Origin of the sequence: Kocuria rosea subsp. polaris, from assembly GCF_001483755.1 — a bacterium.
Taxonomy (GTDB): Bacteria; Actinomycetota; Actinomycetes; order Actinomycetales; family Micrococcaceae; genus Kocuria; species Kocuria cellulosilytica.
The window spans coordinates 1-57671 of the sequence record NZ_LQBK01000007.1 but is presented as its reverse complement, the minus strand read 5'-3'; the positions used below and the strand labels follow the sequence as shown (position 1 = coordinate 57671).

The following is a 57671-nucleotide window of genomic DNA, read 5'->3' as shown; positions in this document are numbered from 1 at the left end:
CGGTACCGGCCCCAGCGCGCGGCGTCCCCGTCCTGGGCGGTGGGCAGGTACTCGTCCGAGAACACCTTCCACAGCTCCGCGCCGGAGACCTCCCCGCCGGAGGTGTCGGTGTGCTCCTGCACCACGCGGGAGAACTCGATCTGCGCCCGGCGCGGCAGGTCCAGGCCGTGCTCGTTGGCGAGCAGGTAGGCCACCCCGCCCTTGCCGGACTGCGAGTTCACGCGGATGACCGCCTCGTAGGTGCGGCCCAGGTCCTTGGGGTCGATGGGCAGGTACGGCACGGCCCAGACCAGCTCGTCGACGCCCCTCCCCTGCTCCTGCGCGTCCCGGGTCATCCGGTCGAAGCCCTTCTTGATGGCGTCCTGGTGGGAGCCGGAGAAGGCCGTGAACACGAGGTCCCCGCCGTAGGGGGCCCGCTCGGGGACGGGCAGCTGGTTGCAGTACTCCACGGTCCGGCGGATCTCGTCGATGTCGGAGAAGTCGATCTGCGGGTCCACGCCCTGGGTCAGCAGGTTCAGGCCCAGGGTCACGAGGTCCACGTTGCCGGTCCGCTCGCCGTTGCCGAACAGGCAGCCCTCGATCCGGTCCGCGCCGGCGAGGTAGCCCAGCTCGGCGGCGGCCACGCCGGTGCCGCGGTCGTTGTGCGGGTGCAGCGAGACCACGGTGGCGTCACGGTTGTAGAGGTTGCGGCACATCCACTCGATGGAGTCCGCGTAGACGTTGGGGGTGGCCATCTCGACGGTCGCGGGCAGGTTCAGGATCATCTCCCGGTCCCCGCCGATCTCGAAGGTCTCGGCCACGGCGTTGGAGATCCGCGCGGCGAACTCGAGCTCCGTGCCGGTGTAGGACTCCGGGGAGTACTCGTAGGTCACGGACGTGTTCTTCAGCTGCTCCTCGTGCTTCATGCACAGCCGCGCCCCGGTGAGGGCGATGTCCACGATCCCGTCCATGTCCTGCTCGAAGACCACGCGCCGCTGCAGCGTGGAGGTCGCGTTGTAGAGGTGCACGATCGCCTTGTCGGCGCCGTCGATGGCCTCGTAGGTGCGTTCGATGAGGTGCTCGCGGGACTGCGTCAGGACCTGGATCGTGACGTCGTCGGGGATCCGGTCCTCCTCGACGAGCCGGCGCACGAAGTCGAAGTCGGTCTGGGAGGCGGAGGGGAACCCCACCTCGATCTCCTTGTAGCCCATCCGCACGAGCAGCTCGAACATCTTGAGCTTGCGGTCGGAGTTCATGGGGTCGATGAGCGCCTGGTTGCCGTCGCGCAGGTCCACGGCGCACCAGCGGGGCGCCTCGGTGATGACCCGGTCCGGCCAGGTGCGGTCGGCGAGGTCGAACGGGAACTGCTGCTGGTACGGCACGTACTTGTGGATCGGCATGCCGGAGGGCTGCTGGTGGTTGCGCATGGGGTGGGCCTGTTCTGCTCGAGACGTCTGCGGGTGGCCGGGCATCAGGAACTCCGCAACGGGAGGCCGGCCATGCTGTCGACGGGTCAGGCCCCGTTGCGGCACGTAAGGAGGAGCGTCCCAGTCCGCATGTGTTCAACCTATCACGGTGCGCCCGGCGTGCCGGGTCGCGCGCTCACCAGTCCCCGGCCGCCTCCTGGCAGGTGTGCTGCTCGGCGGTCTGTCCGTTGAACTCCCCGGGCAGCCCGGGCCCCAGGGCGAGCCGGTCCCCCTCCTGGAAGTCCTGGCCCACCGAGACGAACACCCCCGTGACGTCGGTCGTCGGCACGATCTGCGAGGAGGGCACGCCCAGCACCTCGGCGACCTCGACGGCCGCCTCGTACCAGCCCGCGCCGAAGAACACCTGCGTGCCCGGCAGCTCGGTGGCCTGCGGGCCGGACTCGACGGCGGTGTACCCCTCGTCCTCGAGCGCGTCGGCGATCTCGGCGTCCCGGCCGTCGACGCCGGAGACGTTGGCGACCGTGAGCGGGACCGTGGCGGGGTCGACCGTCGGGACCGGGGTGGCGGCGTCGGGCGACGGGGTCGCGGAGGAGGTGGGGGCGTCGGTGGGCCCCGCGGACGGCGACGTGAGCGGGCGGTCCTCGCGCAGGGCCTCGAAGAGGTGCTCGGCCGGCTCCTCGTCGAGCTGCAGCCGGTTGGGGTCCGCCTCGTAGGGCTCCGTGGGCACGGTGACGAAGACCATGGCTCCGAGGTCGATCCCCCGGACGGCCGTGGCGAGGCCCACCACGGTCGGGACGGAGCCCAGCCCCTCGTCGACGTGCAGGTTGCGGGTGGCGACGTCGGCGATCTCGTAGAGCCTGGGGAGGTCCCGCAGCGTGCCCTCGTCCTTGATCTTGCGGGCCAGGGAGGCGAGGAAGGACTGCTGGGACCGGATCCGGCTCGTGTCCCCGCCGTCGCCGAAGGCGGCACGGCTGCGCAGGAACGCCAGGGCCTGCTCGCCCTCCACGGAGGACACCCCGGCGGGCAGCTCCAGACCCGACTTCGGGTCGTCGACGGCTTCGTTGACGCACACCTCGACCCCGCCCACGGTCGAGGAGAGCTCCTTCACCGCGTTGAAGTCGGCGAGCATGAAGTGGTCGATCTTGAGCCCGGTCATCTCGTTGACGGTCGCGACCGTGCACCCGGGCCCGCCGTTGGCGATCGCGGAGTTCAGCATCGCGTCCTCCTCGGCCGGGTGGACCTCGCCGGTCTCGGGATCCGTGCAGCGCGGGATGTCGGCCACCAGGTCGCGGGGCAGGGAGACCACGGACACACCGCTGCGGTCCTCGTTCACGTGCACCAGCATCATGACGTCGGTCAGCCCGGACCCGGAGCTGTCGTCCTCGTCGCCGTAGCGCTCGTTGCCCTCGCCGTCACGGGTGTCCGTGCCCATCACGAGGATGTCCAGCGGGCCGGCCTCGGGCCCGGTCCCGTCGCCGAGGTCGAGCGGGGAGGTGTCCAGGTTGGACTGCAGCCGCCAGGTGGCGGCCACGCCGGCCCCGAGGACCGCGAGCAGCACGGCGACCAGCGCGACGGCGGCCCAGCGCTTCCGGGACCATCGGCGGGCGCGCGGACGTGCGGGGACGTCGGGGGGCGATGAGGACACGGTGTTCTTCTCCTGGGGGCCCCGGGCACGAGGCCCGGGGTCGGGGGACGGCGCCCGGCCGGGGCGCCGGGTGTCATGGTAGTCGCCCGCCCCGTGGCCGGGGGCGGGCGACGCGGCGGGGCCGGGACGCGGCCGTGGTTCAGAAGCCCAGCCGGGAGAGCTGCTTGGGGTCGCGCTGCCACTCCTTGGCGACCTTCACGTGCAGGTCGAGGTAGACCTTCGTGCCCAGCAGGGCCTCGATGGCGGTGCGGGAGCGGGTGCCGATCTCGCGCAGCCGCGCGCCGCCCTTGCCGATGATGATGGCCTTCTGCGAGGACCGCTCGACGTAGACGTTGACGCGCACGTCGAGCAGCGGGCGGTCCGCGGGGCGGTCCTCGCGGGGCACCATCTCCTCGACCACGACCGCGAGGGAGTGCGGCAGCTCGTCCCGCACCCCCTCCAGCGCGGCCTCCCGGACGAGCTCGGCGACCATCGTCATCTCGGGCTCGTCGGTCAGCTCGCCGTCGGGGTACAGGGCCGGGGACTCCGGCATCCTGCCGATGAGCAGCTCCGCGAGGGCCTCGACCTGGAACCCGTCCACGGCGGAGACGGGGATGACGTCGGCCCAGCCCGGGTCGTCGGCGTCCGGGCGGGGCGCGTGCGCGGCTCCGGCGCGGTGGCGGGGCTTGCGGGCGGCCCGTTCGGCCCGCTCCGCGCGGACCCGGTGCTCGGCCTCCATGACGGTGCGGCCCAGCTCGGTGACCGCCAGCAGCTGCTCCGTGAGCTCGGCGCGGGAGACGGTGTCCGTCTTGGTCACGATCGCCACCACCGGCTTGTTCCCGGAGGCCGCGAGCTGCTGGGCGATGAACCGGTCCCCGGGGCCGATCTTCTCGTCCGCGGGCACGCAGAAGCCGATGACGTCGACCTCGGCGAGGGTGTCCGCCACGAGGTCGTTGAGCCGCTCGCCGAGCAGCGTCCGCGGCCGGTGCAGGCCCGGGGTGTCCACGAGCACGAGCTGGCCCTCGGGCCGGTGCACGATGCCCCGGATGGTGTGCCGCGTGGTCTGCGGCCGGCTCGAGGTGATCGCGACCTTCTGCCCGACCAGGGCGTTGGTGAGCGTGGACTTCCCGGCGTTGGGGCGGCCGACCAGCACGGCGAACCCGGCGCGGAACGGGGTGTGCTCCCCGGCTGCGGGCTCACCGGCGGGAACGGCGGGTGTGGGCTCAGACATGGTGGTGGGACTCCTCCTCGGACTCCTGGGCGGCGGGCTCCACTGCCGTGGACCCCGGAGGGACCCAGTCGGGGTCCCGGCGGACCTCGAGCTGGCCCACCCGGTTGCGCCGGCCCTCCAGGGTGACGGCCTCGAGGACGATGCCCTCGACGGTGGCGCGGGAGCCCACGATGGGCACCCGGCCGATGGACTTGGCGAGCAGGCCGCCGGCCGTGTCGACCTCGTCGTCCTCGAGGTCGACGCCGAACAGGTCGCCCAGGTCCTCGACGCCGAGCCGGGCGGAGACGCGGTAGCGTCCGCCGCCGAGCTCGGCGACCTCGGGCTTCTCCCGGTCGTACTCGTCGACGATCTCCCCGAGCAGCTCCTCGATGAGGTCCTCCAGGGTCACGAGCCCGGCCGTGCCGCCGTACTCGTCGACCACGACGGCCACGTGGATGGACTCGAGCTGCATCTCGCGCAGCAGCTCGTTGACCTTCTTCGACTCGGGCACGTAGCGCACCTCCCGGGCGAGCTCGGAGAGCCCCCCGAGACGCAGGCCGGTGCCGAGGCGGTGCACCCGCTCCGCGAGGTCCTTCTGGTACAGGATGCCGAGGACGTCGTCGGCGCTCTCGCCGATCACCGGGATGCGGGAGTAGCCGGAGCGGAAGAACAGGTTCAGGGCGTTGTCCACGGTGTCGTCGTCGTCGACGGAGACCATGTCGGTGCGGGGCACCATGACCGCCCGGACGTTGGTGTCGTCGAGGTCGAAGACCGAGTGCAGCAGCTCCGCCTCGTTGTCCTCGATGAGGGCCTGGCCCGTGGAGCGGTCGACGAACTCGAGCAGCTCCTCCTCGGTCAGGTAGCCGGGGGCGGTGCGCTCCGGGTCCCGGGCGACCGACGAGCCCAGGCGCACGAGCATCCCGGGGACCGGGCCGAGCACCGTGCGCAGCACGCGCACGAGACCCGCGGTGGCCCGCACGGTGCCCGCGGCGTTGCTCCGGCCGACCTGGCGGGGCGAGACGCCGGTGAGCACGAAGCCGACGGCCGCCATGACCACGGTGGCCAGCAGCCCGGCCAGCCAGACGTCGTCGAGACCGTCGAACATCGCGAGGGCGACCGCCACGGCGGAGGCCGTCTCGAACCACACGCTCCAGAAGCGCAGGGCCTGCAGGTGCGCGGTCGGCGTGGCCAGGATCCTGGCGGCCGAGGACTCGGGGGCGTCCCGGGTGATGGCCTCGGCGTCCGCGCGGGGCAGGTAGGTGAGGCCGGTCTCGGCGGCCGTGAGGACGAAGGCCGTGCCCAGGAACACGATCGCCGCGACGACCAGGACGGCAGTGGTCATCATGGGGCGCTACTCCATGGTCTCGACGGGCGCGGGCCGGCCGAGGAAGTCCGTGAGCAGGTCCCGCTGGAGGGCGAACATGACCCGCCGCTCCTCCGGCTCGGCGTGGTCGTGCCCCAGCAGGTGCAGGATGCCGTGGGTGGTGAGCAGGCACAGCTCGTCCGCGACGGAGTGCCCGGCGGCCTCGGCCTGCCGGAGGGCCACCGGGGGGCACAGCACGATGTCGCCCAGCGTTCCCACGGCGGGCTCCTCCGGGGTGCCCGGTCGTAGCTCGTCCATGGGGAAGGACAGGACGTCGGTGGGGCCGGGCAGGTCCATCCACTCGACGTGCAGGCGCGCCATCTCGTCCTCGTCGACGACCGCGATGGACAGCTCCGCGTCGGGGTGCACGTGCAGCCGCTCCAGGACGTGGTCCGCGAGCCGGCCCAGCAGCTCGACGTCGACCGCGGACCAGGCCGGGCGGTCCGCCGCCGGGACGTCCTGCGGGTCGGCCCGGAGGTCGAACTCGACGGCCATCAGGCCTCCTCCCCGTCCCCGGCCGGGGCGGCGTCGCGAGCGGCACGGGTCTCGTCCTTGCGGCGGCGCCGCTCGTTGCGGTGCCGGTTGGTCGTGTCGAAGGCGTCGTAGGCGCTGACGATCCGGCTCACCAGCTCGTGGCGCACCACGTCCTCCGCGGTCATCTCCGTGAACGCGACGTCCTCGACGCCGCCCAGCACGTGCTGGACCTGGCGCAGCCCGGAGGACGTGCTCCCCGGCAGGTCCACCTGGGTGACGTCCCCGGTGACGACCATCTTGGAGCCGAAGCCGAGCCGGGTGAGGAACATCTTCATCTGCTCCGGCGTGGTGTTCTGCGCCTCGTCGAGGATGATGAAGGCGTCGTTGAGGGTGCGGCCGCGCATGTACGCCAGCGGGGCCACCTCGATGGTGCCCGCCTCCATGAGCCGCGGGATCGAGTCCGGGTCCATCATGTCGTGCAGCGCGTCGTAGAGCGGGCGCAGGTACGGGTCGATCTTCTCGCTGAGCGTGCCGGGCAGGAAGCCGAGCCGCTCCCCCGCCTCCACCGCCGGGCGGGTGAGGATGATCCGGGACACCTCCTTGGCCTGCAGGGCCTGGACCGCCTTGGCCATGGCCAGGTAGGTCTTGCCCGTACCGGCCGGGCCGATGCCGAAGACCACGGTGTGCTCGTCGATGGCGTCGACGTAGGCCTTCTGGTGCAGCGTCTTGGGGCGGATCTTGCGCCCGCGGCTCGAGAGGATGTTCTGGGTGAGGGCGCCGCTGGGCCGGGCGGTGAGGTCCCGGCCGATCAGCGCGAGCAGCTGGGTGATGACCTGGGGGGTGATCGAGGTCTCGCGCCCGGCCAGCACCTTCAGCTCGTCGAACAGGGTGGCGACGATCTGCACGGCCCCGCCCGGGCCCTCGATGCCGAGCTCGAGTCCGCGGGGGCTGGTCTCGAGGCCCGGGAACGCGGTCTCCACCTGGCGCAGGGTGTCGTCCCCGGAGCCGAGACAGCGGACCATCGTCTCGCGGTCGGGGAAGGTGATGACGGTGCGGGCCGTCAGTGGGTGCGTGGTGCCGGGCAGCGTCTCAGTCATGGGTTCGGCCGCGCGGGCCGTGCTCTCGCTCTCGATCGGGTTGCCGTGGATGGGTCGGCGGACGGCGCTCGTCCTCCTTCCAGGGTACCGCGCGGCTCCGGCGCCGGAGGCCGCGGGGGCGCACATTCCGATTTGGTATCGGTCACGGCCGCAGGGGCTCCTCGGCTGGGGGCGCCCTCGGCCGATGTGCTGGAATGGTGCGGTCCTCCGGCAGGGGGACGGGTGCGACCTCCTCCCCCCCCCCGGTGCCGGCACCGCCCCCCAGCAGATCCCGCAGAAGATCCCGGAAAGCCGAGGTGCGCGTCCCCCCATGACCACCGCCCGTTCCCGGCGCCCGTCCGCCCGCGCCCGCTTCCCCGTGCTGGCGCTGTCCGCGGCGGGCGTCCTCGTCCTCGGCGCGTGCGCCACCGGTCCGGGCAGCTCCCTCGACGGCGCGGTCCCCGCGTCGGGCACCGTTCCGGCGGCGCCCGCCGCGTCGGGCACCGCCGAGGTCAGGGTGGCCACCACGAAGCTGCCCGTCTACTGGGTGGGCCGCGCGGCCGGCGAGGAGCGGCTGTTCCGGGAGTTCCGGGACGCCTCCGAGGCCGCCGCGGCCGTGGACCCCATCGCCGCAGCGGCCGCGCTGATGACCGGGGCGACCCCGCGGGACCCGGACTACCGGACGCTGTGGTCCCCGGTGGACCGGGTGGGCGCCTCGACGTCCCCCGAGGGGACCATCACGGTGGACATGCCGTCGGAGGCCTTCCGCGCGGACCTGGACGGGAACGAGGCCCGGCTCGCCCTCCAGCAGCTCGCGCACACGGTCACGGCCGCCGCGGGAACGGCGGGCCTGCTGCCCGAGGGCTCCGAGGCCGAGGTGAAGGTGCTCGTGGACGGCCGTCCCGACGAGGAGGTCTTCGGCGCCGTGCGACTCGACGCCCCCCTCCGGCCCGACGAGAGCGCCGAGGCGCCGATCTGGCTCGACGAACCACGGCAGGACGCCCGCGCCGAGGGCTCCCTGACCGTGTCCGGCCGGGCGCTGGACGGTGTCCGGAGCGGCCGCTGGAGCGTGGCCGAGCAGGACGGGCGGCGCGTCTCGAGCGGCGCGGCCGCCGCCGTCCCGCGCGCCGACGGGACCGCCGGGTTCCGGACGGAGGTCGAGCTGGAGCCCGGCGACTACGTCGTGACGGTCGTCGGCCGGAACGCGGAGGGCGACACCGTGCGCGACGACAAGGACGTGGCGGTGCTCCCGGGCTGATCCGGTCCGGCTGGGCTCAGCGGGGCCCGGACGCCCAGCGTCCGAGCGCGGCGCTGAGCACCGCCAGCGCGGCGGGTCCGGCGGTCGAGCTGCGCAGCACCTCGTGGCCGAGCCGCACCGCGTGGGCTCCCGCGCCGGCCAGGGCCTCGAGCTCCGCCGGGGCGATGCCCCCTTCGGGCCCCACCACCAGGACGATCCGCTCCGAGCCCGCCCACGGCACCCCCGGGGCGCCGGTCAGTTCGGCGAGGGACTCGCCGGCCTCCTCGTGCAGGACGAGGCCCCGCGTCCCCGGCTCGCCGAGCAGACGGGCGAGCTCCCGGGTGGTGCACAGCGGCAGCACCTCCGGCCAGGCCGCCCGGCGGGACTGCTTGGCGGCGGCCGCGACGGTGTGGACCCACTTCTCGTGGCTCTTGGCGGCGCGCTCCTTCTTCCACCGCACGATCGAGCGGTCGGCCTGCCACGGCACCACGGCGTCCACGCCCAGCTCGGTGGCCGTCTCCGCGGCCAGCAGGTCCCGGTCGCCCTTCGCGAGGGCCTGGGCGAGGACGAGCCGGGGCGTGCGGACGGGCTCGGTCGTCACCGAGACGACGCCGACCTCCATGCTGTCGCGGTCGGCCGAGCGCAGCTCCCCGGTGGCCCGGGTCCCCGCGCCGTCGACGAGCTCGAGGGGCTCGCCGGGCGCGAGGCGGCGCACGGTGACGGCGTGCCGGGCCTCCGGGCCGGTGACCGTGAGCGCCGCTCCGGGGCGGAGGCCCGTGAGCCGGCCCGGCTCGACCTTGAAGACCGGCAGGCTCACAGGTCGGAGAACCTGTCCTTGAGCCGGGAGAAGAAGCCGCCGGAGCCGGCCGGGGAGTTCAGGGTCGTGCCGGTCGACTGGTCCTCGCCGCGCAGCCGGGACAGCTGCTCGAGCAGCTCGCGCTGCTCGTCGTCGAGCGCCGTGGGCGTCTCGACCTCGAGGTGGACGAACAGCTCGCCGCGTCCGCCGCCGCGCAGCCGGGTGGCCCCGAGCTCGTGCAGGGTCACGGTGTGGCCGGTCTGCGTGCCGGGGGACACGGGGACCTCGCGCTCGCCGTCGAAGGTCTCGAGGGTCACCGTGGTGCCGAGGGCCGCGGAGGTCATGGGCACCCGGACGCGGGCGTGCAGGTCGTCGCCCTGGCGCTCGAACGTGGGGTCCGGGTCGACCTTGAGCTCGACGTAGAGGTCGCCGTTGGGGCCGCCGGCGGTGCCGGCCTCGCCCTGTCCCGAGAGGCGGATCCGGTTGCCGGTCGAGACGCCGGCGGGGATCTTGACGGTCAGCGGGCGGCGGTCGCGCACGCGGCCCTCGCCGTAGCACTCGTGGCAGGGGTGCTTGATGACGGTGCCGAAGCCCTGGCAGGTGGCGCACGGGGCGGCAGTGACCACGGTGCCCAGGATGGACTGGACCTGGCGCTGGACCTGGCCGGAACCGTGGCAGACCTCACAGGTCTCGGGCTGGGTGCCCGCCTGGCAGCAGCTGCCGTTGCACGTGGGGCAGACCACGGCGGTGTCCACGGTGATCCTCTTCTCCGTGCCGAAGACCGCGTCCCGGAGGGAGACGCGGACGTTGATCAGCGCGTCCTGGCCCTGGCGGGTGCGGGACGCGGGGCCGCGCCGGCCGGAGCCGGCGCCCCCGGCGCCCTGGAAGAAGGTGTCGAAGATGTCGGCGAAGCCGAAGCCCGAGCCGGGGAAGCCCCCGCCGAAACCGGTGTCGGTGCCGTTCTCGTTGCCGGTCGCGTCGTAGACCCTCCGCTTCTCGGGGTCGGAGAGGACGTCGTTGGCGTGGGAGAGGCGCTTGAAGTCCTCGGCGGCCTCAGGGCCGGGGTTGACGTCGGGGTGCAGCCGGCGGGCCTTCTTGCGGTAGGCCTTCTTGATCTCTTCCTGGCTGGCGTCCCGGGACACGCCCAGGGTCTCGTAGTGATCGCTCACCGTGGTCCGTTCTGTCGAGAGGTCTGTGGTGGGTTTCGCTGGAGGGCCCCGGGAGCGGGGCCCGCGGGGGCTCAGCCCCCGAGGATACGGGAGAGGTAGCGGGCGACGGCGCGCACGGCGGCCATCGTGGACGGGTAGTCCATGCGCATGGGACCGACGACCCCCACCTTCGACTGCGGCCCGTAGCCGGTGGCGACGACGGCGGCCTCGGACAGGGGGCCCTCGGCGTTCTCCGTGCCGATCCGCACGGCGACCCCGCGGGCGTCCTGCTCCATCTCCGAGAGCAGCCGGAGCATCACCACCTGCTCCTCGAGGGCCTCGAGGACCGGGCCGATGCTCAGGTGGAAGTCCCCCGTGGCACGGGCGAGGTTGGCGGTGCCGGCCATGACCATGCGGTGCTCGGCCCCGCCGGCCGCGAGGGCGGCCACGGTCTCCCCCACCGCCGCGGCGGCCGGCTGGAGCGGCGGGGCGGTGCCCGCGGCCATCACCGCGAGGGCGTCCGGCACCGCGGTCAGGGAGCGCCCCACCACGGCGGCCAGCACCCGGGCGCGCAGCTCGAGCAGCTGGGACTCCTCGAGGGGCGCCCGCAGCACGGCCACGCGCTGGGCCACCCGGCCGTTGGTCGGGATGAGCACCACGAGCACCCGCCCGGCCCCGAGGTCCACGACCTCGACGTGACGCACGGTCACGCCGGAGGCGTGCGGGTACTGCACGACCGCGACCTGCTGGGTCAGCTGCGCGAGCAGCCGCACGGTGCGCTCCATGACGTCGTCGATGTCCGCGGCGTCGTCGAGCAGGCGCTGGATGGCCCGCCGCTCCGGCCCGGACAGCGGCTTGACGGCCGCGATCTGGTCCACGAACGTGCGGTAGCCCTTGTCGGTGGGGATCCGGCCGGAGCTCGTGTGGGGGGCCGTGATCAGGCCCTCCTCCTCGAGCGCGGCCATGTCGTTGCGCACGGTGGCCGAGGAGACGCCGAGCCGGTGCCGGTCCACGAGCGCCTTGGAGCCCACGGGCTCGCGGAAGTGCACGTAGTCCTCCACGATGGCCTGCAGGATCTGCAGTCGTCTCGGATGGTTCACGCCGCTCCTCCCCGGTCCGTGCTCGTGCTCCGGCCGCCCTGGCACTCGGGTGGCCACAGTGCTAACGCCGTCCAGTGTAGCCCCCGTGTCCGACCACCGGGCCGCCACCCCCGGTTTGGTACGCTTCCGGCTGATCCGCGCCGGACGCGCGGCACCGCGACCCGGGAGGACGACCATGAGCGACCACGGCTGGGGGCCGCGCAGCCTCGACGACGACGCCCTCGCCCGCCGCCGGCCCGCGTCCGCGGAGGTTCCGGTGGCGCCGGGGCTGCTCCTGGAGGACGTGACGACCGGCTGGGTCGGCGCCGTCGTGTCCCTGGAGACCATCGGCGGCATGCGCGTGATGGGGCTGGAGGACCGCCGGGGCCGGGTCAAGGCGTTCCCGCTGGGACCGGGGTTCCTGCTCGAGGGCGAGCCCGTGGTCGTCGTCGAGCCCCGCCGGACCCCGGCGGCGAGGACGCCCGCTCGCACGCGGTCGGGGTCCGTGGCCGTCGAGGGGCTGCGCGCGAGCACCGCGAAGGCCTCCCGGGTGTGGGTCGAGGGCTACCACGACGCCGAGCTGGTGGCGAAGGTGTGGGGCCACGACCTGGCCGTCGAGGGCATCGTGGTGGAGCCGCTGCACGGCATCGACGACCTGCCCGCCGCCGTGCGGGAGTTCGGGCCCGGCCCCGGGCGGCGGCTCGGGATCCTCGTGGACCACCTCGTGACGGGCTCCAAGGAGTCCCGGATCGCGGCCGAGACCATGCGCCTGCCCGGCGCCGCGGGCAACGTCCTGGTGCTGGGCCACCCGTACGTCGACATCTGGCAGGCGGTCAAGCCGCGCGCGCTCGGCGTCGACGCCTGGCCCGTGGTGCCCCGCGGCACCGACTGGAAGACCGGCGCCGCCGCCGCCCTCGGCTGGCCGCACCGGACCCCCGGGGACCTGGGACGGGCCTGGCAGCACATCCTCGCCCGCGTGGACAGCTACGCCGACCTGGAGCCGTCCCTGCTGGGCCGCGTCGAGGAGCTGATCGACTTCCTCACCGCGCCCGCGGCCTGATCCGAGGCGTGATCCGGCGCGCCCCCGCACCCTCCGGCGGCCGGGACGAGCCGGTCGTGACGTCACAAAGGCACACGTGCGAGGCCGCGATCCGCCGCCGTCCGGACCGGTCGGTAGGATGGTGGAGTCCCACCCACCGGCCGCGGTTCCGCCGCGGTCCCACCGCCGAAGGACTTCCGTGCCCGTGCAGACCGACCCCCGATCGAGCCGCGAGAACGCCGGGGCCCCGTTCGAGGGCCTCTCCCCCGTGGCCCAGCCACTGACCGTCACCGAGGACCACCAGTGGGCGACCCTGGCGCACTTCGGCGGCGTCATCGGCTTCCTCCCCTCGTTCCTGCTCCACCGCGTCTTCCGCGGCCGGGGGCCGTTCACCGAGCAGGAGTCCATGGAGGCCATGAACTTCACCCTGCTGCCGACCCTCGTGGTGGTGGCGGGCATCCTGCTGGCCCCGGTGCCGTTCATCGGCTGGTTCTTCGCGCTCGCCGCCGCCGCCGCGTGGCTGCTGCTGGCCGTCGGGTCCTTGATCGGCGGGGTCCGCGTCAACCAGGGCGAGCCGCACCAGTACCGCTTCAACACCCGGCTCTACGACCGGCTCGTCGAGAAGCTGCGCGAACGGTCCCGGGAGCGCGCCGAGCGCGGCTGACGCCGCTTCTCGCACGCGGGGACGTCCCGCGCCGGGTCCGCCCTCTCCGGCGGCGAAAGGGAGCCGCGCCGCTCAGGCGAGCAGCCGCCGCACCACGGCGTCGCCCAGGAGCCGGCCCCGCAGGGTCAGCACCACCGAGCCGCGCAGCGCCGCCGCGGGCTCCACGAGACCGTCGGCGATCAGCCCGGCGACCGCGCCGCGCCCGCTCCCGGTCAGGGCGGCCGTGGGCAGACCGTCGCGGATCCGGGCCTCCAGCATCACGCGCTCGAGGTGCCGGGTCCCGGCGTCGAGGATCTCGCGCCCGGCCGCGGGCGACTGCCGCGCGCGCACCCGGTTGGTGTAGGGCACGGGGTGCTTGAGGTTCCACCAGCGCGTCCCGCCCACGTGCGAGTGCGCACCGGGGCCGATGCCCCACCAGTCCTGGTTGCGCCAGTACGCGAGGTTGTGCCGGCTGCGGTGGGCTCCGGGGTCCGCGCCGCCGGCGGGGCGGGCCCAGTTGCTCACCTCGTACCACTCGAAGCCGGCGTCCCCGAGGATCCGGTCCGCGAGCTCGTACTTGTCGGCCTGGTCGTCCTCGTCGATGGGCGGGACCTCCCCGCGCCGCATCCGCGCTGCGAGCTTCGTGCCGTCCTCGATGATCAGCGAGTACGCGGAGACGTGGTCCGGCTCATAGCCCACCGCCGTGCGCACCGAGTGCTCCCAGTCGGCCAAGGACTCCCCGGGGGTGCCGTAGATGAGGTCCACACTGACGCCCAGGCCCGCCTCGCGTGCCCAGCGGACGGCGCGGGGCACGTTCTCCGGGTCGTGCGTGCGGTCCAGGACGGCGAGCACGTGGGGAACGGCCGACTGCATCCCGAAGGACACCCGGGTCACCCCGGCCGCCGCGAGCACCGCGAGGGACTCCGGCGTCACGGAGTCCGGGTTGGCCTCGGTGGTCACCTCCGCGCCCTCGGCGAGCCCGAAGCTCTCCCGGGCCTGCGCCAGGACCGCCGCGAGGTCCTCGGCGGGCAGCAGCGTGGGGGTCCCGCCGCCGAAGAACACGCTGTGCAGCGGGCGGGGGGCGGCCCCGGAGTCCGCCAGCACCCGGCGCGCCCAGCGGACCTCCGCCGCGGCGTCGCCGGCGTAGGCGTCCTGGGACACCCCGGCGCCGAGCTCCACGGCCGTGTAGGTGTTGAAGTCGCAGTACCCGCACCGGACCGCGCAGAACGGCACGTGCACGTAGAGGCTGAGCGTGCGCTCGGCGGAGCCCTCCGCGGCGGAGGCCGGCAGCAGACCGTCGAGCGGGCCGGGCAGGCCCTCCGGCTGTGCGGGGGCCACTACTTCTTCTTGTCCTTCGCCCCGGCCTCGTCGGAGGACAGCGCCGCGACGAACGCCTCCTGGGGGACCTCCACACGGCCCACCATCTTCATCCGCTTCTTGCCCTCCTTCTGCTTCTCGAGCAGCTTGCGCTTGCGCGAGATGTCGCCGCCGTAGCACTTGGAGAGCACGTCCTTGCGGATCGCGCGGATGTTCTCGCGGGCGATCACCCGGGAGCCGATGGCCGCCTGGATGGGGACCTCGAACTGCTGGCGCGGGATGAGCTCGCGCAGCTTGCCGGTCATCATCACCCCGTAGGCGTACGCCTTGTCCCGGTGGGTGATGGCGCTGAAGGCGTCCACCGGCTCACCCTGCAGGAGGATGTCCACCTTGACGAGGTCGGCGGCCTCCTCGCCCTCGGCCTTCCAGTCCAGGGACGCGTAGCCCTTGGTGCGCGACTTCAGCTGGTCGAAGAAGTCGAAGACGATCTCGGCGAGGGGCAGCCGGTAGCGCAGCTCCACCCGGTCCTCGGAGAGGTAGTCCATGCCCTTGAGCTGGCCGCGCTTGGACTGGCACAGCTCCATGATCGCGCCGATGAACTCGGAGGGCGCCAGCACCGTCGCGGCGACCATGGGCTCGCGGATCTCGGCGATCTTCCCCTCGGGGAACTCGGACGGGTTCGTGACCACGCGCTCGGAGCGGTCCTCGAGGGTGACGTTGTAGCTCACGGAGGGCGCCGTGGAGATCAGGTCGAGGTCGAACTCCCGCTCCAGCCGGTCCCGGGTGATCTCCAGGTGGAGCAGGCCCAGGAACCCGCAGCGGAACCCGAAGCCCAGGGCCGCGGAGTTCTCGGGCTCGTAGACCAGGGCGGCGTCGTTGAGCTGGAGCTTGTCGAGGGCGTCGCGCAGCACCGGGTAGTCGGAGCCGTCGATGGGGAAGAGCCCGGAGAAGACCATCGGCTTGGGGTCCTCGTAGCCGCCCAGGTTCTCGGCCGCCGGCCGCTGGTGGTTGGTCACGGTGTCGCCCACCCGGGACTGGCGGACGTCCTTGACGCCGGTGATGAGATAGCCCACCTCGCCCACGCCGAGCCCCTCGGTGGGCTTCGGCTCCGGCGAGATGACCCCGATCTCCAGCAGCTCGTGCTGGGCGCCGGTGGACATCATCCGGATCCGCTCGCGCGGAGTCAGCTTGCCGTCGACCACGCGGATGTAGGTGACCACGCCGCGGTAGGTGTCGTAGACGGAGTCGAAGATCATGGCCCGCGACGGCGCGTCGGCCCGGCCCTCCGGGGGCGGGACCTCCCGGACGATCCGGTCCAGCAGCGCCTCCACGCCCTCGCCGGTCTTCCCCGAGACCCGCAGCACGTCGTCCGGGTCCACGCCGATGAGGTTGCCCAGCTCCTGGGCGTACTTCTCCGGCTGGGCCGCGGGCAGGTCGATCTTGTTCAGCACCGGGATGATCGTGAGGTCGTTCTCCATGGCCAGGTAGAGGTTGGCCAGGGTCTGCGCCTCGATGCCCTGGGCGGCGTCCACCAGCAGCAGGGCCCCCTCGCACGCGGCCAGGGACCGGGAGACCTCATAGGTGAAGTCCACGTGGCCCGGGGTGTCGATCATGTTCAGGGCGTAGTCCGTGCCCGCCACGTTCCACGGCATCCGCACGGCCTGGGACTTGATGGTGATCCCGCGCTCGCGCTCGATGTCCATCCGGTCCAGGTACTGGGCCTTCATCTCCCGGGGCGTCACCACGCCGGTGGCCTGCAGCATCCGGTCCGCGAGCGTGGACTTCCCGTGGTCGATGTGGGCGATGATGCAGAAGTTGCGGAGGATCGACGGGTCGGTCGAGGCGGGAACCGGGGCATTGACGGCCAGCGGTGACACGGGCGGTCCTTTCTCCGGGAGATCGTCGCTTCCGGCAGGTCCTGGGGCTACCGGCGGGTGGATCGCGCCGGGGATTCAACTGTCCAGTTTCCCACGTTCGGTCATGGAGAGCCATTTCGCCCCGTGGGAGCCCGACGACGCCGGGCGCCCGCTGGCTAGAGTGGGCGCATGAAGCTGAACCTCGGCACCCTGGCCCGGCTCGCCGCCCGCGCTGTGGACGCCTACCGGCGCTCCGGCGGTCGCGGTCCGGAGCGCCGCCGGCCCGGCGGACGCGCCGCCTCCACCTCGCCGCGGCCCACCGTGCCGTCCCGGACCGGCGACACCCGCACCGAGGGGCTCTCCCGCCCCTACCCCGGGGACTGGACGGGCCCCGTCCGGCCCGTCTACCGCCCGCTGTCCGACGGCGAGGCCGATCCCGGGGAGATCGTGTGGACCTGGGTGCCCTTCGAGGAGGACCACCGCCGCGGCAAGGACCGCCCGGTGCTCGTCGTGGACCGGGCCGGGGACCACCTGCTGTGCCTGATGCTCACCTCCCAGGACCGCAACAACGGGCTGGAGCAGGACCCCGCCTACGTGGACGTGGGGACGGGCCCGTGGGACCCCCGGGGCCGGCCGTCCGAGGTCAAGCTCGACCGTGTGGTCCAGGTGCTGCCCGCGGACGTCCGGCGGGAGGGCGCGGTCCTGCCCGAGCACCTCTTCGACCGGGTGGCCGGACGGCTGCACCGCCTGCGCGGCTGAGCGCGCCGTTCCGCGGAGTGCCGCGTGTCGCCGCCGCCCGGCGGCGGGGCGCGGTCTGCTAGACTTTTCTGCTGTGTGTCCGCGCTGGTCGTCGGGCACTGCAGGGCGGTCGCCACACGGGCGTCCCCACTCCCACTCAGTCACATGACGGTCCTGTTTGCCCTCACTGACCGAATTCCGCACCCATCGCCAAGGAGTTATACGTGGCCAACATCAAGTCCCAGAAGAAGCGCAACCTCACCAACGAGAAGGCGCGTCTGCGCAACAACGCGTACAAGTCCGAGCTGAAGACGCTGGTCCGCCGCGTCGACGAGGCCGTCGGCGCCTCCGACAAGGAGACCGCCCAGGACGCCCTGCGCGTCGTCTCCCGCAAGCTCGACAAGGCCGTCAGCAAGGGCGTCCTGCACAAGAACAACGCGGCCAACAAGAAGTCCGGTCTGGCCAAGCTGGTCGCCAAGATCTGATCCCGGTTCCCCGCGAGCCGCGACCGCCGCACCGGCGGTCCGCACGGAGGCCCCGTTCCGCTCAGGGACGGGGCCTCCGTCGTGCGCGCTCCGCGGCTCAGTGCCGCCCGGACAGGGCGATCGTCGTGATGGCCCGCTCCACCGCGTAGGCCGGGTCCCGCCCCTCGCCCTTGACCTGCGCGTCGGCCTCGGCCAGCGCCCGCAGCGCCCGCACGAGGTCCTCCTCGGAGAAGCGCCGGGACTCCTCCTGCGCCCGCTCCACCTGCCACGGGGCCGCCCCGATGCGCTGGGCGAGCTGACCCGCGCCGCCGCGGGTCCCGTGCACCTGGGCGATCGTGCGCAGCTTCGCCGCCAGGGCCCCGACCATCGGGACGGGGTCCACCCCGGTGTCGAGAGCCTGGCGCCACAGCTTGAGGGCGCTCTCGGCGCGTCCGGCGAGGGCGGCGTCCGCGACCTTGAACGCGGTGGCCTCCACGCGCCCGCCATAGTACTTCTCGACGTCGTCGAAGCTGATGCTCTCGGGCCCGTCGGAGAGCAGCTGGGCGCACGCGGCGGCCAGCTCCGCCGTGCTGCTGCCCACGGCCGCGGCCAGGGCACGGGCGGCGTCCGGGTCGATGCGGCGCCGGTGGGTGCGGAACTCGGTGACGATGAAGTCGGTCTTGTCGCGGTCGTTCTTGAGGGGCTTGCACTCCACGACGGCGGCGCCGGCGGCCTTGAGGGCGTCGAGGAGCTTCTTGCCGCGGTTGCCGCCGCTGTGCTCCCACAGCACGACGACGTCCGGGTCGGGTGCCTGGACGTAGGCGAGGCCGTCGGCGAGGCAGTCGTCGTTCATGGCCGCGAGGTTGCTGACGTGGATGAGCTTGGCGTCGTCGAACAGGGAGGGGCTGGCGAGCGCGGCGAGCTGCCCGGGGGCGTAGGCGGCGGCGTCGACGGTGGAGAGCTCGACGGGTCCGCGCTGTTCCTTGAGGACGGTGCGGACCCGGTCGCGGGCGCGGGCGGCGAGGTAGTCCTCGGGGCCGGTGAGCAGGATGAGCGGGGTGGGCTCGACGTCGCGCCAGGTGGGTCCGGCGGTGGGTGCGGGGCGCCTCGGTGGGGTCATGGCCGCGTCCTCCTGTGTGGCGGCCGGTCCGGGCCGCGTGCTGGGGTGGGGTGGGTCCCAGCTTCCCACGTCCGGGCGACATCCGGTGGCGCGGTGGTCCCGGCAGGGCGGTTCGGGGACTCGCCGGCGCCGGAGGACGGTGGAACCGGCCGCCGGCCTGCTGTACCGTCGGCAACGGCATGCGTGATCCCCGTCACCCCTCGAAGGACGACCCATGACCGTGCTCCCCCGCTTCGCCGTCCCGGCCCTCGTCCTGGGCGTCCTGGGCATGACCGCCTCCCCCGAGGCGGCCGACGGGACCGGCCCCGGTGCGGTGTCCGTCACTGGGTCCGACGCGGTGTCCGTCGCCGAGTCCGACATGGTGTCCGTCGGGGGGCCCGTCGCCGAGGGTGGGCCCGCCGTCGCGTCCGGCGCTCCGGGCTACGCCGTGGCCGGAGCGGGCGTGCTGGCCGTGATCGGCTCCGGCGTCGTCGCCCGGCGCCGCGGCGGCGGTCTCCCCTGACACCCCGCACCGGCGGGTCCTCGCGGCCCGGGCCCCGGAGGAGGACGGCTCGGGCGCCCGGTCGCCGGCGCTAGTCTGGGGGCACTGTCGAGCGATCGAGGCCTTCGTGAGTTCTTCCTGGCACACCCGTCCCGCAGCGGCCGTCACGGCACATCTCGACGTGGACCCGGCGCAGGGACTGTCGAGCGAGCACGTCGCCGAGCGAGCCCGGCGGCACGGCCCCAACGTGCTGGCCGAGGCCGCCGGGGTGCCGGTCTGGCGCAAGGTCCTGGGCCTCCTCTCGGACCGGATGACCATCGTGCTGCTGGTCGCGGCGCTCGTCTCCGCGCTGGTGTCCCAGGAGTGGAAGACGCCGGTGGTGATCCTGCTCGTGGTCGGCTTCAACACGGTGCTCAACTACGTCCAGCAGGCGCGGGCCGAGTCCTCCTTGGCGGCCCTGCGCACGATGTCCGTGGTCACCGCGCGGGTGCGCCGGGACGGGCGCGAGGTGGAGGTGGACCAGGCCGAGCTGGTGCCCGGGGACATCGTGCTGCTCGAGGCCGGGGACCTGGTCCCCGCCGACGCCCGGGTGCTCGAGGCGGCCCAGCTGCAGGTCGCCGAGGCGGCTCTGACCGGGGAGTCCCAGCCGGTGGACAAGAACCCCGCTGTGGTCCCCGATCCGGACGTGCCGCTCGGAGACCGGTCCAACCTGGTCTTCATGGGCACCGAGGTCACCCGCGGGCGCGGCGTCGCCGTGGTCACCGGCACCGGCACGACCACGCAGATGGGATCGATCGCCGGGATGCTCGAGACCGCCGGCGAGGCCCGGACCCCGCTGAAGCGCCGGATCGACCGGCTGGCCCGGCTGCTGACGCTCGTCGCCTTCGTGGTCGTCGGCGTCGTCGTCGTCCTCGGCCTGGTCCGCGGGCAGCCCTGGACGGAGCTCATGCTGACGGCCGTGTCCCTGGCCGTGGCCACCATGCCCGAGGGGCTTCCCGCGGTCGTCGCCTTCACCCTCGCGATGGGCGCCCACCGGCTGGCCCGGCGCGGGGTGATCGTCAAGCAGCTGTCGGCGGTGGAGACCCTCGGGTCCACCACGCACATCGCCACGGACAAGACCGGGACCCTCACCCTCAACGAGATGACGGTGCGGAGGCTGATCCTGGACGGCTCCGCGTACCGCGTCACCGGTGAGGGCTACTCCACGGAGGGGCGCATCGTCGGTCCCGACGACGTCCGGGCCCGGCCCTCGTCCGAGATCTACCTCGCCATGGCGCTGTGCAACAACGCCACCGTGCGCGACGGGCAGGCGATGGGCGATCCCACGGAGGGCGCGCTGGCCGTGCTGGCCCGCAAGGGCGGCGTGGACGTGGAGGGGGCACGCCAGGAGCACCCGCGCGTGGCGGAGGTGCCCTTCGACTCCGCCTACAAGTTCCACGCCACCTTCCACGAGCGGACCGTCGTCCCCGGGACCACCGCGGCCGCCGGGTACCAGATGTTCGTCAAGGGCGCTCCGGGCGTGCTGCTGGAGCTGGCCGACTCCGTGCTCACCGCCGAGGGCCCCCGGCCCCTCACCGCCGAGGACCCCGCCCGCATTCTGGCCGGCGTCGACGAGCTGGCCGGGCAGGGGCTGCGCACCCTGCTGATCGCCGGCGGCCGCCTGGACCGCGGCGGACCGGGCGCGGGTCCGCTGCCCGACGACGGGGCGCAGCTGCGGGGCCTCGTGACGGGCCTGACCCTGTACGGTCTCGTGGGCATCATGGACCCGCCGCGGCCGGAGGCCGCCGACGCCATCGCCGCGGCCCACGGTGCGGGCATCGCCGTGCACATGATCACCGGCGACCACCTCCGCACCGCCTCGGCCATCGCCCGGTCCCTCGGGATCCCGGCACGGGCCGTCTCCGGAGCGGACCTCGACGCGATGGACGACTCCGAGCTGGCCGACCGCGCGTCCGGCTACGGGGTGCTGGCCCGGGTCGCCCCCGAGCACAAGATCCGCTTCGTGAAGGCCCTGCAGCGGAGCGGGCAGGTGGTGGCGATGACCGGGGACGGGGTCAACGACGCCCCGGCCCTGAAGCAGGCCGACATCGGCATCGCCATGGGCGTCACCGGCACCGACGTGGCCAAGGGCGCCGCCCGGATGATCCTCACCGACGACAACTTCGCCACCATCGTGGCCGCTGTCGAGGGCGGACGCGGCATCTACGACAACATCCTCAAGTTCGTGCGCTTCCAGCTCTCCACGACCTGGGGGTTCGTCATGATCTTCCTGATCTGCGGGGTGACCGGGCTCGCCGGCGGGGCGCCGTTCACGGCCCTGCAGATCCTGTGGGTGAACATCATCATGGACGGTCCCCCCGCCCTGGCCCTGGGGGTGGACCCCGCCGATCCCGAGGTGATGCGCCGGCCCCCGCGCCCGCCCGGGGAGGCCCTGCTGAACCGGGGACGGGTGGCGCGCATCCTCCTGGCCGCGACCGTGATGACCGCGGGCACCCTGTCCGTGCTGCTGCTGGTCGACACGTGGTTCCCCGGCATCTCCGCGGCCGCGGCCACGGCCCTGGCGTTCACGACCTTCGTCTTCTTCCAGGTCTTCAACCTGCTCAACGTCCGCTCGGAGACCCGCACCGTGTTCAGCCGGCGCACGTTCACCAACCGGGCCGTCTGGGTGGCCCTCGTCGCGGTCGTGGTCCTGCAGGCCGCGGTGGTGCAGGTCCCGGTGCTGCAGGGCGTGTTCGACACCGCCGCGCTGACCGGCGCCCAGTGGCTCGTGGCCGTGACGATCGGTTCCACGGTCCTGTGGGCCGAGGAGCTGCGCAAGCTCGCCGGGCGGCCCCGGCGCTGAACGCCGGTGCCGCCCGGCGGGCACCGTCATCGCAGGGGCACGGCGAGCAGCCGCTGCTCCTGGTGCACGAGCGCCACACCGCCGTGCTCGTCGGTGCGCACGAGCGGGACGCCGCGGCTCCGGAGGTGGTCGAGGATCCGGGGGTGGGGGTGGCCGTAGTCGTTGCCGCGGCCGACGGAGACGACGGCCAGCCGGGGGTCGGCGGCGTCGATGATCGCGGTGCCGCCGTTGCGGGCGCCGTGGTGGGAGACCTTGAGGACGTCGACGTCGACCAGGGGGCCGGCGGTGCGCAGGAGGGCCCGGGCGCCCTCCTCCTCGAGGTCCCCGGCGAGCAGCCACGAGGTGGTCCTGCCGTCCTCGCCGGTGAGCTCGGCGCGCAGCACGAGGGAGGCGTTGTTCTCGTCGGAGGACGACGGCTCGCTCCAGCGCCCCGGCGCGGTGGGCCCGGGGGCGAGGACGGTCAGGCGCAGCCCGCCGAGCGTGCGGGTTTCCCCCGCGTGCGGGCGGTGGGCGGAGGTGCCGGGCAGGGTCCGGGTCAGCTCCTCCGGCGGCGCGGCGGCCGCCGTGGCGTACCAGACCTCGCCGATCCGGCCGTGCCGGGCCAGGGCGGGCAGGCCGCCGGTGTGGTCGGCGTGGGCGTGGCTGAGCACCACGAGGTCCAGATGTTCGACCCCGCTGCGGCGCAGGCACCGTGCGAGGGCCCGGGGGTCGGGTCCGGTGTCCACGAGGACGGCCCGGCCCGGCCCGGTGCGCAGGAGCACGGCATCGCCCTGGCCCACGTCGCACAGCACGGCCTCCCACGCCGGCGGCGGACGCCGGGCGTCCACGGCGGCGCGGACGGCGAGCAGCACGACGAGGAGCAGCACGGCCGCGGCGGCCGCCGTGCGCCGCCGGCGGCGCCGGCGGGCCTGCGCCCGCCACCGCTCCTCCGGGACCGGGGCCGGGGCGAGGTCCGTGCGCAGGGTCCCGGCGGACGGTGCGGGACGTCGGCGGCGCACGTCGAGGGCGTGCACGGCGACCAGTGCCGCGGAGCTCGCCAGGACCATCAGGAGCACACCGGGCAGGCCTGCGGGCCAGGGGGCCAGCGCCCCGGGGGCACCCGCGAGCGCCCGGGCGGTCCCGGCGAGCAGGCGCGTCCCGGCCGCGCCCACCCCCAGGGGCAGCACGGCCGCCGCGGCTCCCGCAGGGTCGGGCAGGTTCAGCAGGAGCAGGCCGGCGAGCCCGCACACGGTCACCACCGGCACCAGCGGGGCGGCGAGCACGTTGGCCGGCAGGGAGTACACGGGCACGGCGGGTTGCAGGAGCACCAGCACCGGCGCGCACCACAGCTGGGCGGCCGCCGGGATCGCGACCGCCACGGCGAGCACGTCCGGGACGCGGGTGCCCAGCCACCGGGTCAGGGGGCGTCCGCTGACCACGATGCCCGCGGTCGCCAGCACGGACAGGACGAAGCCGTACTCGGCGGCGAGCGCGGGCCGGACGACGACGAGGGCGGTCACGGCGCCCGAGAGCGTGGCCAGGGACACGGCCGTGCGCCCCGTGAGGAGACTGAGCGCGGCGAGCCCGCCCATCACGGCGGCGCGCAGCACGGACGGATCGGGGCCGACGAGGAGCACGAACGCCGCCAGGGCGCCGAGCCCGGCCGTCAGGCAGGTGCGCCGTCCGGCGCCGAGGGACAGGGCGGCGTGCCCGGCCAGTGCCGTGACGAGGGCGCAGTTGGCGCCGGAGACGGCCGTCAGGTGGGTGAGCCCGGTGTCCCGCATGGCCTGCTCGAGCTCCGGGCCGATCCCGGAGCGCTCGCCGAAGGTCATCCCGGGGAGCAGTCCCGCGGCGTCGGGGCCGAGGCCGGCGGTGGCGAGCACGAAGCGCTCCCGGACCTGCTCGCGCGGGCCGGGCCGGGCCTCCGGGAGGTCGGCGGGCGGCGCGGCGGCGCGCAGCACCGGAGGGCCGGAGGACGGCGGGCCGGCGGTGAGCACCGCGGTGATCCGCCGGCCCGGGGCCAGGGCGGCCCACGCGGGTCCGTCCGCGAAGACGGTGGCCGTGACGTCCACGGGCCCGCCGCGGCCCCCGTGGACGACGTGCTCCAGGCGCAGCTCGAGGACCACGCCGGTGCGGTCCTCGTCCCCGTGGGCGGCCCCGGCGGCGGGAGCGGCCCACCGGCGGGGCGGTTCGGCCACCTCGGCGGTGACGGCCAGCGTCCCGCCCCCGGCGAGCGCTTCCCCCAGCGGGCCGGAGGAGGTGTCCTGGCCGGCGGCTGTGCTGCTCAGGAGCACGGCCGTGACGGCGAGGGCGCTCAGGGCCACGGCCGACCACGGCACGGCCCGCCGCACCCCGGCGGCGGGCCGCCCGGGCGGGGCGTGCTCGCGCCGGAGGAGGAGTGCCACGGCGCGGACCAGGACGGGGCCGAGCAGCAGCGCCGCCAGGTACAGCGCCCCGCCGGCCGCGGCCCGTTCCGAGGGCAGGTGGAGGGCGAGCAGTCCCGTGAGCCAGGCACCGAGGGCCGCGGGGACGAGCCGCAGGTCCCAGGTGCGTCCCGGGGCACGGGCGTCGCGGTGCTCCTGGTGCTCCAGGGCCCGAGCCCACCAGGCGGCGGGATGCTTCACACGGTCACCAGCGGGCCGAGGGCCTCCATCAGGGTGGGACCGATCCCCGGCACGGCGTCGAGGTCGGCGACGGCGGCGAAACCGCCGTGCTGCTGGCGGAACTCCACGATCCGTGCAGCCAGCACCGGGCCGACCCGCGGCAGGGACTCCAGCTCCGCCGCGGTCGCCGTGTTGAGGTCCAGCGTCCCGGACGGGTTAGGGACGCCCGCCCCCGCGGGCCCGGGCGGCGCTGCGGGGTTCGCGGGGACCGGGGCGGGAGCGGCCGGGCGTCCGGTGCCCGGGGCGGGAGCGGTGTCGCGGTCCGGGACGAGCACCTGCTGACCGTCCGTGACGGGGGCGGCCAGGTTCACGGTGTCCGTCACCGCGGCGTCCGTGAGGCCTCCGGCGGCCTCGACCGCGTCGACGACCCGCGCCCCGGCCGCGACGGACACGACGCCGGGGCGGGCCACCTCCCCGGTCACGTGGACGACCAGCACCGATCCTGCCGAGGGCGTCGGCACGGTGGGCGGTCCGGCCGGGTCCGCCCCGGGCCCGGTCCCCGCGCCGGCCCCACCGCCGGGGTCCGCACCGGGGTCCGCGCCGGCAGCATGACCCTGCCCCGGCTCCTGCCCGGCTCCCTGCTCGCCGGCGGGCTCCGCAGCGCCGTCCAGCTCGGCCTCGGCGAGAACGGGACGGCCGGCGGTCTCCGGGACCTCGCCCGTGTCCTGCCCGGGCCCCAGGACGGTCCAGGAGAGCCAGGCGAGCGCGGCCAGGGCGAGCAGCAGCAGCGTGCCGGGGACCCGGGTCCTGGCCGCGACCTTCCGGCGGTGGCCGGGAACCGGCCTCGGCGGCGGACCCGCGTCCGGGTCCTGGGCTGCGGGGCGGGAGCCGGCATCGGCCAGGAGCGCCGCCAGCCGCTCCCCCGGCGGCGGGTTCCCGGGGGCCGCACGGTCGACGGCCGACGGGGCGGGCGCCGAGGGGGCATCGGGCACGGGCGGGGCCCCGGGCACAGTGCCGGGCAGGGTCCCGGACGCAGTGCCGGGCAGGGTCCCGGACGCAGGCGGGGTCGAGGCCGTGGGCGGGACGGAGGTCACAGGCGGGACGGAGGTCGCCCGCCGTCGGGCGCTCGGCGCGGTACCGGTCATGTCCCCAGCTCATCCCGGCCGGGCCCACCGGGGGCCCGCCCGAGGCCCGGCTGGGGACGCGCACGGGCCCGGAGGGCGCCTGTGGAGCCGGAACACCGGCCCCGGGACCCAGGAACCGCTCCGGGCACCGGGACGGGCCCGCACGAGCCGGGGCGGGCCCTCAGAGGCCGGACCTGGCCCTCAGGGGCCGGTCCGGAGAGTCAGGGCCCGCACCGCGACACCGGTGCCGGACGGGGCGTCGTCGTGCTCCCCGGCCGGGGCCCCGGCTCAGGCCACGATGTTGACGAGCTTGGGCGCGCGGACGATGACCTTGCGGATCTCGGCGTCGCCCAGCTGGCGGCGGATCGTCTCCGAGCCCAGGGCCAGCTCGCGCAGGGCGTCCTCACCGATGTCGGCGGGCACCTCGAGCCGGTCCCGGACCTTGCCCTTGATCTGCACCACGGCGGTGACGGTGTCGTCCACCAGCAGCTCCGGGTCGACCTCGGGCCAGCCGGCGACGACGACGGAGCCCTCGTGGCCCAGCGCGTGCCACATGTCCTCGGCCGTGTACGGGGCGACCAGCGACAGCAGCACCGCGACGGCCTCCGTGGCCTCGCGCACGGCCGGGTCCGCGGGCCCGCAGCCGGAGTCGATGGCCTTGCGCACCACGTTGACCAGCTCCATGGTCTTGGCGATCACCACGTTGAACTTCGAGGCGTCGAGCAGCTGGGCGGCGTCGTCGACGGCCCGGTGGGTCGCCCGCCGCACGGAGGGGTCCCCGGCCGCCGGGTCGGTCCCCGGGGCGGAGGCCACGTCCTGGGCCAGCCGCCAGGCCCGGGCCAGGAACTTCTGCGCGCCCTGCGGGGAGACGTCGGCCCAGTCCACGTCGTCCTCGGGCGGGGAGGCGAAGACCATGGTCAGGCGCACGGCGTCGACGCCGAAGCGGTCGAGCTGCTCGCCCAGGTCCACGCCGTTGCCCAGGGACTTGGACATCGCCCGGCCCCCGTTGAGCACCTGGCCCTGGTTCAGCAGCGCCTTGAACGGCTCGGTGAAGTCCACCAGCCCCAGGTCGAAGAGCACCTTGGTGAAGAACCGGGAGTAGAGCAGGTGCAGGATCGCGTGCTCCACCCCGCCCACGTACTGGTCCACGGGCAGCCACTTGCGGGCCTCCTCGAGGTCGAACGCGGCGTTCTCGTCGTTCGGGGAGGCGAAGCGCAGGTAGTACCAGGAGGAGTCCACGAAGGTGTCCATGGTGTCGGTGTCCCGCAGGGCGGGAGCGCCGCAGGAGGGGCACTCGACGTGCACCCAGGACTCGGCGGCCGCGAGCGGGGACCGGCCCTTGGGCGCGAGCTGCTCGCCGCGCAGGTCGTCGGGCAGCCGCACGGGCAGCTGGTCCTCGGGCACCGGCACCTCGCCGCAGGCCCCGCAGTGCACGATGGGGATGGGCGCCCCCCAGAAGCGCTGGCGGGACAGCAGCCAGTCGCGCAGCCGGAAGTTGACCTGGCGGTTGCCCGTCCCGGCGGCCTCGACCAGGCCGATGGCGCGCTCGACGGCCTCGGTCTTCTCCAGCCCGGACAGCTCGCCCGAGTTGATCAGGGTGCCCTCGCCCGTGGTGGCGATCCCGGTCTCGGCGGGGTCCTCCTCCCCCGTGTCCAGCACCGCGCGCACGGGCAAGCCGAAGGTGCGGGCGAAGTCGAGGTCGCGCTGGTCGTGGGCGGGCACGGCCATGATCGCGCCGGTGCCGTAGTCGGCCAGCACGTAGTCCGCCGCCCACACGGGCAGCTTCTCGCCGTTGAGCGGGTTGACCGCGTGGCGGCCCAGGAACACCCCGGTCTTCTGCCGGTCGGTGGCCTGGCGCTCGATGTCGGACAGGGCCTTGACCTGCTCGCGGTAGGCGGCCAGCTCCGCGGCGTGCTCGGGGGCGACGATCTCCCCGGCCAGCTCCGCGTCCGCGGCGACCACGAAGAACGTGGCGCCGTAGAGGGTGTCGGGGCGGGTCGTGAACACGGTCACCTCGCGGTCCGTCCCGTTCTCGCCGGCGCCCTCGACGGCGAAGCGCACGTGGGCGCCCTCGGAGCGACCGATCCAGTTGCGCTGCATGGCCAGCACCCGTTCGGGCCAGTGCCCCTCGAGCGCGGCCATGTCCTCGAGCAGCCGGTCGGCGTAGTCGGTGATCTTGAAGTACCACTGGTTCAGGGCCTTCTTGGTCACCGGGGTGTGGCAGCGCTCGCACGCCCCGTTGACGACCTGCTCGTTGGCGAGCACCGTCTGGTCCTTGGGGCACCAGTTGACCGGCGAGTTCTTCCGGTACGCGAGTCCCTTGGCGTGGAACTGCAGGAACAGCCACTGGGTCCACCGGTAGTACTCGGGATCGGAGGTGTGGATCTCCCGGGACCAGTCGGCGCTGATCGCGTAGCGCTGGAAGGAGGCCTTCTGGGTCTCGATGTTGGCGTAGGTCCACTCCGCCGGGTGCGCGTCGCGCTTGATCGCGGCGTTCTCCGCGGGCAGCCCGAAGGAGTCCCAGCCGATCGGGTGCAGCACGTCGTAGCCGCGCTGGCGCCAGTACCGGGCCACCACGTCGCCCATCGCGAACGCCTCCGCGTGCCCCATGTGCAGGTCGCCCGAGGGGTACGGGAACATGTCGAGGACGTAGCGGCGCTCCCGCGAGCCGTCGTCGACGGGCGCGTACACCTGCTGCTCCGCCCAGAACGACGGCCACGTCGCCTCGATGGCGCGGAAGTCGTACCCGGTGCTCTCGGTCGTGTGCTGCTGTTCGGTCACGGTCCTCGCCTTCGCGGTGGTGGACCGCCGCCGGCCTCGGAGCGGGCGGCGCGCGGTCGCGTGGGCGTCACCCGGGCATCACGGATGCCCGGCGGTGCGCCGACGGTGGTGGAATCCGTCCCATCCTAGCCCAGGGCCGCCCGGCGCCCCGGCCCGCAGCCGCTAGCATCGACAGCGGGCCGGGACGCACCGGGCGTCCGGCGGACCCGCAGGGAGGAACCATGACGGCAGCGGCCGGCGCACGGCACGGCGCCCCGGACGGCGGCGGGCGCACCGGCAACGCCCCGCACGCGGAGGTCCCCGGCAGCGCGGTGCGCAACCCCTCGGCCGAGCGGCGCAGCATGGTCCTGGACGGGCACAAAGTGCGCTACTGGTTCTACGACGTGGACCCGGACCCGAAGCCGCTGATCGTGCTGGTCCACGGGTTCCGCGGCGACCACCACGGCCTGCAGCTGATCGCGGACCGGCTGCGCGGGCGCTACCACGTCGTCGTCCCCGACCTGCCCGGCTTCGGCCGCTCCGAGCCCTTCCCCGACCGCCCCCACGACATCGCCGGGTACGCGCAGTTCCTGCGCGGCTTCGTCGAGACCCTCACCGACGGCGCGGTGCACGACGGCGCCCGGCACGGCGTCGCCGTCCTGGGCCACTCCTTCGGCTCCGTGGTCGCCGCGCACTTCGCCGCCGCCCACCCGGCGATGGTCGAGCGGCTGGCGCTCGTCAACCCGATCTGCGAGCCCGCCCTCGAGGGCGGACCGGCGCTGCTGAGCCGGCTGACGGCGGCGTACTACCGGCTGGGCCGGGCGCTGCCCCGGCGGCTGGGCCACCGGCTGCTCTCCAGCTGGCTCGTGACGGACGCGATGAGCGGGGTCATGACCACGTCGCGGGATCCCCGGGTGCGGAGCTACGTGCGCCATCAGCACCGGGCGTACTTCTCGGCCTTCGCGGACCGGGACGTGCTGCTGGAGGCCTACGAGGCCTCGGTCTCGCACACGGTCGCGGAGGTCGCGATGCAGCTGTCCATGCCGACCCTGCTCGTCGTGGGCGCGCAGGACGAGCTGGGCTCTGTCGCGGCGCAGCGGACGATGGCGTCCTGGATCCCCCGGCACCGCCTCGAGGTCCTCGAGGGCGTGGGCCACCTCATCCACTACGAGGCCCCCGGGCGCACCGCCGAACTGGTCCACGACTTCCTCTCCGCCCCCGCCCCGGACCCGGTCCCCGCGCCGGAGGGCGAACCGCCCGCGCTGCACGCGCAGGCACCGCCCGCCGAGGCCCCGGACACCGCCCCGTTCACCGGGCTGCAGCGCATCGTGCGCCGCGCACCCCGCGGACGCCGAGGACAGCAGGGAGGACGTCGCCGGTGAGGCTGCTCCTGGACGCCCGCTACACCCGACTCGAGCGCCACGACGGGATCAGCCGCTACGGGGCGAGCCTGGCCGAGGCCGTGGCAGGACTCGCCGCCGACACTCCCGGACTGGAGGTGGCGCTGCTCGTCAGCGACCCCCGCCAGCTCGCCATGCTGCCGGACCTCCCGCACGTCACCGGTCCCTCCCCGGTCTCGGCCGCCGAGGCCGCCACGGCGCTGGTGCTCAACCGGTACGCGCCCGACGTCGTGTTCTCCCCCATGCAGACCATGGGCTCCGCGGGCCGCCGGCACGGGCTGGTCCTCACCGTGCACGACCTCATCTACTACGACCACCCCCAGCCGCCCGCGGACCTGCCCGCCGCCGTGCGCGCGGCCTGGCGGCTCTACCACCGGGCCTGGTGGCCCCAGCGGGTCCTGCTGGACCGCGCCGACGCCGTGGTGACCGTCTCGCACACCACCCGCGAGCTCATCGCCGCCCACCGGCTCACCCGCCGGCCCGTGCACGTGGTGCCCAACGCCCCTCAGCCCGGCTCCGTGCTCGCCGCCGGGGCCGCCCTCGAGCGGCTGCCCCGGCGCGGGCGGAAGCTGCTGTACATGGGTTCCTTCCTGCCCTACAAGAACGTGGAGACGCTGCTGCGGGCGGCCGGGCGGCTCCCGGAGCACGAGCTGCACCTGCTCTCGCGGATCTCCCCCGCCCGCCGGGCCCAGCTGGAGGCCCTGGTCCCCGAGGGAGCGCGGGTCGTCTTCCACGACGGGGTGGACGAGGACGAGTACGCGGACCTGCTCGCCGAGGCCGCCGCCCTGGTGCACGCCTCGCGGGCCGAGGGCTACGGGCTGCCGCTCGTGGAGGCGCTCGCGGCGGGCACCCCCGTGGTGTGCAGCGACCTGCCGATCTTCCGGGAGGTCGCCGGGGACGCCGCCGCCTACGCCGCGCCCGACGACGACGCCGGGTTCGCCGCCGCCGTGCGCGCGCTCGAGGACCCGGTTCGCGCCCGCACGCTGGTCCTCGCCGGGCTCGACCGGGCGCGGGCCTACTCGTGGGAGGCTTCGGCCCGGGAGCTGCTGGCCGTTGCCCGCGGGGTGCACGAGCGGCGCTCCCACCGGCCCGCCTGAGCTGGTCCTGCCTGGCCGGCGAGCGCACCATGGGATTCCGGTGGCCGCGCTCTCTGCGGCGGCGAGGGCTCGTGGTGCGCCTCGGCGCCCCCGGGGCGGGCCCGGTCGGGGTGTCCCGGCCTGCCCGTCGGGGTCGGGTCAGGCATCGCTCCCTACCCCGTGCGGAGCAGTCCGGTGTTCTCCTGCCCCAGCACCGACCGCGTCGGACCCGTCGACCGGGACTGCCCCCGGGTGCACGCGACTCGTGCTGTGCGTCGGCGCGTAGACAGGGGGGCGTGCTCGTCACCTGCGCCAACCCCGGTGGCCCCGCCGCAACGCTGCTCCTGATCGGCCGGGCGGCCGGGCGCCGCCTGCTCCCGGGCGGCAGGAGGATCCGTCTGTACGGCACGACGTCGTGGCGGCTGGACCGCCGCCCGCCGCCGGCGGCCTGGGCCACCCTCTACGAGCTGCTCGAGGCCGGGCGCATCCGCCCGGTGATCGCCGACCGCCTCCCGCTGCCCGAGGCGGCCCGGGCGCACACGATGCTGGAGAGCGGGGACGTCGTGGGCACCCTGGTACTCCTCGCCCCCGCCCCGGATACGGCATGATCCGGGGCCGTCGGTACAGGCACATCCCGCGGAAGGACAGCACGGTCTCTGTGCGTGGGTTGGTGGGACGTGGACCGGTGGAGGAACGCACCTGACGATGACCCGGGTTCGGGTCTCTCGTCAACGGTGAAGAACGGCCGGCAGTGCTCCCCACCGAGGTGTTGGAGGGCCGAGGATGCCCTCCTCGTCACAGTGACGGCTGCGGTGGTGCACGTTCGAGGCCCGTGGTGGAATGCGTCTCACCGGACGTCGACTGCGACGCCCGATGTGGGGGACCTCCGCAGGCGTCCGTCGATGACCAGGCAGGGGGCGAACAGGAGGACACTGTCATGGGCGTTGGGGCAGACCGAGACCGCCGCGCTGGTGCCGCACGCCGGCGCTCCGACCGGGGCCGGGACACCGGCGGAGGGTGGGCCCTGGCCACCCGGGCGGTGGGGATCTATTTCGCCGGCTCCGCGGCGCTGAACGCGGTGTACACCGTGCGCCGCTCCCACCGGTTGATGAGCTGGTTCCACGACAGTGCCTGGTTGCCGCCCTATCGGTCGGTGCTGGGCGCGATGGAACCGGTTGCCCCGGTCGTCGTCACCGCCACCGTCGTGTTCGAGGCCGTTGTGGGCTATCAGCTGCTGCGTCTGCGCCGGATCTCCGGGGCCCTGCGCTGGGCACAGGCTTGGGTGCTGGGCCTCGTGCCGGCTCTGCCCTGGCCCTACTGGGTTCCCAACGCGATCTCGGCGGTGGCGTTCGAGGCCGTCCGCCGCGGCGCTCGCGCTTCGGTGTCCTGAAAGCGTGGATGTCGCACGAGTGATCACCGCCGATGGTGCTCCACGCAGCGGGCGTCGGAATCCCCAGCTCGCGAGACCGGAGGGCACGGGATCGAAGTCTGCGGGCCACAGTCCGAGCTCCGCTGTCCTGGCGCGGGCTGCCGGCCGGCATCGACATCGCCGCACGACTTCTCTCCGCTTCTCTCCGCGCGACGTCCGCTGCTGTCGCTGCCACCCGTGGGAGACGCGACGATCACCAGGATTGGCGTGCGGACGGCCGTCGCGTCACGGACCGTGCCGTCCACGGCGGGGGCACTATGCTGGCGTCCCACACCGGCCGGTCCGGCGTCCGGGGGCCGGCACCGGCCGCGTCTGCTGCGGAGGTGGACCATGACACGTGCTTCGGAGGGCGCGGGGCCACCGCACGGGTCCGGCAGGTCCGCTGCGTCCGGGCCGCAGGGCTGGGCGGGCGCCCATCCGGTCGTCGGGTACCTGCTGCTGGCCTACGCGTTCTCTATGGAGAGGTGCGCGACGGTTGGTGAGCGGTACTTCGGCCAGCGGATGAACGATCGCGCGGGGGCGGCTTCATCGCTCAGCCGGTTCCTGGGGTGCGCTCGAGGCGGCGGTCGATCATGGAGGCTGTCACGGCCACGGCGATGAGGGTCGCGGCCAATGCCAAGGGCAGCGGTGCGGCGCCGGTGACGAGAACCCCGGCCAGAGCGGTACCGGCGGAGCCTGCGGTGATCTTGAGCGCGCCGATCCACACGAACACCTGGCCGCGGGCTTGGCGGGGGGCGTATTCGCTGCGGGCTGCCAGGGTGGCGGCGAAGAAGTAGGAGTTGAGGATACCGGCCACCGCGTAGGTGGCCAGGGCCAGGGTGAAAGTGTGGGCTAGGGTGGCGCCGATCAGGGCGCCGGCTACGGCCACGGCCAGCCAGGTCATCAGTCGGTCCGCGTCCGCGGTGAAGGGGCGCACCATCACCCCGGCGGATCCGGCGAGGCCTCCCAGCCCGTAGGCGGCGGTGAGGAGTCCGGCGGCGGCGGAGTCGATGCGCAGGTGCCCGGTGGAGGCGACCGCTGCGATGGGCAGTGCGGCCACGGACAGCGCGACGACCATCGTCAGATAGAGGGTGCGGCGCAGCGGACCGGAGGCCGCCATCATCCCCAGGGTGCGCCCGGGTGAGGGTACCTCGCCCGGGTGGGCGGCCGGTGGGGCATAGGGCAGCAGCCGCACGAAGGCTGCGGCCACGAAGACGGCAGCGGCGAGCATGAGCCCGGCGGCTGCGGGGTCGGCCCAGGCCGCGACGGCCGCGACGATGCTGGGGCCGATGGTTCCGGCGATGCCGTAGGTGGCCACGTCCCAGCCCTGGGCCCGGCGCTGACTGAGTCGGTCTTCTCCCGCGATGGCGGGCAGGCGGCTGCTGATGCCCCCGGTGAGCAGCGGCCCGACCAGCCCGGAGGCCACCAGCAGCAGCCCGGGCACGATCGGGCTGGTGAGCGGGTAGAGCAGCACGGCCGCAGCCAGGGTGGCGCCGTGGAGGAGGCAGGCGCCGGCGATGACGGTGCGCCCGTCGCGGGCGGTGTCCAGGCGGCGGGCGATGAACGGGCCCAGCAGGTGCGGGGCGGTGATGGCCGCCCCCAGCAGACCGGCCAGCCAGCCCGGGGCTCCGCTGGTGGTCACCAGCAGCACGATCGCCAGCACCGCTCCCCCGTCGGCGGTGCGGGCCAGGGTCGCCGCGGCCACGTAGCGGGGCAGGCCCCCGGAGACAGTTGCTGCCGGTGTGCCCGGCCGGCCGGTGGTGGGGCGCGGTCGGGCCTGCTGTGCGGGGGACGTCCCGGACCGAGGCTGTGGGACGGGCCCGGAGGCGGACGGGTGGTGCATGGTCTCACCCGGCCAAGCCAGTGGCTTGCAGGGCCGCTTCGAGCTCGGTGCGGGCCTGTGGGGACAGTCCGAGCAGCGGGCGGGGCAGGCTGGGGGCGGCCACCCATCCGAAGGTTTCGGCGATGGCGGCCATCACCCGCAGGCTGCCGTAGCGCCGGAACAGCGCCCAGATCGGTTCCAGGCCTTGGGAGAGGGCTTGGGCGTGCTCCGGGTGGCCGGCGATGGTGGCGTCCACGATCGCCTGGGCGGTGGTGGGGAACACCCCGCCGATCACGGAGTACCAGCAGTCGGCTCCGGCCAGCAGCGCTTCGGCGGCCACCCAGTCGCCGCTGATGCCCACCGAGACGCTGCCGGGCAGACCTGATCGCAGCGCGGTGACCCGGTGCGCCACGTCTGGGTCAGGGGGTGGGATCTTGATCCCGGTGATGTTCGGCAGTTGCACGAGGCGGGTGTAGAGCTCGTCGGTGAAGGTGAACCCGGTGGTGCCGGGGTTGTCGTAGATGATCACCGGCAGTGAGACCGCGGAGGTGACATCGCGGTAGAGCCCGTAGACCTCCTCCTCGCTCAGGCGGTGGTAGGAGACCGGGGCCAGCAGCACCCCGGCCGCACCCGCCGTCTGGGCGTCCTGGGCGTAGGTGAGGACCTCGCGGGTGCGCAGCGCCCCGATCCCGGCGATCACCGGTGTGCCGGCAGCGGCGGCGACCGCCGCCTCCAGCACCGTAGATCGTTCGGCACGGTCCAGGTACGGATAGAGCCCGGTCGAGCCCAGCACCCCGATGGAGTCCACGCCCGCCTCGACGAGGCGCGAGATGAGACCAGTCAGGGCCGTCTCGTCGACACCCGTCTCGGACAGCGGGGTCAGGGGGAAGGCGCAGAGCCCGTCAAGCATGTGGATACTCTCTTTCGTTCACCCCGGGCAGCACCACTACCGGTACCGAGGAATCGTCGATCGGATGGAACCCATGCTGGCAAGCCGATTGGTCCTAACCTAGATCCAAGAACGCTTGGACGAAGGAGACCAAGAATGGCTGTCGCCGAGCTGCCCCTCACCGTGGACCGCAACAGCCCGACACCCCTGGCCGCCCAGGTGGCCGCTCAACTGCGCCGGGCCATCCTCGAGGGCACGGTGGGAGCCCCACACCATCTGCCCTCCTCCCGCCGGCTCGCCGCCGATCTGGGCGTCTCGCGCGGGGTGGTCGTGCGCGCCTACGAACAGCTCACCGGGGAGGGCTACCTCGAAGGCCACGGCGCGGAAGGCACCCGCGTCGCAGTGCGGGCCGACGTGCGGTCACCGGCGCGCACCACTCCGCCTCGCCCCCGCGAAGAACCGTCCCACCCGGTCATCGACCTCACCCCGGGACGCCCCTCGGACACCCCTTTCACCGACCGCTCCTGGCGCACCGCCTGGCGGGCAGCCCTGGCCGAACCCGGCCACGTCGACCTGCCGCCGGCGCTGGGGACCACCCGGCTGCGGGCGGCCATCGCCGGCCATCTCGCCACGGCCCGGGGACTGGCCGTGGACCCCGAGGACGTCATCGTCACCGCCGGCACCAGTGACGCACTGCAGCTGATCGTCACCGCCCTGCGAACCCGCTCACCAACGCCCCGGGTGCTGGTGGAAGACCCGGGATACCCCACCGCCCGCCGGGTCCTCACCACCGCCGGCGCCCAGGTCCAGACCCTGCCCGTGGGCCCGGACGGATTGCGCGCCGCCCAGCTCACCACACTGGACCCCGTTCCGGACGCGGTGCTGATCACCCCCAGCCACCAGTACCCCCTGGGCGGGCGAATGCCGGTGCAAGAACGGCTCGCTCTGCTGGAGTGGGCCGCCGAGCACCGCGTCGTCGTTCTCGAGGACGACTACGACAGCGAGTTCCGCCACCAACGAATGCCGCTGCCGGCCACCGCGTCCCTGCCCTCTCAAGCCGAGGTGGCCCTGCTCGGCTCCTTCTCGAAGACCCTGAGCCCCTGGCTGCGCTGCGGCTACCTCGTGGTCCGCGGTGCTGCAGGAGAGCTGTTGAAGGAGACCCGCGCCAGCCTGGACACCCCCGTGTGCGGTGTCCTGCAGTCCGCGCTGGCCCACTACATCGACGACGGCGGACTGGCCCGGCACACCGCCAGAGCACGCCGGGCCTACAGCCACCGCCGCGCCCTGCTGCTGGACCGGCTCGCTAACCGGCCCGAGCTCGAACTCGACGCCCTGGAGGGAGGCCTCCACGCCGTCCTCCGCCTCCCCGCACGGGTCGACGCCGAGGACGTGGCCGCGAGGGCGCTGGCCCACGGCGTGCGGGTCGTCTCCCTGACCCCCTACTACGCCCACCGGCCATCCGAGAACGGGCTCGTCATCGGCTACGGCGCCCCCACAGACCTCCAACTCACCTGGGCCCTGGACATCCTGCTCCAGCTGCTCGACACCACAGTGGCGCCCGACGGGCGGGACCACCCCTGAATGTTGAAGCGGATCAGGCTGCTCTTGGGGACCACCACCGATGCCCGCGTGGGAACCCCTACTACGAGGCCACCTTCGTGGAAGGTGTCCGGTAGCCGGCCATATGTAAAGTCATGACGGGCGCCCTCCTTCCCTTCTACCGGGACCTAAAAGTGGTGTCTTATTGGTGTTTTCGCAGGTGGGACTTTCACCTTATCTGTGGTGTTCTGCTGCGTTATGGGCGACTGTGGTGATCAGTCGGGCCGCGGTGCGGGCCGTGCGGTTGTCGATGTCGTAGGTGGGATTGAGTTCGACGACGTCCATCAGTGCGAGCTTTCCGCTGGCGGCGACCTGGTGGCAGATGGCGTTGATGACGTCCAGCGGTACCCCGAAGCTGGCCGGGGCACTGACTCCTGGGGCTACCGCGGCGGGGAGAACATCGAGGTCGATGCTCAGGTGGAGCACGTCGATTTGGGCCAGGAACTTTTCGACGAATTCGGACACCCGGCCGGTGTGAGTCGCGCACTGCTCATCGAGCAGATGCTCGACCCCGAGGTCAGCCGCCGTGTCGAAGAGTGCCCGGGTGTTGTTTGGCCGGCTGATGCCGACCACGGCGTAGCGGAAGGGGCGACCGGCGTTGTGCTCGCTCTCGGCGATTTGGCGGAACGGTGTGCCCGAGGTGGGCTGGGGGGCGTTTCGCAGGTCGAAGTGGGCGTCGAGATTCAAGATGCCCACTCGCTGTTCTTCGGCCACCCGGTGGGAGCCGGCCATGCCGAGGTAGCTGCCGTAGGCGGTTTCGTGTCCTCCCCCGAGCACGATCGTGAGTGAGTGCTGGTTCAGCAGCTCGGCGGTCGCCGCACCCAGACGTCGCTGGCCCCCCTCGAGGTCATTCCCGTCCACTGTGACGTCTCCGGCGTCGAGGACGGAAAAGTCTTCGTGCAGCGCCAGGGGACCCAGTGCATTCCGCAGCGCTGCGGGGCCGCTGGCCGCGCCGGGGCGCCCGTGGTTGCGGCGCACCCCCTCGTCGCTGCAGAAGCCCACGACGGCGATACCCTCCCGTGGCTCCTGCGGGACGTACTGGGAAGCAGTGGCGAGCTCCTCCTGCAGGTGCACGGCCTGATGCCAGCGACGGTGCTGTGGGCCGGTGCCGTCGGTGCGACCCGTCCACCGGGAGGCGGGTGCGGCAGGGTGGGGGGAGGAAAGCTCCACGGGTTCTCCTGACTGATAAAAGGACTGTGGGTACCACTCCAACGGATGCGCTGGGGGAATGCCACGCCCCGACGCACAATGGGTCTGGGATCTCAGACCGATTCGTGGGCTGGGTGGTCGATGGCCGGAGAGGTGGCGCGATGAGCTCGTCGAAAGTTCCCGCGGCGGAGAACACTTTGCGGATCCTGCAGTACCTGGCCTCCCGGCGGGGACCGGTGGGGGCAGGTGCGATTGCCGCGGCCCTGGAGCTGCCGCGCTCGAGTGTCTATCACCTGCTGGCGGTCCTGGAACGCAACGGCTTCGTTTTGCACCTGGTGGAGGAGAAGCTCTACGGGTTGGGTGTCAGCGCTTTCGAGCTCAGTTACGCCTTCGAGCGCCAGGAGCCGTTGGCCCGATTGGGGCGGCCCTTGTTGGCCTCACTGGTGGACCGCCTCGGGGAGAGCGCGCACCTGGGGGTGCTGCAAGGGCAAGACGTGGTCTACCTCGTGGAGGAACGCGCCCGCTACCGCCCCTCTTTGGCCACTGACGTCGGAGTGCGCCTGCCGGCCCATCTCACCGCCACGGGCAGGGCTCTGATGGCCGCCCTCCCGCCGGCACAGGTTCGTGCCCTCTATGCCGGTCCACAAACTTTTCCCACCCGCACCGGCAAGAACCCCATCACCTCCTACGGAGCCCTCAAAGAGGCCCTGGGGCAGGTCCAGCGACTGGGCTACGCCCTGGAGCAGGACGAGGTGACCGAGGACTTCAGCTCCCTGGCCGTCGTGGCCCGGGACCACACGGGCTGGCCGGCGGCAGCCATCACGGTCACCTTCATGACCCACCGAGTTCCCGAGGACCGATGGGCGCAGATCCTGGGCGCCATGCACCAGACCGCCAACGAGCTCTCACGGCGCTTGTACGGCACCGGGGCCACCACCCCTGACCCTGGTGTCTGACATACCAGACACAACCTGCGGAAAGCCGTAGTGGGGCCCTGGTGCTGAACGGTTTGATGAAGGCAGAGCTTGTGACTGCGGTCACGACCACTCCTCATTCTCGGATTCTCGAGCACCGTTCTGCACCTTGGAGGTCACCATGTCCCCGTCCGTCACCCGCACCGTGCGCGCCGCCCGCGGCACCGAGCTGACCGCGAAGAGCTGGCAGACCGAGGCGCCGTTGCGCATGCTGCACAACAACCTGGACCCCGAGGTCGCCGAGCGACCCGAAGACCTGGTCGTCTACGGCGGTACCGGCAAGGCCGCGCGCAACTGGGAGGCCTTCGACGCGATCAGCCGCACCCTGGAGTCCTTGGAGGACGACGAGACGCTGTTGGTGCAGTCGGGCAAGCCTGTGGGGGTGTTCCGCACCCATGAGTGGGCCCCGCGGGTGCTGATCGCCAACTCCAACCTGGTCGGGGACTGGGCGAACTGGCCCGAGTTCCGCCGCCTGGAGGCCGAGGGGCTGACCATGTACGGGCAGATGACCGCCGGGTCCTGGATCTACATTGCGACCCAGGGGATCCTGCAGGGCACCTATGAGACGTTCTACGCCGTGGCGCGGAAGATGCACGAGGACGGCCGGCTTACCGAGCCCACCCTGGCCGGGACGCTGACGCTGACCGGTGGGTGCGGGGGCATGGGCGGGGCCCAGCCGCTGGCGGTGACCCTCAATGGCGGGGCGTGCCTGATCGTGGACGTGGACGAGACCCGGCTGCGTCGCCGGCAGGCCAAGCGCTACCTCGACGAGGTCGAGACCGACCTCGCCACGGCCCTGCGCAAGGTGAACGAGGCCAAGGCCGAACGGCGGGGCCTGTCGGTGGGTTATGTGGGCAACGCCGCGGAGGTCTTCCCGGAGCTGCTGGCTCGCCACCGGGCCGGGGAGCTGACGGTGGACATCGTCACGGACCAGACGTCCGCCCACGATCCGCTGTCCTACCTGCCGGCCGAGTACATGGTGGAGCAGTGGGAGGCCGAGGCTGCCGCCGATGCGGAGGGGTTCACGAAGAAGTCCCGGGAGTCCATGGCCGCCCAGGTCCAGGCGATGGTGGAGTTCCAGGACGCCGGGGCGGAGGTCTTCGACTACGGCAACTCCATCCGCGACGAGGCCCGGCTGGCCGGCTACTCCCGCGCCTTCGAGTTCCCCGGGTTCGTGCCGGCCTACATCCGGCCGCTGTTCTGCGAGGGTCTGGGCCCGTTCCGGTGGGTTGCCCTGTCCGGGGACCCGAAGGACATCGAGGTCACCGACGCGGCGATCAAGGAACTGTTCCCCGACAACGAGCACCTGCACCAGTGGATCGACGCCGCTCAGGAGCACGTCGAGTTCGAGGGCCTGCCCGCCCGGATCTGCTGGCTCGGCTACGGGGAACGCCACAAGGCGGCCCTGAAGTTCAACGAGCTGGTGGCCGAGGGCAAGATCTCCGCCCCGATCGTCATCGGCCGTGACCACCTGGATTCCGGGTCGGTGGCCTCCCCCTACCGGGAGACCGAGTCGATGAAGGACGGCTCCGACGCGATCGCCGACTGGCCGCTGCTCAATGCGCTGACCGCCGCCTCCTCCGGTGCCACCTGGGTGTCCATCCACCACGGCGGCGGCGTGGGGATCGGCCGCTCCATCCACGCCGGGCAGGTCTCGGTGGCCGATGGCACCGAGCTGGCCGCCCAGAAGCTGGAGCGGTTGCTCACCAATGACCCGGGCATGGGCGTGATCCGCCACGCCGACGCCGGCTACGAGCGGGCCCTCGAGGTTGCCCAGGAGCGTGGGGTGCGCGTTCCCATGCAGGAGAACCGGTGATCTCGGACGCCGGTGGCGCGCAGCTGATCACCGGCATCGCCGAGCTGGTGACGGTCGACGAGGAGCTGGGCACCCTTCGGGACGCGGCGGTGGTCATCGACGGTGAGCGCATCGTGTGGGTCGGTGCCGCAGGCGGGGCACCGGCGGCCGACACCGCTGTCGACCTCGGCGGGCGGGCGGTGCTGCCCGGGTGGGTGGACTCCCACATGCACCTGGTCTTCGACGGGGACCGCTCGGGGGAGTTCGCCGCGCGGATGGCCGGCGAACCCTACGCGGCCGGGGGCATCGGGGTGACCACCGCCGCCACCCGGGCCGCTGAGGACACCCGCCTCGATGCCCTGGTGGCCTCCCGGGTGCGGGAGGCCACCGCCGGGGGCACCACCTACCTGGAGACCAAGACCGGATACGGGCTCACGGTTGCCGACGAACAGCGCAGCGCGCGGATCGCGGCAGCCCACGTGGAGGACGTAACTTTTCTCGGGGCCCATCTCGTCCCGGCCGGCCTCGACGCCGAAGATTATGTGGAGGAAGTCTGCGGGCCGATGCTGGCCGCGGTCGCCCCGCACGCCCGGTGGGCGGACGTGTTCTGCGAGGAGGGCGCGTTCACCGCCGAGCAGTCCCGGCGGGTGCTCACCGCCTGTGCTCAGGCGGGGCTGGGGCTGCGGGTGCACGGCAACCAGCTGGGCCCGGGCGAGGGCGTGGCCTTGGCGGTGGAGCTGGGGGCGGCCTCGGTGGATCACTGCAACCACCTCACCGACCGCGACATCGACGCCCTGGCCTCCTCTGGTGCCGGATCGGCGGGCGGTACCCGGGCCGGGCACGAGACGGTGGCAACTGTCTTGCCGGCCTGCGACCTCTCCACCCGCGCCCCGTTGGCCCCGGCCCGTCAACTGCTCGATGCCGGGGCGAGGGTGGCGATTGCCTCCAATTGCAACCCGGGGACCTCCTACACGACCTCGATGAACTTCTGCGTGGCCACGGCTGTGCTGCAGATGGGGCTGTCCATCGAGGAGGCGGTCACCGCCGCCACCCTCGGCGGGGCCAGGGCTCTGCGCCGGGACCAGGAATCCCTTGCCGCCGGCACCCGGCCCAAAGCCACCGGTGACGAGCTGCCGGTGGGGCGCATCACCCCCGGGCACCGCGCCGACCTGCACGTCCTCGACGCCCCCGCGGCGATCTACCTGGCCTACCGCCCCGGCATGCCCCTCACCCACGCGGTGTGGCGGGCCGGCCACCGCCTGCTCTGATCCCGAGCCGTCCATCACGACGCTGACCGCCTTCCTCCTTCTTCCTTTGAAACGGATACTGACATGGCCACCACTGCTCAGGCCCATCGGACCACGGCCGCGGATCTGCTGCGCTTCGTGCTCTACAGCGCCATCGGCGTCTTCATGTTCTTCGTGCCCATCACCGTGGGCGAGAAGAGCACCATCCCCCTGGACCATGTGGTCTCCTGGCTGCGGGACAACGCCGCGGACTACGTGCCCTACTACGCCCTGGCGCTGATCCTGGCCGGTGCCGTGCTGCCCTTCGTCACCGGCGCCTGGCGGGCTTCCCGGCTGCGCACCGTGTTCGCGCTGCTCAACGTGGTCGGGCTCGCCGTGGGTGTGGCCCTGGTGACCGGGACCGGCCCGGCCTGGTTGATGGCCGAGGACATGGGGCCCTTCCTCTTCAACGCCTTGGTCATCCCGGTGGGACTGATCGTGCCCATCGGAGCGATCTTCCTGGCCCTGCTCATCGGCTACGGGCTGATGGAGTTCGTCGGGGTCTTCCTCCAGCCCGTCATGCGCCCGCTGTGGCGCACCCCGGGACGCTCAGCGATCGACGCGGTGGCCTCCTTCGTGGGCAGCTACTCCCTGGCCCTGCTGCTGACCAACCGGGTCTACCGTGAGGGCCGCTACACCAGCCGGGAGGCGGCGATCATCGCCACCGGTTTCTCCACGGTCTCGGCCAGCTTCATGGTCATCGTCGCCAAGACCCTGGGCCTGATGGAGCACTGGCTGATGTACTTCTGGCTGGCGCTGGTCGTGACCTTCATCGTCACCGCCATCACCGTGCGCATCCCACCCCTGAGCCGTATCCCGGACACCCCCTTCCCCGGCGTGGAGCACCAGCCCGAGGAGAAGGTCACCGGCAACCGCTTCCGCTACGCCTGGTCTGAGGCCCGCACCACCCTGCACGCGGCCCCCTCGCTGGGGCGCAACATCGCCGAGAACGTCCGTGACGGGTTCAAGATGGCCATGGCCATCCTCCCCTCGATTCTCTCCATCGGGCTGCTGGGGCTGGTGCTGGCCCGCTACACCCCCGTCTTCGACTGGGTCGGCTACCTCTTCGCCCCCTTCGCCTGGGTGGTGGGTCTGCCCGAGCCGCTGCTGGCCGGGAAGGCCTCCGCCACCGGGATTGCCGAGATGTTCCTGCCGGCCACCATCGTGGCCGGGGAGGAATCACTGGTGCTGCGCATGGTCATCGCCATCGTGTGCGTGTCGGCGATTATCTTCTTCTCCGCCCTGGTCCCCTCCATTCTGGCCACCGACATCCCGGTCCCGCTGGGGCACCTGGTGATCATCTGGTTCGAGCGCGTGGCCCTGACCATCCTCATCGCCACCCCGCTCGTGCGCCTGCTGCTCTGACCCGCCCACCCAGCACACAGCCCGAGGCCACGCCCACCACAGGAAGACCCAGCACTGCCATGACTGTCACCGACACCGCACCCTTCACCACGGTCGGACCCTCCGCCTTGGAAACCGCCCAGGCCCAGCTGGCCACCGCCATCGCCACCCTCGGCTACGACACCGGTCTGCACCAGCTGCTGGCCACCGCGCGCCGGGAGCTGACCGTGTCCATCCCGCTGCGCCGCGACACCGGGCAGATCGAGGTGCTGCGCGGTTACCGGGTCCAGCACAATTTCTCCCGCGGCCCGGCCAAGGGCGGACTGCGCTACTCCCCGGCCGTGGACCTGGACGAGGTTCGCGCCCTGGCGATGTGGATGACCTGGAAGTGCGCCCTGCTCGATGTTCCCTACGGCGGGGCCAAGGGCGGGATCACCATCGACCCCCGCCACTACTCCGCCGGGGAGCTCGAGCGCGTCACGCGCCGCTACACCTCCGAGATCCTGCCGATCATCGGCCCCGAAAAGGACATCCCCGCCCCCGACATCGGCACCGATGAGCAGACCATGGCTTGGATCACCGACACCTACTCGGTCAACGTCGGCTACACCGCCCCGGCCATCGTCACCGGCAAACCCGTCTCCCTCGGTGGATCCCTGGGCCGCTCCTCAGCCACCTCGGCAGGGGTCGTCCACATCGCCCTGGCCGCCCTGGAGCACCGCGGGATCACCCCCGCCCGAGCCACCGCCGCGGTGCAGGGCTTCGGCAAGGTCGGCGCGGGCGCGGTCGAGTTCCTCGCCGAAGCCGGAGTGAGGGTCCAGGCGGTCTCCGATCAGTACGGAGCGGTGTACCGCTCGAGCGGACTCGACCACGACGTTCTGGCCGCCCACACCCGGCAGACCGGCAGCGTGGTCGGTTGCCCCGGCACCGACCCGCTGGCCCCCCAGGACCTGCTGGAACTGGACGTGGACCTGCTGGTGCCGGCCGCGGTGGAAGGCGTGCTCACCGCCGAGAACGCCCCGAACGTCCGGGCCCGGATCGTCGTCGAAGGCGCCAACGGCCCCACCACCGCCGAAGCCGACCGCATCCTCGCCGAGGCCGACGTGCTGGTCGTGCCCGACATCCTCGCCAACGCCGGCGGGGTGATCGTCTCCTACTTCGAATGGGTCCAGGGCAACCAGGCCTACTGGTGGTCCCAGCAAGAAGTCGACGACCGCCTGGAGACCCGCATGCTCACCGCCTGGCACGGCCTGCTGCGCTCCAGCCAGGAGCACGACCTCACCCTCAGGGAAGCGGCAACGGTCACCGCCGTCCAACGGGTGGCCGACGCCCACCTCACCCGCGGCCTCTACCCCTGATCCGCAGCAGCAGCCTCTGCGACCTGAAACCCGGTCGCGGGTCCACCACACCCCTGGGCATTTTCGGAAGGAACAACCATGACCGCCTTGGCAGAACCCGAGACCACTCCCCTGCTCCACCCGGAATCACTGGTGGGCGTGCCGCCGGCCTGCAGGGAGGACAGTGCCTGCCCCTACTGCAGCGGCCCGGAAACCGACTGAGGCCAGCACCGCTTCCGCCCGGCCTGATGCGCCCCACTGCGCATCAGGCCGGGACGGGCCCGTGGACATGCCCGGTCCGTGGGGGATCTCCACCGGCATTGTCGCTATCGTGCGAATCCCGCGCTGCCCAGCCGTGCGTTGCGGGTGGCGACACCCAGGGCGAACTGGACCAAGTAGTCGTTGAGCTGGATCGACGCCTCCCGCGCCGCTTCCACATCGCGGGCCAGGATCGCCCGCAACAGCTGCAGGTGCAGTTCCTTGCCCGCGGTGACCTCCCGGGCCCCGTCGAGGATGTGGGCCATCCAGAACCGGCGGGACAGGCCCTGCAACGGGGTCATCGCATCGGCCAGATACTCGTTGTGCGCCGCCGCGCACAACATCCGATGCGTACCGCGCACGACCCCCACATAGGTCTCCAGCTCCTGGATGCCTTCCAGCTCCTCGGCCAACGCCTGGATGCCGGCCAGTTCCGCCACGGTCGCCCGTTCACAGGCCAACGCCACCGCCAGAGCCTCCGTGACCCGGCGCACCTCCAAGCGGCGCAGCTGCTCCTCGACCGAGTTGGACGGAATCTCGATTCCCCGACCGGGTCGGATGCGCACCAGATGGTCACGGTCAAGACGCTGCACCGCTTCCCGCAACGGGGTCCGACCCAGGCCGAGTTCCTCCACCAGCCCGGCCTCCGTGTGGAACGCACCCGGCTCCAACCGGCCCGTTTCGATCATCTCGGCCAGCAGAACGTACGCCTCATCAGCCTTCGTCATTTCACGTCCTTTCGACGCCAGAGTACACAATAGACAGCCACATACTCTTGATATACGCCCTATATACGCCTTACGATCGAGGTGTTGCTGTGAGACCCATCACCTGGAGGATCCCGTGAAGTACCGTCCGGCCACTGAGACAAGTCCCTTGCCCTACTCGCCTTTCAAGAGCTGCACCGTGCCCCGACCCATCGGATGGCTCTCCAGCGTGAGCACGGACGGGGTGGAGAACATCGCCCCGTACAGCCAGTGGCAGAACCTCACCTTCGACCCCCCGATGGTGATGTTCTCGGCCAACCAATACCCCGACGGGCGCCGGAAGGACACCGTGATCAACGCCGAGACCACCGGATGGTTCGTGTGGAACATGGCGACCTACCCGCTGCGCGAAGCCGTCAACCTCAGCGCCATGGCCCTGAGCCCGGAGGAGAGCGAGTTCGACCACCTGGGGATCACCCGCAGCTACGCGGAGAACTACCCGGTGCCGATGGTGCAGGAGAGCCCGGTGAAGTTCGAGTGCAAGTACCACTCCACCCACCACATCCCCGGCGCTTCCGCCGTGGGCACGGTCGACGTCATCTTCGCGACCGTGGAGACCGTGCACATCGACGATGCGGTCATCACCGTCGACGGACGCCTGGACATCCAGAAAATCGAGCCGATCGCCCGACTCGGGTACTTCGACTACACCGTCGTGCGGGAGACCTTCGAGATGCGGGTGCCCGGCGCCGACCACGACGCCCAGATGGGCTTGGAGGGACGAGCAGCATGAGCCAGACGAACCAGGCCCAGGCGCCCGCCACGTCCTCCTCGGCCTCGAGTGCGACCGCTGTGACCAAGAGCCGACGGATCAAAGACCTCATCGCCGTCAACTTCGGCAACACCCTGGAGTGGTACGACTGGACGATCTACTCCATCTTCGCCCCGTACTTCGCCGTCCAGTTCTTCCAGCCGGACAACCCCGCCTCGGCCCTGCTGGCAACCCTGGCGGTGTTCGCCGTCGGATTCGTCACCCGACCGCTGGGCGGCATCCTCTTCGGCGCCTACGCCGACCGTGCCGGGCGCCGCAAAGCCCTGACCGTGGCCATGATGCTCACCGCCCTCGGCAGCCTGGTCATCGCCATCGCCCCCACCTACGCCTCGGTGGGACTTCTCGCCTCGGTGATCCTGCTCGTCGCCCGGCTGCTGCAGGGCCTGGCCCACGGCGGTGAGATGGGCACCTCCGTGACCTACCTGGTGGAGCGGGCCCCGCACGGTCGGCGTGCACTGTTCGGCAGCACGTCCTGGGTCAGCGTCGTGCTCGGCACCATGCTGGCCACCATCACCGGGCTCATCCTCACCTCCACCCTGTCCCAGGCGCAGGTGGGCGAGTGGGGGTGGCGCATCGCTTTCGGTATCGGCGGCACCCTGGGCCTGTACGCCCTCTACCTGCGGCGCCGGCTGACCGAGACCGATGCCTTCGAAGAAGCCTCCCAGCAGACCCCGACCCAGCGATCCGACGAGCACAACGCCGCACCGGCGGGACCCAAGCGGGGCTTGCTGCATCACTGGCGTGCGATGCTCATCGTCTTCGGGCTCTCCGCGGGAGGCTCGGTCATGTTCTACACCTGGCTGATCTACATGCCGACCTACGCCCAGATTCAGCACGGACAGGATCCTTCCAGCGCACTGACGGCCAGCCTCATCGCCCAAGCCTTCTTCCTCGGCGCCGTCCTGGGCGCCGGATGGCTGGGCGACCGCATCGGCCGCAAGCCGTTGGTCATCGCCTTTGGCGTAGCCTTCATCGTCCTGACCATTCCGATCTACAACCTGGTCGACGGCAGCTTCGGGCGGCTGCTGCTGGCCATGCTGGCCTCGCTGACCGCTTTGGCGCTGCTGTTCGGTGTCAACGGGGCGGTCTGGGCCGAGGTGTTCCCCACCAAAGTCCGCGCAGCCGGTGTCGCAGGTCCGCTCTCCTTCGCGACCGCCATCTTCGGCGGAACCGCTCCCTACATCAACGCCGCACTCGGACAAGCCGGCCACCAGGACTGGTTCCTCTACTACCTCATCGGCGTCGCCGGCATCACTCTGGTCACCGGGATCCTCATGCGCGAGACCAAAAACAACACCCTGATCCGAGAAACCTGACCGCCCCACCGACACCCCGACTGGCCAACTTTGACCCGTCATCACTGCGTGCAGCACTCCTCTCGGTCCCCGGCGCATAGTGCGTTCGGGGACCGAGGCATTGCCTGGACCATCTCACTGCCTCTGCCTCTCAGGCGGAGCACAGGGGCAGGGGGACTGTCCGATAAACGGTGTGTGGGGCCCGGCGGTTTTTCATCAGTGAGCGGTTCTCTCGAACCGTCCGGCGAAGGTGATCGCGAACGCGTTCAGCGCCGGCTTCCACCTCATCACCCAGCGTGCTCTACCGCCGCCGGTCGGATCAAGAGACCTGGTGACGAGGTAGAGGCACTTCAGTGCGGCCTGCTCGTTCGGGAAGTGCCCGCGGGCCCGCACCGCCCTCCGGTAACGGGCGTTGATCGACTCGATCGCGTTCGTCGTGCAGATCACCCGCCGGATCTCCACGTCGTACTCCAAGAACGGCACGAACTCCGCCCAGGAAGACTCCCACAGCTGCACGATCGCCGGATACCGCTGGCCCCACTCAGCCGTGAACTCGGCGAACCGGTCCTTTGCCGCTTGTTCTGAAGGCGCGGTGTAGACCGGTTTGAGCGCCTTGACGATCCCGTCACGGTGCTGGCGGCCGGCGTAGCGGAAGGAGTTGCGGATCAGGTGCACGATGCACTGCTGAACCACCGTCTGCGCCCAGGTGGTGCTGATCGCCTCCGGCAGGCCCTTGAGCCCGTCACAGACGGCGATCAACACGTCCTCGACGCCCCGATTCTTCAGCTCGGAGAACACCTGCAGCCAGAACCGAGCGCCCTCGGCGCCGTCGCCGGCCCAGATCCCGAGGATGTCGCGTTCCCCGTGCACGGTCACGCCCATGACGACGTAGAACGGGGTGTTGCGCACCTGCCCGTCGCGGACCTTCACCACGATCGCATCGACGAAGAGCACCGGATAGAGCGGGTCCAGCGGGCGGGAGGACCACTCGGCCAGCTCGCCGGCGACCTTCTCGGTGATCCGGCTGATGGTGTCCTTGGAGACCTTCGCCCCGTAGACCTCCTCGAAGTGCGCCGCGATCTCACCGGTCGTCAGCCCGCGGGCCGACAGCGAGAGCACGATCTGATCAATCCCGTCCAGACGCCGCTTGCGCTTGGGCACGATCACCGGCTCGAAGGACCCGTCCCGGTCCCGGGGCACCTCGATCTCGACCGGGCCGATCTCGGTCAGCACGGTCTTCGACCTCGTGCCGTTGCGCATGTTGGCCGCGATCGGAGTCTGCCCGTGGTCGTGCCCGAGGTGCTCAGTCAGCTAGGCTTCCAGGGCGGTTTCCAGCACATTCTTCGTGAGCTGGTTCAGCAGCCCGCCGGGCCCGACCAGGCTCACGCCCTGCTCCTTGGCCTGGGCGAGCAGCCGCTCGGCGAGGTCCTTCTGATCGATGATCTCTCCCGTCACGGGATCGATCATCATGCCTGTCATCTCGGTCGTGGACTCTGACACGGCCGTCTCCTTTTCGGATCAGGCCGGACCCTCACACACCGTTGTTCTTACAGTCCCGGGGCAGGGGCCGGTCCTGGACGACGTTCTTCATCACCAGAGTGGAGCTCAACCGCTGCACTCTGGGCAAAGTGGTCAGGTGGTCGTCGTAGAGGCCCTGGAGGGCCGCCAGCTCCGCGGCCACCACGTGCAGAAGACGGTCGGGATCCCCGAGCAGCCGCTGCGCCTGGATGATGTGCGGGACCGTGGCCACCGGGTCCTCCAAGGCCTCCGAGGTGTCGTGGTCGGCCGCGTACACGATGGCGAACACCAGGGAGGCGAGGTTCAGCCCCAGGGCATGGGCGGCCATCTGCTCCCGCATCGACAGCTCCGGTGGATCCGAGAATTCTCAGCCGGTGCCGGTTTCTTGGAGATCCATTCTCTGGAGGATCGTGGCGGAAATTTCTTCCACGGACATGAAGGCTGAGTTGAGGTGGGGGATGTCGTTGAGGGCGTACATCTGCTGGGCGTTGCGCAGTTCCCAGGTGCATTGGGGCAGGGAGGCGTAGATGGTGCCCGGGCGTCTTTCCTGGCGGACCTGGCTCAGTCGCAGGGGTTGGGAGGTGAGTCCGAAGCACTTGGTCGCGTAGGCGGCGATGGGTGCCGGCAGGGACCGGTGGGCGAAGTCTTCGTCGACTAGGGGGAAGTTCGCGGTGCGGATGCCGTGCTGCAGGGCCAGGTACATGCTGGTGGGGGTCTTGCCGCAGCGTGAGGGGGCGATGAGGATCAGATCGGCCCGTTCCAGGGCGCGGATGGATTGCCCGTCGTCGTGTTCCATGGCGTACTCGACGGCTGTCATCCGCGACTGGTAGCGGATGGCGTCGCCAAGCCCGTGGGCCCTGCCGGGTTGAGGGTTCGCGGTGGTGTGCAGGGCGGCTTCGAGCTGGTGGATGTGGGAGCCGAAGAGGTCCACGAAGTACCCGGCGCCAGCCTCGAGGATGCCGCGCAGGTGCGGGTCCACGACGGTGGAGAACACCACGGTGGTGCGCCCGGTTTCCGCAGCGGTGGTGATCCGGGCCGCAACCTGGTGGGCGTGGTCGGCGGTGGTGAGGAAGGGCACGGTGTGGCGTTCGAAGCGCTGGGCCGGGAACTGGGTGATGAGGGTGTTGCCGAGGGTCTCGGCGGTGATGCCGGTGCTGTCGGAGACGAAGAACGCCACCGGGCAGGAGTCGGTCACGGGTGCCTCCGCTGTCTTCTCGTCGGGATGTCCGGTGGTCCGGGTGGGGGGTGGGGTTGGTGCCCTGGTCCTGGCGCCGGCGGCACCAGGACCAGGGTGCTCACACGGCCGGCTGTGCTGTGGTAGCGGCCAGGGCCAGCCAGGTGTCCACGACGGCGTCGGGGTTCAGGGACACGGAGTCGATGCCCTGGCCCAGCAGCCAGGCGGCCAGCTCGGGGTGGTCGCTGGGGCCCTGGCCGCAGATCCCGACGTACTTGCCGCGCTCCTTGCAGGCGGTGATGGCCATTTCCAGCAGCTTCTTCACCGCCGGGTCGCGTTCGTCGAAGGAGGAGGCGACCAGGGCGGAATCGCGGTCCAGGCCCAGGGTGAGCTGGGTGAGGTCGTTGGAGCCGATGGAGAACCCGTCGAAGTGCTCCAGGAACGCCCCGGCCAGCAGGGCGTTGGCCGGCAGCTCGCACATCATCACGATCTCCAGGCCCTCCTCCCCGCGCCGCAGTCCGTTGGCGGCCAGCAGCTCGATCACACCCTGGGCTTCGTCGAGGGTGCGCACGAAGGGGACCATGAGCTTGATGTTTCTCAGTCCCATGGTCGAGCGGACGTATCGGATCGCCTCGCACTCGAGCTCGAAGGCCGCCCGGAAGGCCGGGGACAGGTAGCGGGAGGCGCCGCGGAACCCGAGCATCGGGTTCTCCTCGGCCGGTTCGAACTCGGGCCCGCCCAGCAGGTTGGCGTACTCGTTGGACTTGAAGTCCGAGAGCCGGATGATCACCGGCTCAGGGGCGAAGGCCGCGGCGATCGTGGCGATGCCTTCGGCCAGGCGCTGGACGTAGTACTCGCGCGGTCCGGGGTAGGCGGCGATCCGTTCCCGGATCTGGGCGGCCACCCCGGGGTCCAGCTCGGGGGACCCGTTCTGCAGGGCGAGCAGGGCCAGGGGGTGGATGCCGATCTGGCGGTTGATGATGAACTCCAACCGGGCCAGGCCCACCCCATGGTGGGGCAGCTGGGCGAAGGAGAACGCCTGCTCGGGGGTGCCGACGTTCATCATCACTTTCAGCGGTGCTTCGGGCATCGCGCCCAGGGTGGTCTCCTCCACGGTGTAGTCCAGCAGACCCGCATAGACCAGGCCCGCCTCGCCTTCCGCGCAGGAGACCGTCACCGGGTCACCCTCGGCCAGCACCTCGCTGGCGTCCCCGGCGCCGACGACGGCGGGGATGCCCAGTTCCCGGGCGATGATCGCCGCGTGGCAGGTGCGCCCGCCGCGGTCGGTGACGATCGCGGCGGCCTTCTTCATGATCGGCTCCCAGTCGGGGTCGGTCATCGAGGCCACGAGCACGTCGCCGGCCTGGAAGGAAGCCATCTGCTCGACCGACTCCAGCACCCGCACCCGTCCGGCCCCGATCCGTTGGCCGATGGCCCGCCCCTGGGCCACCACCGTGCCGGTCTCGTGGAGCCGGTAGCGGGCCACGGCCCCGGCCCCACGGCGGGAGACCACGGTCTCGGGACGGGCCTGCAGGATGTAAAGGTTCCCGTCGGTGCCGTCCAGGCCCCACTCGATGTCCATCGGACGGCCGTAGTGCTCCTCGATCGCCACCGCGTAGCGGGCCAGCTGCTCCACCTGCGCATCGGTGAGACTGAACCGCCCCCGCTGCTCATCCGGCACGGGCACGAATCCCACGGTCTCCCCGAGCTCCTGGGAGTCGGTGTAGGTCATCTGCAGGGCCTTGTCCCCGAGCCCGCGCTTGAGCACCGCGGGCCGCCCGGCGGCCAGGGCCGGTTTGTAGACGTAGAACTCGTCCGGGTTCACCGCCCCCTGCACCACCGCCTCCCCCAGCCCGTAGGAGGAGGTGATGAACACCGCGTCGGTGAACCCGGACTCGGTGTCCATGGTGAACATCACCCCCGAGGCGCCGACGTCGGAGCGCACCATCCGTTGTACCCCGGCCGAGAGCGCGACCTCGGCGTGGGCGAAGCCGTGGTGGACCCGGTAGGCGATCGCCCGGTCGTTGTAGAGGGAGGCGAAGACGTCCTTGACCGCCGCCAGCACGTTCCCCACCCCGCGGATGTTGAGGTACGTCTCCTGCTGCCCGGCGAAGGAGGCGTCGGGCAGGTCTTCGGCTGTCGCACTGGAGCGCACCGCCCAGGACACCCCTGCCGGGTGGGTCCCGGCCAGCTTCTCGTAGGCATCCCGGATCCCGGCCTCCAGCTTGGCCGGCAGCGGTGCGTTGCGGATCAGCGATCGGATGTGCGCACCGGCGGCGGCCAGGGCGGTCACGTCGGCGGTGTCCAGGCCCTCCAGGGTCTGGGCGATCCGGTCGTCCAGGCCGTCGGCGGCCAGGAACTGGCGGAACGCGGTGGCTGTGGTGGCGAAGCCACCGGGGACCTGCACCCCGGCGCTGCTGAGGTTGCGGATCAGCTCACCCAAAGAGGCGTTCTTGCCGCCGACCTCCTCGAGGTCGGAGAGGTCGATGTCGGTGAAAGGAAGGACAGAGGTCAAGGAGAACTCCTTCGGTGGGCGCCGCCCAGGCGGGGTGCCAGTGGATTGAAGATCGGTTCTGCCCGCCGGGCCGGCCGCAGGAACATCAGCGGTCAGGGCCGACCAGCTCCTGCCGGGACAGGGGGCCCAGAGCAGGGGGCAGGGGACGGGGTGGTTCGGGGTTGTGAAGGGTTCAGTTGGTGGGGCGCAGTACCAGCAGCAGGTCTCCACCGGTGACCTGGGTGACCCCGGTCAGTGCGACCCGGGCGACCGTGCCGCCGGTGGGGGCGGTGATGGAGGCCTCCATCTTCATGGCCTCGATGGTGGCCACCTGGCCGCCCGCCTCCACGGTGTCGCCCTCGGCCACCGTCACGGTCACCGCCCCGGCGAACGGGGCGGCCACGTGGCCGCGGTCCGTGGGGTCGGCCTTCTCGGTCTCGGGCACCGAGGAGGTGATCGAGGCGTCGCGGACCTCGATCATCCGGGGCTGGCCGTTGAGGGTGAGCATCACGGTGCGCATGCCCTTGTCGTCCGGCTCCGAGATGGCCTGCAGGGTCACCAGCAGCCGCACCCCCTTGCCGAGGGAGATCACGTGCTCCCGGTCGGAGGTCAGCCCGTAGAGGAAGTCCCGGGTGTGCAGCAGCGCCAGCTCGCCGTACTTCGCCCGGCTGGCCTCGTAGTCCCGGGTCGGGCCGGCGAACAGCAGCCGGTTCAGCGTGGCGCGCCGGGTCGCCGGGTCCCCGGTCAGGGCGTGCGAGTCCTCCGGGGCCAGCTCCGTGATCCCGACACGCACGTTGCGGCCCTCCAGGGCCTTGGAGCGGAACGGTTCGGGCCACCCGCCGGGGGGCGTGCCGAGCTCACCGGCGAGGAAGCTGATCACCGAGTCCGGGATGTCGAACTTCTGCGGGTTCGCCTCGAACTCGGCCGGGTCCACGCCCATCCCCACGAGCTGCAGGGCGAGGTCGCCCACGACCTTCGACGAGGGGGTGACCTTGACCAGCCTGCCGAGCATGGCGTTGGCGGCGGTGTACATGTCCTCGATCGCCTCGAACCGCTCTCCCAGTCCCAGCGCGATCGCCTGCTGGCGCAGGTTGGACAGCTGCCCGCCGGGGATCTCGTGCCGGTACACGCGCCCGGTCGGGGCGGTGAGCCCGGACTCGAACGGGGCGTACATCCGGCGGATGACCTCCCAGTAGGGCTCCAGGGCGGTCGCGGCCTCCAGGGGGATGCCGGTGTCCCGGTCGGTGTGGGCCAGGGCCGCGATCAGCGCCGAGGCGGGCACCTGGGAGGTCGTGCCGGCCATCGAGGCCTCGGCCACGTCCACCGCGTCCACGCCCGCGTCGATCGCGGCCATCAGCGTGGCCAGCTGCCCGCCGGCGGTGTCGTGGGTGTGCAGGTGCACGGGCAGGTCGAAGCGCTCCCGCAGGGCGGTCACCAGCTTCGCCGCCGCCATGGGCCGCAGCAGCCCGGCCATGTCCTTGATCGCCAGCACGTGGGCGCCGGCGTCGACGCACTGCTGGGCGAGCTCGAGGTAGTAGTCCAGGGTGTAGAGCTCCTCGGCCGGGTCCAGCAGGTCCCCGGTGTAGCACAGGGCGACCTCGGCGACCGCGGTCCCCGTCTTGCGCACGGCCTCGATGGCCGGGGCCATCTGCTCCACGTCGTTGAGGGCGTCGAAGATCCGGAAGATGTCCACCCCGGTCGCCGCGGCCTCGGCCACGAAGGCGTCCGTCACCTCGGTCGGGTACGGGGTGTAGCCCACGGTGTTGCGCCCGCGCAGCAGCATCTGGATCGGGATGTTCGGCATCGCCTCCCGCAGCAGCCGCAGCCGCTCCCACGGGTCCTCCCCGAGGAACCGGAGCGCGACGTCGTAGGTCGCCCCGCCCCAGGCCTCGACGGACAGCAGCTGCGGCAGCGTGTGGGCGTAGGCCGGGGCCGCGGCCAGCAGGTCCCGGGTGCGCACCCGGGTGGCCAGCAGCGACTGGTGGGCGTCCCGGAACGTCGTCGAGGTCACCGCCACGGCCTGCTGCTCCCGCAGGGCCCGGGCGAACCCCTCGGGGCCGAGCTCCACGAGCCGCTGCCGCCACCCCGGCGGCGGGGTGTGCTCGGAGGGTCCGTCGAAGGGCGAGCGGAACGGCTCGTCCTGCTTGTCGCCCGGGTAGTGGGGGAGCTTGGTGCGCGGGTCGATGCCCTCCACCCGGTCCCCGTTGGGCCGGTTCACCGTGACCTCGGCCAGCCAGGTCAGCGCCTTGGTGGCCCGGTCCCCGGAGGTGCGGGCCTCGAGCAGCTCGGGGCGGCGCTCGATGAAGTCGGTGGCCACGTCGCCGGCGAGGAACTCCGGGTCGGCCAGCACGGCCTGCAGGAACTGGATGTTGGTGGCCACCCCGCGGATCCGGAACTCGGCCAGGGCACGCTGGGACCGGTGCACGGCGGTGGCGTAGTCCCGGCCCCGGCAGGTGAGCTTCACCAGCATGGAGTCGAAGTGGGGGGAGATCTCCGCCCCGGCGTAGACGGTGCCCCCGTCCAGGCGCACCCCCGCGCCGCCGGCGGAGCGGTAGGCGGAGATCTTCCCGACGTCGGGGCGGAACCCGTTGGCCGGGTCCTCCGTGGTGATCCGGCACTGCAGGGCGGCCCCGCGCACGGCCAGCTGGTCCTGGGCGATGCCCAGATCGGCCAGGGTCTCGCCGGACGCGATGCGCAGCTGGGACTGGACGAGGTCGACGTCGGTGATCTCCTCCGTGACCGTGTGCTCGACCTGGATGCGCGGGTTCATCTCGATGAACACGTGCTGCCCGGCTCGCTCCCCGGCCGTGTCCACGAGGAACTCCACGGTGCCGGCGTTGACGTACCCGAGCTCCTTGGCGAACTTCACCGCGTCCCGGTGCAGGGCCTGGCGGATCCCCTCGTCGAGGTTCGGCGCCGGGGCGATCTCCACGACTTTCTGGTGCCGGCGCTGCAGGGAGCAGTCGCGCTCGAACAGGTGCACCATCCCGCCCTCGTTGTCGGCGAGGATCTGCACCTCGATGTGGCGGGGCCGCAGCACGGCCTGCTCCAGGAAGACCGTGGGGTCCCCGAACGCGGTGTCGGCCTCGCGCATCGCGGCGGCCAGCGCCTCGGGCAGCGCCTCGGGGGTCTCCACCCGGCGCATCCCGCGGCCCCCGCCGCCGGCCACGGCCTTCACGAAGATGGGGAACCCGATGCCCTCGGCCTGCGCCAGCAGCTCCTCGGGGTCCGCCGAGGGCTCCGTGGAGGCCAGGGTCGGGATCCCCGCCCGCTTCGCCGCCTTCAGCGCCGCGACCTTGTTGCCGGCCAGCTCCAGGATCTCGGCCCGCGGGCCGACGAAGGTGATGCCCTCGCGCGCGGCGGCACGGGCCAGGTCCGGGTTCTCCGAGAGAAACCCGTAGCCGGGGTAGATCGCGTCCGCCCCGGACTCCTTGGCCACCCGGACGATCTCCTCGACGTCGAGATAGGCCCGCACGGGGTGGCCCTCCTCCCCGATCCGGTACGCCTCGTCGGCCTTCTGCCGGTGGATCGAGTTACGGTCCTCGTACGGGAACACCGCCACCGTCTTGGCGCCCAGCTCGTAGGCGGCACGGAAAGCACGGATCGCGATCTCGCCGCGATTGGCCACCAGGATCTTGGAGAACATTGACACCCGTTCCGCACCTGGACGCTCCACTGGAGGCGTGGGTGCTGTGTTGTGAATTTCTGACAAGGTCAACTGCGAAGGAGAAACGGCCGGGCACGGCAGGGGCCGCCGTGCCCGGGCAGGGCAGACCCGGGCCCTCGGGGCCGCGATGGGGCCGGGGTGCCGAGCGGATCCGCGACGGTGCGTCTGCGCGTGCTGCGGTTCACGCGCCATCCGGGCCTGTCAGCCGAGTAGGATCACGTCGAGCGTCCGGGGCCCGTGCACGCCCTCCACGCGCTCGAGCTCGATGTCCGAGGTCGCGGACGGCCCGGAGATCATGGTGACCGGGGCCGTGGGCTCCACCAGGGCGAGGGCCTCGGGGATCAGCTCGACCACCGTGTCCAGCGGCACCACGCAGATGTGGTGGTCGGGGACCAGGCTGATCGCCCTCCGGCCCTCGTCGGGACGGCCGGTGAGGAAGATGGTGCCGGTCTCGGCGCAGGAGACGGTCGAGGCCGTCACCACCGCGTCCACGGCGTTGAGCTCCCGCACCCCGAGCGCGGAGGCCGCCCGGGCGTCGTTGGGATCCACCAGCATCCGGCGGGTGGCGGTGTCCTGCGGCAACCAGGCGGTGTCCAGACCGGCCGGGACCACATACCGGGCGGAGACCCCCAGCAGCTGCTCGATCCGCCCCGGCAGGGTGGCGGGGGTCTCGTGGTGCACCGAGGCCTTGTAGTCGACCAGCCGGTCCACGAGCATCTCGACGACCTCCTCAGCCGCACGCTCCGAGACGCGGCGATAGGTGCGCTGCGCCGGTGCAGGGGTAGGCGCGTCGTGCAGCGCCCCGCGGATCCGGTTGAGGATCTCGGTCTTTGCCTCGCTCATCGTGCTCCCCCGTCGTCTTCGGTGTCGGTCTCGGCCCCATCCGGTGCGGTACTGCCCGCATCCGGGCCGGCGGCCGGGCCGCCGTCGGCGGCCACCCGTTCCTGGGTCTCCTCGGCGTGCTTGGCCCACCAATGGCGGAAAGACTCCTTCGGCGGGGCGGGGATGTCGCGCTCATCGGTCCAGCCCCCGGCGATCCCGGGCAACCAGGAAATCGCCCGATCCTTGCCCGCCACCGCCCTCCCCAACGGCAGACCCTTCTCGGCCAACCCCATCCGGGTGCCCGAGGACATCACCACCGAAGCGCCCTTCATCATCAAATCCATCTGGGAGGGCACCCGGGGGGTGGGCTTGCTGCGCACGTCCTCGTCGCGCAGGTGCACGAGGATCTCGGGGATGTTGATCTTCACCGGGCAGACGTCGTAGCA

The 57671-nt window shown here is 72.3% G+C and carries 43 protein-coding genes and 2 pseudogenes (1 of these 45 running past the window's edge); 19 read left to right on the top strand and 26 right to left on the bottom strand.

Annotated elements, in window-relative coordinates; translation table 11 throughout:
- The 6 genes from leuA to AVL61_RS06770 form a co-directional block, all read right to left on the bottom strand.
- Window positions 1-1406: the 5' portion of a 2-isopropylmalate synthase gene (gene leuA, locus AVL61_RS06795; protein WP_058873606.1), read on the bottom strand. 340 nt of this gene lie to the left of the window's left edge; the window shows 1406 of its 1746 coding nt (coding positions 1-1406); its start codon is at window positions 1404-1406; its stop codon lies beyond the left edge, outside the window.
- Between the two features lie 175 nt (window positions 1407-1581).
- Entirely contained in the window at window positions 1582-3051 is a 1470-nt protein-coding gene (locus AVL61_RS06790) for an LCP family protein (RefSeq protein ID WP_058873605.1), read from the bottom strand.
- A gap of 139 nt (window positions 3052-3190) precedes the next feature.
- Entirely contained in the window at window positions 3191-4261 is a 1071-nt protein-coding gene (locus AVL61_RS06785; RefSeq protein WP_058873604.1) for a GTPase Era, read from the bottom strand.
- Window positions 4254-5582 carry a hemolysin family protein gene (locus tag AVL61_RS06780; protein ID WP_408669412.1) on the bottom strand — a complete coding sequence of 443 codons (1329 nt, stop codon included), beginning with the start codon at window positions 5580-5582 and terminating at the stop codon, window positions 4254-4256. The genes AVL61_RS06785 and AVL61_RS06780 overlap by 8 nt, the downstream gene beginning before the upstream one ends.
- A gap of 9 nt (window positions 5583-5591) precedes the next feature.
- On the bottom strand, window positions 5592-6098 hold the full coding sequence (gene ybeY / locus AVL61_RS06775; RefSeq protein ID WP_058873602.1) for an rRNA maturation RNase YbeY: 507 nt from the start codon (window positions 6096-6098) through the stop codon (window positions 5592-5594).
- The gene (locus AVL61_RS06770; protein WP_058873601.1) at window positions 6098-7174 is read right to left on the bottom strand and encodes a PhoH family protein; all 1077 of its coding nucleotides are present in this window, start codon (window positions 7172-7174) and stop codon (window positions 6098-6100) included. The genes ybeY and AVL61_RS06770 overlap by 1 nt, the downstream gene beginning before the upstream one ends.
- A gap of 310 nt (window positions 7175-7484) precedes the next feature.
- Here AVL61_RS06770 and AVL61_RS06765 point away from each other — a divergent pair, with 310 nt between their 5' ends.
- On the top strand, window positions 7485-8411 hold the full coding sequence (locus AVL61_RS06765; RefSeq protein ID WP_058873600.1) for a GerMN domain-containing protein: 927 nt from the start codon (window positions 7485-7487) through the stop codon (window positions 8409-8411).
- Between the two features lie 16 nt (window positions 8412-8427).
- Here the strand turns inward: AVL61_RS06765 and AVL61_RS06760 are convergent, their stop codons facing one another.
- From AVL61_RS06760 to hrcA, 3 genes are all read right to left on the bottom strand, one after another.
- Complete coding sequence (locus tag AVL61_RS06760; protein WP_058873599.1) at window positions 8428-9207, bottom strand: 16S rRNA (uracil(1498)-N(3))-methyltransferase; 780 nt, start codon at window positions 9205-9207, stop codon at window positions 8428-8430.
- A complete protein-coding gene (gene dnaJ / locus AVL61_RS06755; protein WP_058873598.1) occupies window positions 9204-10355 on the bottom strand; it encodes a molecular chaperone DnaJ in 1152 nt (383 codons plus the stop codon). The genes AVL61_RS06760 and dnaJ overlap by 4 nt, the downstream gene beginning before the upstream one ends.
- A 71-nt stretch (window positions 10356-10426) precedes the next feature.
- Window positions 10427-11434 (bottom strand): heat-inducible transcriptional repressor HrcA, encoded by a 1008-nt coding sequence (gene hrcA, locus AVL61_RS06750; RefSeq protein ID WP_058873597.1) that lies wholly within the window; start codon window positions 11432-11434, stop codon window positions 10427-10429.
- 175 nt (window positions 11435-11609) lie between these two features.
- Here hrcA and AVL61_RS06745 point away from each other — a divergent pair, with 175 nt between their 5' ends.
- On the top strand, window positions 11610-12473 hold the full coding sequence (locus tag AVL61_RS06745; protein WP_058873596.1) for a DUF3097 domain-containing protein: 864 nt from the start codon (window positions 11610-11612) through the stop codon (window positions 12471-12473).
- A gap of 178 nt (window positions 12474-12651) precedes the next feature.
- Window positions 12652-13116 carry a DUF4870 domain-containing protein gene (locus AVL61_RS06740; protein WP_058873595.1) on the top strand — a complete coding sequence of 155 codons (465 nt, stop codon included), beginning with the start codon at window positions 12652-12654 and terminating at the stop codon, window positions 13114-13116.
- Window positions 13117-13188: 72 nt separating this feature from the next.
- Here AVL61_RS06740 and hemW read toward each other — a convergent pair whose 3' ends face one another.
- Together hemW and lepA are read right to left on the bottom strand one after the other, a co-directional pair.
- Entirely contained in the window at window positions 13189-14433 is a 1245-nt protein-coding gene (gene hemW / locus AVL61_RS06735) for a radical SAM family heme chaperone HemW (protein ID WP_058873594.1), read from the bottom strand.
- Window positions 14433-16289 (bottom strand): translation elongation factor 4, encoded by a 1857-nt coding sequence (lepA, locus tag AVL61_RS06730; protein ID WP_058873593.1) that lies wholly within the window; start codon window positions 16287-16289, stop codon window positions 14433-14435. Before lepA ends, hemW begins: the two co-directional genes overlap by 1 nt.
- A 168-nt stretch (window positions 16290-16457) precedes the next feature.
- Here lepA and AVL61_RS06725 point away from each other — a divergent pair, with 168 nt between their 5' ends.
- On the top strand, window positions 16458-17027 hold the full coding sequence (locus tag AVL61_RS06725) for a type II toxin-antitoxin system PemK/MazF family toxin (RefSeq protein WP_058873592.1): 570 nt from the start codon (window positions 16458-16460) through the stop codon (window positions 17025-17027).
- Window positions 17028-17230: 203 nt separating this feature from the next.
- Window positions 17231-17491 carry a 30S ribosomal protein S20 gene (rpsT, locus tag AVL61_RS06720; protein ID WP_058873591.1) on the top strand — a complete coding sequence of 87 codons (261 nt, stop codon included), beginning with the start codon at window positions 17231-17233 and terminating at the stop codon, window positions 17489-17491.
- Window positions 17492-17588: 97 nt separating this feature from the next.
- Here the strand turns inward: rpsT and holA are convergent, their stop codons facing one another.
- Window positions 17589-18590 carry a DNA polymerase III subunit delta gene (holA, locus tag AVL61_RS06715; protein WP_058873590.1) on the bottom strand — a complete coding sequence of 334 codons (1002 nt, stop codon included), beginning with the start codon at window positions 18588-18590 and terminating at the stop codon, window positions 17589-17591.
- A 214-nt stretch (window positions 18591-18804) separates the two neighbouring features.
- Between holA and AVL61_RS06710 the strand changes: the two genes are divergently transcribed.
- On the top strand, window positions 18805-19092 hold the full coding sequence (locus AVL61_RS06710; protein ID WP_058873589.1) for a hypothetical protein: 288 nt from the start codon (window positions 18805-18807) through the stop codon (window positions 19090-19092).
- A 106-nt stretch (window positions 19093-19198) separates the two neighbouring features.
- Window positions 19199-21913 (top strand): cation-translocating P-type ATPase, encoded by a 2715-nt coding sequence (locus AVL61_RS06705; protein WP_058873588.1) that lies wholly within the window; start codon window positions 19199-19201, stop codon window positions 21911-21913.
- 26 nt (window positions 21914-21939) lie between these two features.
- On the opposite strand, the gene AVL61_RS06700 is transcribed toward AVL61_RS06705, so the two are convergent.
- From AVL61_RS06700 to leuS, 3 genes are all read right to left on the bottom strand, one after another.
- On the bottom strand, window positions 21940-24516 hold the full coding sequence (locus tag AVL61_RS06700; RefSeq protein WP_058873587.1) for a ComEC/Rec2 family competence protein: 2577 nt from the start codon (window positions 24514-24516) through the stop codon (window positions 21940-21942).
- Entirely contained in the window at window positions 24513-25487 is a 975-nt protein-coding gene (locus AVL61_RS18135; protein ID WP_058873586.1) for a ComEA family DNA-binding protein, read from the bottom strand. The genes AVL61_RS06700 and AVL61_RS18135 overlap by 4 nt, the downstream gene beginning before the upstream one ends.
- A gap of 420 nt (window positions 25488-25907) precedes the next feature.
- The gene (gene leuS, locus AVL61_RS06690) at window positions 25908-28400 is read right to left on the bottom strand and encodes a leucine--tRNA ligase (RefSeq protein WP_058873585.1); all 2493 of its coding nucleotides are present in this window, start codon (window positions 28398-28400) and stop codon (window positions 25908-25910) included.
- Window positions 28401-28621: 221 nt separating this feature from the next.
- Here leuS and AVL61_RS06685 point away from each other — a divergent pair, with 221 nt between their 5' ends.
- The 4 genes from AVL61_RS06685 (at window position 28622) to AVL61_RS06670 (ending at window position 32245) form a co-directional block, all read left to right on the top strand.
- Window positions 28622-29761 carry an alpha/beta fold hydrolase gene (locus tag AVL61_RS06685; RefSeq protein ID WP_058873584.1) on the top strand — a complete coding sequence of 380 codons (1140 nt, stop codon included), beginning with the start codon at window positions 28622-28624 and terminating at the stop codon, window positions 29759-29761.
- On the top strand, window positions 29758-30876 hold the full coding sequence (locus AVL61_RS06680; protein WP_058873583.1) for a glycosyltransferase: 1119 nt from the start codon (window positions 29758-29760) through the stop codon (window positions 30874-30876). The genes AVL61_RS06685 and AVL61_RS06680 overlap by 4 nt, the downstream gene beginning before the upstream one ends.
- 275 nt (window positions 30877-31151) lie before the next feature.
- Complete coding sequence (locus AVL61_RS18705) at window positions 31152-31463, top strand: zinc-binding dehydrogenase (protein ID WP_058873582.1); 312 nt, start codon at window positions 31152-31154, stop codon at window positions 31461-31463.
- Between the two features lie 329 nt (window positions 31464-31792).
- The gene (locus AVL61_RS06670; protein WP_058873581.1) at window positions 31793-32245 is read left to right on the top strand and encodes a hypothetical protein; all 453 of its coding nucleotides are present in this window, start codon (window positions 31793-31795) and stop codon (window positions 32243-32245) included.
- A 571-nt stretch (window positions 32246-32816) separates the two neighbouring features.
- Here AVL61_RS06670 and AVL61_RS06665 read toward each other — a convergent pair.
- Complete coding sequence (locus tag AVL61_RS06665; RefSeq protein ID WP_231738310.1) at window positions 32817-34106, bottom strand: MFS transporter; 1290 nt, start codon at window positions 34104-34106, stop codon at window positions 32817-32819.
- Window positions 34107-34110: 4 nt separating this feature from the next.
- Window positions 34111-34995, bottom strand: a complete 885-nt coding sequence (locus AVL61_RS06660; RefSeq protein ID WP_058873580.1) for a dihydrodipicolinate synthase family protein — start codon at window positions 34993-34995, stop codon at window positions 34111-34113.
- A gap of 135 nt (window positions 34996-35130) precedes the next feature.
- Between AVL61_RS06660 and pdxR the strand changes: the two genes are divergently transcribed.
- Entirely contained in the window at window positions 35131-36555 is a 1425-nt protein-coding gene (gene pdxR / locus AVL61_RS06655) for a MocR-like pyridoxine biosynthesis transcription factor PdxR (protein ID WP_058873579.1), read from the top strand.
- Window positions 36556-36747: 192 nt separating this feature from the next.
- Here pdxR and hutG read toward each other — a convergent pair whose 3' ends face one another.
- Window positions 36748-37743: a formimidoylglutamase gene (gene hutG / locus AVL61_RS06650; protein WP_058873578.1), complete on the bottom strand. Its 996-nt coding sequence runs from the start codon at window positions 37741-37743 to the stop codon at window positions 36748-36750.
- 140 nt (window positions 37744-37883) lie between these two features.
- Between hutG and AVL61_RS06645 the strand changes: the two genes are divergently transcribed.
- The 5 genes from AVL61_RS06645 (at window position 37884) to AVL61_RS06625 (ending at window position 44479) form a co-directional block, all read left to right on the top strand.
- Window positions 37884-38678 carry an IclR family transcriptional regulator gene (locus tag AVL61_RS06645; protein ID WP_058873577.1) on the top strand — a complete coding sequence of 265 codons (795 nt, stop codon included), beginning with the start codon at window positions 37884-37886 and terminating at the stop codon, window positions 38676-38678.
- Window positions 38679-38817: 139 nt separating this feature from the next.
- Window positions 38818-40512 (top strand): urocanate hydratase, encoded by a 1695-nt coding sequence (locus AVL61_RS06640; RefSeq protein WP_058873576.1) that lies wholly within the window; start codon window positions 38818-38820, stop codon window positions 40510-40512.
- Entirely contained in the window at window positions 40509-41759 is a 1251-nt protein-coding gene (locus AVL61_RS06635; protein WP_231738309.1) for an amidohydrolase family protein, read from the top strand. The genes AVL61_RS06640 and AVL61_RS06635 overlap by 4 nt, the downstream gene beginning before the upstream one ends.
- Window positions 41760-41822: 63 nt before the next feature.
- Window positions 41823-43142 carry a YjiH family protein gene (locus tag AVL61_RS06630; RefSeq protein ID WP_058873575.1) on the top strand — a complete coding sequence of 440 codons (1320 nt, stop codon included), beginning with the start codon at window positions 41823-41825 and terminating at the stop codon, window positions 43140-43142.
- 59 nt (window positions 43143-43201) lie between these two features.
- Entirely contained in the window at window positions 43202-44479 is a 1278-nt protein-coding gene (locus AVL61_RS06625) for a Glu/Leu/Phe/Val family dehydrogenase (RefSeq protein WP_058873574.1), read from the top strand.
- Between the two features lie 305 nt (window positions 44480-44784).
- Here the strand turns inward: AVL61_RS06625 and AVL61_RS06620 are convergent, their stop codons facing one another.
- The gene (locus AVL61_RS06620; protein WP_047804233.1) at window positions 44785-45444 is read right to left on the bottom strand and encodes a GntR family transcriptional regulator; all 660 of its coding nucleotides are present in this window, start codon (window positions 45442-45444) and stop codon (window positions 44785-44787) included.
- Between the two features lie 115 nt (window positions 45445-45559).
- Between AVL61_RS06620 and AVL61_RS06615 the strand changes: the two genes are divergently transcribed.
- The gene (locus AVL61_RS06615) at window positions 45560-46216 is read left to right on the top strand and encodes a flavin reductase family protein (RefSeq protein ID WP_058873573.1); all 657 of its coding nucleotides are present in this window, start codon (window positions 45560-45562) and stop codon (window positions 46214-46216) included.
- Complete coding sequence (locus AVL61_RS06610; RefSeq protein WP_082697011.1) at window positions 46213-47571, top strand: MFS transporter; 1359 nt, start codon at window positions 46213-46215, stop codon at window positions 47569-47571. Before AVL61_RS06615 ends, AVL61_RS06610 begins: the two co-directional genes overlap by 4 nt.
- Window positions 47572-47766: 195 nt before the next feature.
- On the opposite strand, the pseudogene AVL61_RS06605 reads toward AVL61_RS06610, so the two are convergent.
- The 7 genes and pseudogenes from AVL61_RS06605 to AVL61_RS06575 all read right to left on the bottom strand — a co-directional run.
- Window positions 47767-49017 (bottom strand): annotated as a pseudogene (locus AVL61_RS06605) (IS256 family transposase).
- Window positions 49018-49081: 64 nt separating this feature from the next.
- Window positions 49082-49408, bottom strand: a complete 327-nt coding sequence (locus AVL61_RS06600; RefSeq protein WP_058873572.1) for an Lrp/AsnC ligand binding domain-containing protein — start codon at window positions 49406-49408, stop codon at window positions 49082-49084.
- 27 nt (window positions 49409-49435) lie between these two features.
- The gene (locus tag AVL61_RS06595; protein WP_047804236.1) at window positions 49436-50263 is read right to left on the bottom strand and encodes a pyruvate, water dikinase regulatory protein; all 828 of its coding nucleotides are present in this window, start codon (window positions 50261-50263) and stop codon (window positions 49436-49438) included.
- Window positions 50264-50363: 100 nt separating this feature from the next.
- A complete protein-coding gene (gene ppsA, locus AVL61_RS06590) occupies window positions 50364-52757 on the bottom strand; it encodes a phosphoenolpyruvate synthase (protein WP_058873571.1) in 2394 nt (797 codons plus the stop codon).
- A gap of 172 nt (window positions 52758-52929) precedes the next feature.
- Entirely contained in the window at window positions 52930-56382 is a 3453-nt protein-coding gene (locus AVL61_RS06585; RefSeq protein ID WP_058873570.1) for a pyruvate carboxylase, read from the bottom strand.
- A gap of 222 nt (window positions 56383-56604) precedes the next feature.
- Window positions 56605-57246 carry a LutC/YkgG family protein gene (locus tag AVL61_RS06580; protein ID WP_058873569.1) on the bottom strand — a complete coding sequence of 214 codons (642 nt, stop codon included), beginning with the start codon at window positions 57244-57246 and terminating at the stop codon, window positions 56605-56607.
- Window positions 57243-57671, bottom strand: a pseudogene (locus AVL61_RS06575) ((4Fe-4S)-binding protein); the annotation flags it as partial. The gene AVL61_RS06580 and the pseudogene AVL61_RS06575, both read right to left, overlap by 4 nt.

Excerpts from the sequence above, each read along its gene's own strand:
- AVL61_RS06785 (WP_058873604.1), bottom strand. The coding sequence starts at position 4,261 with ATGTCTGAGCCCACACCCGCCGTTCCCGCCGGTGAGCCCGCAGCCGGG.
- AVL61_RS06780 (WP_408669412.1), bottom strand. The coding sequence starts at position 5,582 with ATGACCACTGCCGTCCTGGTCGTCGCGGCGATCGTGTTCCTGGGCACG.
- ybeY (WP_058873602.1), bottom strand. The coding sequence starts at position 6,098 with ATGGCCGTCGAGTTCGACCTCCGGGCCGACCCGCAGGACGTCCCGGCG.
- AVL61_RS06770 (WP_058873601.1), bottom strand. The coding sequence starts at position 7,174 with ATGACTGAGACGCTGCCCGGCACCACGCACCCACTGACGGCCCGCACC.
- AVL61_RS06765 (WP_058873600.1), top strand. The coding sequence starts at position 7,485 with ATGACCACCGCCCGTTCCCGGCGCCCGTCCGCCCGCGCCCGCTTCCCC.
- AVL61_RS06745 (WP_058873596.1), top strand. The coding sequence starts at position 11,610 with ATGAGCGACCACGGCTGGGGGCCGCGCAGCCTCGACGACGACGCCCTC.
- AVL61_RS06725 (WP_058873592.1), top strand. The coding sequence starts at position 16,458 with ATGAAGCTGAACCTCGGCACCCTGGCCCGGCTCGCCGCCCGCGCTGTG.
- holA (WP_058873590.1), bottom strand. The coding sequence starts at position 18,590 with ATGACCCCACCGAGGCGCCCCGCACCCACCGCCGGACCCACCTGGCGC.
- AVL61_RS06710 (WP_058873589.1), top strand. The coding sequence starts at position 18,805 with ATGACCGTGCTCCCCCGCTTCGCCGTCCCGGCCCTCGTCCTGGGCGTC.
- AVL61_RS06685 (WP_058873584.1), top strand. The coding sequence starts at position 28,622 with ATGACGGCAGCGGCCGGCGCACGGCACGGCGCCCCGGACGGCGGCGGG.
- AVL61_RS06670 (WP_058873581.1), top strand. The coding sequence starts at position 31,793 with ATGGGCGTTGGGGCAGACCGAGACCGCCGCGCTGGTGCCGCACGCCGG.
- AVL61_RS06665 (WP_231738310.1), bottom strand. The coding sequence starts at position 34,106 with ATGCACCACCCGTCCGCCTCCGGGCCCGTCCCACAGCCTCGGTCCGGG.
- AVL61_RS06660 (WP_058873580.1), bottom strand. The coding sequence starts at position 34,995 with ATGCTTGACGGGCTCTGCGCCTTCCCCCTGACCCCGCTGTCCGAGACG.
- pdxR (WP_058873579.1), top strand. The coding sequence starts at position 35,131 with ATGGCTGTCGCCGAGCTGCCCCTCACCGTGGACCGCAACAGCCCGACA.
- AVL61_RS06645 (WP_058873577.1), top strand. The coding sequence starts at position 37,884 with ATGAGCTCGTCGAAAGTTCCCGCGGCGGAGAACACTTTGCGGATCCTG.
- AVL61_RS06640 (WP_058873576.1), top strand. The coding sequence starts at position 38,818 with ATGTCCCCGTCCGTCACCCGCACCGTGCGCGCCGCCCGCGGCACCGAG.
- AVL61_RS06630 (WP_058873575.1), top strand. The coding sequence starts at position 41,823 with ATGGCCACCACTGCTCAGGCCCATCGGACCACGGCCGCGGATCTGCTG.
- AVL61_RS06625 (WP_058873574.1), top strand. The coding sequence starts at position 43,202 with ATGACTGTCACCGACACCGCACCCTTCACCACGGTCGGACCCTCCGCC.
- AVL61_RS06620 (WP_047804233.1), bottom strand. The coding sequence starts at position 45,444 with ATGACGAAGGCTGATGAGGCGTACGTTCTGCTGGCCGAGATGATCGAA.
- AVL61_RS06610 (WP_082697011.1), top strand. The coding sequence starts at position 46,213 with ATGAGCCAGACGAACCAGGCCCAGGCGCCCGCCACGTCCTCCTCGGCC.
- AVL61_RS06600 (WP_058873572.1), bottom strand. The coding sequence starts at position 49,408 with ATGCGGGAGCAGATGGCCGCCCATGCCCTGGGGCTGAACCTCGCCTCC.
- AVL61_RS06585 (WP_058873570.1), bottom strand. The coding sequence starts at position 56,382 with ATGTTCTCCAAGATCCTGGTGGCCAATCGCGGCGAGATCGCGATCCGT.
- AVL61_RS06580 (WP_058873569.1), bottom strand. The coding sequence starts at position 57,246 with ATGAGCGAGGCAAAGACCGAGATCCTCAACCGGATCCGCGGGGCGCTG.